This is a genomic window from Micrococcus sp. PSi08, from assembly GCF_054960655.1.
The window spans coordinates 54,017-102,903 of the sequence record NZ_JBHNYP010000004.1; the positions used below are offsets into that span (position 1 = coordinate 54,017).

50 protein-coding genes (1 of these 50 cut by a window edge) are annotated in these 48,887 nt (G+C 75.2%); 26 read left to right on the plus strand and 24 right to left on the minus strand.

The window, feature by feature from the left end:
* The 4 genes from ACFI33_RS02200 to ACFI33_RS02215 form a co-directional block, all read left to right on the plus strand.
* Positions 1 to 284, plus strand: partial view of a PucR family transcriptional regulator gene (locus tag ACFI33_RS02200; RefSeq protein ID WP_020624876.1) — the final stretch only. The gene continues 946 nt to the left of window position 1, outside the view; only the last 284 of its 1,230 coding nucleotides appear in the window; the start codon falls outside the window, past its left edge; the stop codon is at positions 282 to 284.
* A 99-nt stretch (positions 285 to 383) separates the two neighbouring features.
* On the plus strand, positions 384 to 728 hold the full coding sequence (locus tag ACFI33_RS02205) for a hypothetical protein (RefSeq protein ID WP_010079880.1): 345 nt from the start codon (positions 384 to 386) through the stop codon (positions 726 to 728).
* Positions 729 to 995: 267 nt separating this feature from the next.
* A complete protein-coding gene (locus ACFI33_RS02210) occupies positions 996 to 2,111 on the plus strand; it encodes a type I restriction endonuclease (RefSeq protein ID WP_036314529.1) in 1,116 nt (371 codons plus the stop codon).
* Between the two features lie 135 nt (positions 2,112 to 2,246).
* Entirely contained in the window at positions 2,247 to 2,459 is a 213-nt protein-coding gene (locus ACFI33_RS02215; RefSeq protein WP_010079881.1) for a hypothetical protein, read from the plus strand.
* A 35-nt stretch (positions 2,460 to 2,494) separates the two neighbouring features.
* On the opposite strand, the gene ACFI33_RS02220 is transcribed toward ACFI33_RS02215, so the two are convergent.
* Positions 2,495 to 3,040, minus strand: coding sequence for a GNAT family N-acetyltransferase (locus ACFI33_RS02220; protein WP_020624710.1), 546 nt, complete (start codon positions 3,038 to 3,040; stop codon positions 2,495 to 2,497).
* A gap of 72 nt (positions 3,041 to 3,112) precedes the next feature.
* Between ACFI33_RS02220 and ACFI33_RS02225 the strand changes: the two genes are divergently transcribed.
* A complete protein-coding gene (locus tag ACFI33_RS02225; RefSeq protein WP_044659331.1) occupies positions 3,113 to 3,622 on the plus strand; it encodes a GNAT family N-acetyltransferase in 510 nt (169 codons plus the stop codon).
* Here ACFI33_RS02225 and ACFI33_RS02230 read toward each other — a convergent pair.
* A complete protein-coding gene (locus tag ACFI33_RS02230) occupies positions 3,612 to 4,301 on the minus strand; it encodes a M23 family metallopeptidase (protein WP_020624712.1) in 690 nt (229 codons plus the stop codon). The genes ACFI33_RS02225 and ACFI33_RS02230 overlap by 11 nt on opposite strands.
* Before the next feature lie 12 nt (positions 4,302 to 4,313).
* Positions 4,314 to 5,576, minus strand: coding sequence for an NAD(P)/FAD-dependent oxidoreductase (locus ACFI33_RS02235; RefSeq protein WP_020624713.1), 1,263 nt, complete (start codon positions 5,574 to 5,576; stop codon positions 4,314 to 4,316).
* 74 nt (positions 5,577 to 5,650) lie between these two features.
* Between ACFI33_RS02235 and ACFI33_RS02240 the strand changes: the two genes are divergently transcribed.
* Complete coding sequence (locus tag ACFI33_RS02240) at positions 5,651 to 6,418, plus strand: sulfite exporter TauE/SafE family protein (protein ID WP_036334454.1); 768 nt, start codon at positions 5,651 to 5,653, stop codon at positions 6,416 to 6,418.
* Positions 6,419 to 6,439: 21 nt separating this feature from the next.
* On the opposite strand, the gene ACFI33_RS02245 is transcribed toward ACFI33_RS02240, so the two are convergent.
* The gene (locus ACFI33_RS02245) at positions 6,440 to 7,048 is read right to left on the minus strand and encodes a TetR/AcrR family transcriptional regulator (protein ID WP_002855450.1); all 609 of its coding nucleotides are present in this window, start codon (positions 7,046 to 7,048) and stop codon (positions 6,440 to 6,442) included.
* A gap of 72 nt (positions 7,049 to 7,120) precedes the next feature.
* Here ACFI33_RS02245 and ACFI33_RS02250 point away from each other — a divergent pair, with 72 nt between their 5' ends.
* Genes ACFI33_RS02250 through ACFI33_RS02260 form a run of 3 tightly spaced genes read left to right on the plus strand, consistent with a single transcriptional unit; the run spans position 7,121 to position 10,932 of the window.
* On the plus strand, positions 7,121 to 7,906 hold the full coding sequence (locus ACFI33_RS02250) for an ATP-binding cassette domain-containing protein (RefSeq protein WP_060974346.1): 786 nt from the start codon (positions 7,121 to 7,123) through the stop codon (positions 7,904 to 7,906).
* Positions 7,906 to 10,365: a YhgE/Pip family protein gene (locus ACFI33_RS02255; RefSeq protein ID WP_060974347.1), complete on the plus strand. Its 2,460-nt coding sequence runs from the start codon at positions 7,906 to 7,908 to the stop codon at positions 10,363 to 10,365. The genes ACFI33_RS02250 and ACFI33_RS02255 overlap by 1 nt, the downstream gene beginning before the upstream one ends.
* A gap of 6 nt (positions 10,366 to 10,371) precedes the next feature.
* Positions 10,372 to 10,932 (plus strand): GNAT family N-acetyltransferase, encoded by a 561-nt coding sequence (locus ACFI33_RS02260; protein WP_127445850.1) that lies wholly within the window; start codon positions 10,372 to 10,374, stop codon positions 10,930 to 10,932.
* A 12-nt stretch (positions 10,933 to 10,944) separates the two neighbouring features.
* Here ACFI33_RS02260 and ACFI33_RS02265 read toward each other — a convergent pair whose 3' ends face one another.
* Both ACFI33_RS02265 and ACFI33_RS02270 read right to left on the minus strand, forming a co-directional pair.
* Complete coding sequence (locus ACFI33_RS02265; RefSeq protein ID WP_036314517.1) at positions 10,945 to 11,475, minus strand: SgcJ/EcaC family oxidoreductase; 531 nt, start codon at positions 11,473 to 11,475, stop codon at positions 10,945 to 10,947.
* A gap of 29 nt (positions 11,476 to 11,504) precedes the next feature.
* The gene (locus tag ACFI33_RS02270) at positions 11,505 to 11,645 is read right to left on the minus strand and encodes a hypothetical protein (RefSeq protein WP_017488522.1); all 141 of its coding nucleotides are present in this window, start codon (positions 11,643 to 11,645) and stop codon (positions 11,505 to 11,507) included.
* Between the two features lie 311 nt (positions 11,646 to 11,956).
* On the opposite strand from ACFI33_RS02270, the gene ACFI33_RS02275 reads away from it, so the two are divergent.
* Genes ACFI33_RS02275 through ACFI33_RS02285 form a run of 3 tightly spaced genes read left to right on the plus strand, consistent with a single transcriptional unit; the run spans position 11,957 to position 14,120 of the window.
* On the plus strand, positions 11,957 to 13,207 hold the full coding sequence (locus ACFI33_RS02275; protein WP_036314515.1) for a polysaccharide deacetylase family protein: 1,251 nt from the start codon (positions 11,957 to 11,959) through the stop codon (positions 13,205 to 13,207).
* 10 nt (positions 13,208 to 13,217) lie between these two features.
* Complete coding sequence (locus ACFI33_RS02280; protein ID WP_036314513.1) at positions 13,218 to 13,772, plus strand: TIGR03086 family metal-binding protein; 555 nt, start codon at positions 13,218 to 13,220, stop codon at positions 13,770 to 13,772.
* 39 nt (positions 13,773 to 13,811) lie between these two features.
* Entirely contained in the window at positions 13,812 to 14,120 is a 309-nt protein-coding gene (locus ACFI33_RS02285; RefSeq protein ID WP_036314546.1) for a hypothetical protein, read from the plus strand.
* A gap of 17 nt (positions 14,121 to 14,137) precedes the next feature.
* Here ACFI33_RS02285 and ACFI33_RS02290 read toward each other — a convergent pair whose 3' ends face one another.
* The 4 genes from ACFI33_RS02290 to ACFI33_RS02305 form a co-directional block, all read right to left on the minus strand.
* Positions 14,138 to 14,935, minus strand: coding sequence for a TVP38/TMEM64 family protein (locus ACFI33_RS02290; protein ID WP_020624722.1), 798 nt, complete (start codon positions 14,933 to 14,935; stop codon positions 14,138 to 14,140).
* A gap of 162 nt (positions 14,936 to 15,097) precedes the next feature.
* Positions 15,098 to 15,940: a GTP pyrophosphokinase gene (locus ACFI33_RS02295; protein WP_036314511.1), complete on the minus strand. Its 843-nt coding sequence runs from the start codon at positions 15,938 to 15,940 to the stop codon at positions 15,098 to 15,100.
* Positions 15,941 to 16,005: 65 nt separating this feature from the next.
* The gene (locus ACFI33_RS02300; protein ID WP_060974353.1) at positions 16,006 to 16,461 is read right to left on the minus strand and encodes an acyl-CoA thioesterase; all 456 of its coding nucleotides are present in this window, start codon (positions 16,459 to 16,461) and stop codon (positions 16,006 to 16,008) included.
* Positions 16,458 to 17,927, minus strand: a complete 1,470-nt coding sequence (locus ACFI33_RS02305) for an FAD-binding oxidoreductase (RefSeq protein ID WP_371469917.1) — start codon at positions 17,925 to 17,927, stop codon at positions 16,458 to 16,460. The genes ACFI33_RS02300 and ACFI33_RS02305 overlap by 4 nt, the downstream gene beginning before the upstream one ends.
* An 86-nt stretch (positions 17,928 to 18,013) precedes the next feature.
* Here ACFI33_RS02305 and ACFI33_RS02310 point away from each other — a divergent pair, with 86 nt between their 5' ends.
* From ACFI33_RS02310 to ACFI33_RS02320, 3 genes are all read left to right on the plus strand, one after another.
* Positions 18,014 to 18,676, plus strand: coding sequence for a GNAT family N-acetyltransferase (locus ACFI33_RS02310; protein WP_020622112.1), 663 nt, complete (start codon positions 18,014 to 18,016; stop codon positions 18,674 to 18,676).
* 1 nt (position 18,677) lies between these two features.
* Positions 18,678 to 20,048 (plus strand): glutaminase A, encoded by a 1,371-nt coding sequence (gene glsA, locus ACFI33_RS02315; RefSeq protein WP_020622111.1) that lies wholly within the window; start codon positions 18,678 to 18,680, stop codon positions 20,046 to 20,048.
* 125 nt (positions 20,049 to 20,173) lie between these two features.
* Positions 20,174 to 20,953 carry a Pr6Pr family membrane protein gene (locus ACFI33_RS02320; protein ID WP_100058928.1) on the plus strand — a complete coding sequence of 260 codons (780 nt, stop codon included), beginning with the start codon at positions 20,174 to 20,176 and terminating at the stop codon, positions 20,951 to 20,953.
* 123 nt (positions 20,954 to 21,076) lie between these two features.
* On the opposite strand, the gene ACFI33_RS02325 is transcribed toward ACFI33_RS02320, so the two are convergent.
* The 6 genes from ACFI33_RS02325 to ACFI33_RS02350 all read right to left on the minus strand — a co-directional run bounded on the left by ACFI33_RS02325 (position 21,077) and on the right by ACFI33_RS02350 (position 26,973).
* Complete coding sequence (locus ACFI33_RS02325; RefSeq protein ID WP_127435451.1) at positions 21,077 to 21,742, minus strand: SDR family oxidoreductase; 666 nt, start codon at positions 21,740 to 21,742, stop codon at positions 21,077 to 21,079.
* A gap of 101 nt (positions 21,743 to 21,843) precedes the next feature.
* On the minus strand, positions 21,844 to 22,899 hold the full coding sequence (locus tag ACFI33_RS02330; protein WP_115165662.1) for a siderophore-interacting protein: 1,056 nt from the start codon (positions 22,897 to 22,899) through the stop codon (positions 21,844 to 21,846).
* A complete protein-coding gene (locus ACFI33_RS02335; RefSeq protein WP_462623705.1) occupies positions 22,896 to 23,765 on the minus strand; it encodes an ABC transporter ATP-binding protein in 870 nt (289 codons plus the stop codon). Before ACFI33_RS02335 ends, ACFI33_RS02330 begins: the two co-directional genes overlap by 4 nt.
* Positions 23,762 to 24,832: an iron chelate uptake ABC transporter family permease subunit gene (locus ACFI33_RS02340; protein ID WP_036314495.1), complete on the minus strand. Its 1,071-nt coding sequence runs from the start codon at positions 24,830 to 24,832 to the stop codon at positions 23,762 to 23,764. The genes ACFI33_RS02335 and ACFI33_RS02340 overlap by 4 nt, the downstream gene beginning before the upstream one ends.
* Positions 24,829 to 25,887: a FecCD family ABC transporter permease gene (locus ACFI33_RS02345; RefSeq protein WP_462623706.1), complete on the minus strand. Its 1,059-nt coding sequence runs from the start codon at positions 25,885 to 25,887 to the stop codon at positions 24,829 to 24,831. Before ACFI33_RS02345 ends, ACFI33_RS02340 begins: the two co-directional genes overlap by 4 nt.
* A 9-nt stretch (positions 25,888 to 25,896) precedes the next feature.
* Positions 25,897 to 26,973 (minus strand): iron-siderophore ABC transporter substrate-binding protein, encoded by a 1,077-nt coding sequence (locus ACFI33_RS02350; RefSeq protein WP_127435378.1) that lies wholly within the window; start codon positions 26,971 to 26,973, stop codon positions 25,897 to 25,899.
* A gap of 203 nt (positions 26,974 to 27,176) precedes the next feature.
* Here ACFI33_RS02350 and ACFI33_RS02355 point away from each other — a divergent pair, with 203 nt between their 5' ends.
* The 4 genes from ACFI33_RS02355 (at position 27,177) to ACFI33_RS02370 (ending at position 31,221) form a co-directional block, all read left to right on the plus strand.
* Entirely contained in the window at positions 27,177 to 27,920 is a 744-nt protein-coding gene (locus ACFI33_RS02355) for a ubiquinone/menaquinone biosynthesis methyltransferase (RefSeq protein ID WP_127435377.1), read from the plus strand.
* Positions 27,921 to 28,254: 334 nt separating this feature from the next.
* On the plus strand, positions 28,255 to 28,983 hold the full coding sequence (locus ACFI33_RS02360) for a response regulator transcription factor (protein ID WP_036314541.1): 729 nt from the start codon (positions 28,255 to 28,257) through the stop codon (positions 28,981 to 28,983).
* Positions 28,984 to 29,077: 94 nt separating this feature from the next.
* The gene (locus ACFI33_RS02365) at positions 29,078 to 30,655 is read left to right on the plus strand and encodes a HAMP domain-containing sensor histidine kinase (RefSeq protein ID WP_238693359.1); all 1,578 of its coding nucleotides are present in this window, start codon (positions 29,078 to 29,080) and stop codon (positions 30,653 to 30,655) included.
* A gap of 140 nt (positions 30,656 to 30,795) precedes the next feature.
* Positions 30,796 to 31,221, plus strand: coding sequence for a WGxxGxxG family protein (locus ACFI33_RS02370; RefSeq protein WP_061866758.1), 426 nt, complete (start codon positions 30,796 to 30,798; stop codon positions 31,219 to 31,221).
* A gap of 93 nt (positions 31,222 to 31,314) precedes the next feature.
* On the opposite strand, the gene ACFI33_RS02375 is transcribed toward ACFI33_RS02370, so the two are convergent.
* Positions 31,315 to 32,238, minus strand: a complete 924-nt coding sequence (locus tag ACFI33_RS02375) for an ArgP/LysG family DNA-binding transcriptional regulator (protein ID WP_462623707.1) — start codon at positions 32,236 to 32,238, stop codon at positions 31,315 to 31,317.
* A gap of 69 nt (positions 32,239 to 32,307) precedes the next feature.
* Here ACFI33_RS02375 and ACFI33_RS02380 point away from each other — a divergent pair, with 69 nt between their 5' ends.
* The 5 genes from ACFI33_RS02380 (at position 32,308) to ACFI33_RS02400 (ending at position 37,879) form a co-directional block, all read left to right on the plus strand.
* Positions 32,308 to 33,138: a LysE/ArgO family amino acid transporter gene (locus ACFI33_RS02380; RefSeq protein WP_225348783.1), complete on the plus strand. Its 831-nt coding sequence runs from the start codon at positions 32,308 to 32,310 to the stop codon at positions 33,136 to 33,138.
* Positions 33,139 to 33,163: 25 nt separating this feature from the next.
* Entirely contained in the window at positions 33,164 to 33,634 is a 471-nt protein-coding gene (locus tag ACFI33_RS02385) for an NUDIX hydrolase (RefSeq protein WP_036336764.1), read from the plus strand.
* Positions 33,635 to 33,692: 58 nt separating this feature from the next.
* Complete coding sequence (locus tag ACFI33_RS02390; protein WP_127435341.1) at positions 33,693 to 35,576, plus strand: ABC transporter ATP-binding protein; 1,884 nt, start codon at positions 33,693 to 33,695, stop codon at positions 35,574 to 35,576.
* A gap of 178 nt (positions 35,577 to 35,754) precedes the next feature.
* Complete coding sequence (locus tag ACFI33_RS02395; protein WP_049147022.1) at positions 35,755 to 36,750, plus strand: hypothetical protein; 996 nt, start codon at positions 35,755 to 35,757, stop codon at positions 36,748 to 36,750.
* A gap of 118 nt (positions 36,751 to 36,868) precedes the next feature.
* Entirely contained in the window at positions 36,869 to 37,879 is a 1,011-nt protein-coding gene (locus ACFI33_RS02400) for a bile acid:sodium symporter family protein (RefSeq protein WP_036336767.1), read from the plus strand.
* Positions 37,880 to 37,968: 89 nt separating this feature from the next.
* Here ACFI33_RS02400 and ACFI33_RS02405 read toward each other — a convergent pair whose 3' ends face one another.
* The 3 genes from ACFI33_RS02405 to ACFI33_RS02415 form a co-directional block, all read right to left on the minus strand.
* Positions 37,969 to 38,829 (minus strand): VOC family protein, encoded by an 861-nt coding sequence (locus tag ACFI33_RS02405; RefSeq protein WP_127435340.1) that lies wholly within the window; start codon positions 38,827 to 38,829, stop codon positions 37,969 to 37,971.
* 155 nt (positions 38,830 to 38,984) lie between these two features.
* Positions 38,985 to 41,519, minus strand: a complete 2,535-nt coding sequence (locus ACFI33_RS02410; RefSeq protein ID WP_462623708.1) for an FtsX-like permease family protein — start codon at positions 41,517 to 41,519, stop codon at positions 38,985 to 38,987.
* A gap of 2 nt (positions 41,520 to 41,521) precedes the next feature.
* Entirely contained in the window at positions 41,522 to 42,364 is an 843-nt protein-coding gene (locus ACFI33_RS02415) for an ABC transporter ATP-binding protein (protein WP_127435453.1), read from the minus strand.
* Between the two features lie 242 nt (positions 42,365 to 42,606).
* On the opposite strand from ACFI33_RS02415, the gene ACFI33_RS02420 reads away from it, so the two are divergent.
* Positions 42,607 to 43,104, plus strand: coding sequence for a TetR/AcrR family transcriptional regulator (locus tag ACFI33_RS02420; protein ID WP_238692797.1), 498 nt, complete (start codon positions 42,607 to 42,609; stop codon positions 43,102 to 43,104).
* Positions 43,105 to 43,117: 13 nt separating this feature from the next.
* On the opposite strand, the gene ACFI33_RS02425 is transcribed toward ACFI33_RS02420, so the two are convergent.
* From ACFI33_RS02425 to ACFI33_RS02440, 4 genes are all read right to left on the minus strand, one after another.
* Positions 43,118 to 43,384 carry a hypothetical protein gene (locus ACFI33_RS02425; protein WP_127435454.1) on the minus strand — a complete coding sequence of 89 codons (267 nt, stop codon included), beginning with the start codon at positions 43,382 to 43,384 and terminating at the stop codon, positions 43,118 to 43,120.
* 353 nt (positions 43,385 to 43,737) lie between these two features.
* Complete coding sequence (locus tag ACFI33_RS02430; RefSeq protein ID WP_119217690.1) at positions 43,738 to 44,430, minus strand: response regulator; 693 nt, start codon at positions 44,428 to 44,430, stop codon at positions 43,738 to 43,740.
* 56 nt (positions 44,431 to 44,486) lie between these two features.
* A complete protein-coding gene (locus ACFI33_RS02435; RefSeq protein WP_144786553.1) occupies positions 44,487 to 45,824 on the minus strand; it encodes a sensor histidine kinase in 1,338 nt (445 codons plus the stop codon).
* A gap of 65 nt (positions 45,825 to 45,889) precedes the next feature.
* Positions 45,890 to 47,044, minus strand: a complete 1,155-nt coding sequence (locus ACFI33_RS02440) for a nitronate monooxygenase (RefSeq protein WP_063189410.1) — start codon at positions 47,042 to 47,044, stop codon at positions 45,890 to 45,892.
* Between the two features lie 81 nt (positions 47,045 to 47,125).
* On the opposite strand from ACFI33_RS02440, the gene ACFI33_RS02445 reads away from it, so the two are divergent.
* On the plus strand, positions 47,126 to 48,580 hold the full coding sequence (locus ACFI33_RS02445; protein ID WP_127435004.1) for an L-lactate permease: 1,455 nt from the start codon (positions 47,126 to 47,128) through the stop codon (positions 48,578 to 48,580).
* Positions 48,581 to 48,887 lie beyond the last annotated feature (307 nt).

Genomic DNA, 48,887 nt, shown 5'->3' on the forward strand with positions numbered 1-48,887 from the left:
TGGGGGCCGAGCCGCGCGTCGTGACGCAGCTGGCCGAACGCGTGCTGGCGCCCCTGGACGAGGTGAGCGAGGCGAAGCGGGCGGTGCTGGAGGAGACCCTGCTCGCCTGGCTCACGCACTGGGGCCAGCGGGCGCCGATCGCCGCGGAGCTCGGCGTGCACCCCCAGACCGTGGGGTACCGGGTGGGCCGGCTGCGCGAGCTGTTCGGGGAGGCCCTCGAGGACCCCGACGCGCGGTTCGACCTGGAGATCGTGCTGCGGGCGCGGCGGGACGGGGTCGGGTGAGCGGGGCGGCAGGGGGTGCCGTCTGACGGGGGCCTTCACTAGCGTGGGTGGACCACGCATCCCGACGAGGGACCCCGACGAGAGAAGAGGGACAGTGCCATGACGAACGCCCCGAACCGCGACGAGCTCCCCCTGCCGGACTACGACCACATCCCCAACGGCACGCTGCCGACCCGGATCACCGGCCTCGACGAGTCGCAGGTGGAGCAGCTGCTCGCCTACGAGCGCGCCCACGGCGACCGCCTGCCCGTGGTGCAGGTCCTCGAGACGCGGCTCGAGGCGCTGCGCTCCGGCGCCCAGCCCTCCGGCGATCAGGTGCCGGACACCCCGGAGGTCGGCGGCTCCCGCACCGGCTCGCCCGTGACCCCGGAGACGAGCGGCCCGCCCGTGGAGCCCCTGAGCCGCGGCATCCCGGCCGACCCGCAGCACCCCGGCAACCGCTGAGCCGGCCGGGCGTCGCCTGACAGGGCGGCCCCCCGCGGAACGCGGCCACGACGCCCCGTCTCCTTCCTGTGAGAGGCGACGCGTCGTGGCCGCCTCGCGTTCCGGGCGATCCCGCGGTCCGGCCACGGAGCGCCTGCGAGGGTCCCCGTAGCGTGTTTGTGAGCTGGGTTATATTTCGACACAGCTGCGGCGGGCCTTCGGGCGCTGACGTGCGAGGCTGCCGGATTCCCGGCTGTCCGGCTCCTACTCACGGATGGGTGAAACGGCATGACTGAATTCGAGGACAAGCTTGCGCAAGTGGCTCGGCGAGCCCGCGACTACGCAAGCTCCCTGGACACGGAAGAGGCGACGAAGAACGCGCTCGTCATGCCATTCATCTCGCAGGTGTTGGGCTACGACGTGTTCGATCCCCAGGAGGTCGTCCCGGAGTTCGTCGCAGATCTGGGCCTGAAGAAGGGGGAGAAGATCGACTACGCCATCATGCGGGAGGGGAAGGTCAACATCCTCGTGGAGGCCAAGAAGGTCGGCTCGGAGCTGTCCCTGGCGCACGCGAGCCAGCTGGTGCGCTACTTCCACACCAGTGAAGCGCGGATCGGCGTGCTCACCAACGGGCGGGTGTGGAACTTCTACACGGACCTCGACAAGGCCAACATCCTCGACGAGCGTCCGTTCCTCGTCCTCGATCTTCTGGACATCGACCCGGTCACCGTGCCGAAGCTCGAGCAGCTGGCGAAGGGATCCTTCGATCTCGACTCGGTCATCGCCGCAGCCGAGGAGCTGAAGTACGTATCGGCCATCAAGCGCGAGATTTCTGCCGAGATGGCTGCGCCGAGCGATGAGTTGGTGAAGGTCCTCGCCAAGCGCGTGTACTCCGGGTACATGAACGCCAAGGCGGTGGAGACCTTCACCCGGCTCACCGAGGAGGCTGCGCGCCAGTACATCAACGATCGCGTCAACGCGCGGCTGAAGACTGCCCTGGGCGACCAGGTCGCTCCGGTACTGGCGGCTCCCGCTGAGCCCGTGGCCACCGGCGATCAGACGGTCCTGTCCGACGAGGAGAACGGTCAGGAGGGCCAGCTCAAGCCGGGCGTGGTGACGACCGAAGAGGAGATCGAGGGTTTCCGCATCATCAAGGCGATTCTCGCCGGAATCGTGCCGATGAACCGCGTCTACATGCGCGACGCAGCCTCGTACTGCAGCGTCATCCTGGACGACAACAATCGGAAGCCGATCGCGCGCCTTCACTTCGACGGGAAGGTGAAATATCTGGTGCTGTTCGATGCGGACAAGAACAGGACGCGGGCCGACCTCGAGAACTTGGAGGACATCTACGAATCCGCCGAGGCACTGCGGAGCGTCGTCAGCTCCTACGTCGGGGCCTGAGCGGACTCTGACCCGCCTACTGACCGGATCCGGCCCGCGGGCGGGCAGGACTGTGCCCCGCCGCCGTCGATGCGCCACCCTGGTGCGCACGCCCCGGTGGGACAGACCCGCCGGGCGCCGACCCGAGAGGACGTCATGACCCATCACGAGCGCGACGACCGCCAGGCCCTGGCCGCCGGCGAGACCTACCTGATCCACGTGCTGGAGACCTCCGACCCGCCCGGCAACCCGGACCACTACCGGATCACGGACGCGGTCGAGGCCCACCACGCGTCCACCGGCTCCTACGACGTCGAGGCCGGCGGCCTGGACGCCGCCCGCGAGCTGCTCGCCCGCCACGCCAAGTGAGCGACCGGGGCTGAGACGTCCGGCCGGGCCGCGCCTCACGCGCCCGGCCGGAGCCTCATCCCCAGCACGGTGCGCGCCTCGAGCCCCAGAGCCGCGCGGGCCTCGGGCGCGCCGGTGCGGTCCTCGCCCACCACGGTCATCCCGATCCGCTCGGCCACCCGGCGCGAGGCCGTGTTCTCCGGGTGGATGATCGCCACGAGCTCGTGGTGCCCCAGCACGTCCCGGGCGTGGTCCCGGCAGGCGGCGGCCGCTTCGGTGGCGTAGCCGCGCCCCCACAGGTCGGCCCGCACGTGGTAGCCGACCTCCAGGCGAGGCTCCCCGTTGACCTCCTGCCACGTCAGGCCGCAGTCGCCCACGAAGCCGGGCCCGCCGTCGTCGTGGGTCTCGATGATCCACAGCCCGTGCCCGTCCTGCGCGTACCGGCGCCGGTTGCCCGCGATCCACGCCGCCGCCTCCGCGCGCGTGCGCGGGGCGGGGTAGAAGCGCATCACCACGGGATCGGCGAGGAGGCCGGCCAGGTGGTCGAGGTCGGCGTCGGCCATCTCGCGGAAGCGCAGACGGGCGGTGGGGGCGGGCGGCATGCGCCCAGGCTAGCGGCGGGCGGATGCGCCCCGCCTCTTGTCTGCGCGGGGCCGGGCTGGTCGACTGTGCCCATGCCGCATTCCCTCTCCCTGCGCCCGTTGCGGGTGGATGACGCCGAGGCCATGGCCGCGGTCCTCGCCGACCCGGACCTGTACACGTACACCGGCGGGACGCCGCCGGGCGAGGAGGAGCTGCGGCAGCGGTACGCGATCCTCGCGCGCGGTCGCTCCGAGGACGGCGCGGAGGACTGGGCCAACTGGATCGTGGTGCTGGAGCCGGAGGGCCGGCCGGTCGGCTACGTCCAGGCCACCATCCCCGTGGACGGGGGACCCACGCAGATCGCCTGGCTGATCGGCACGCCGTGGCAGGGCCGCGGGCTGGCGAAGGAGGCCGCCGGCCTCCTCAAGGGCGAGCTGCGGGACCGGGGGGTGCGGCGCCTCGTGGCGGATGTCCACCCCGAGCACACGGCCTCCCAGCGGGTCGCCCAGGCGATCGGCCTGGCGCCGACGGACGAGGTCGTGGACGGGGAGGTCCGCTGGGCCGGGTCCGTGGACGACGGCGGCGGCCCGGTCACCGGCTGAGGCCGCGGCGCCGCTCCGGGTAGGAGCCGCCGAGCTCCACGCCCCGCTCGGCCAGGTAGGCCTCCGGGTCCACCGGCTCGCCGTCCACGCGCAGCTCCAGGTGCAGGTGCACGCCGGTGGCGGCGCCGGTCTGCCCGACGCCGGCCAGGTGGTCCCCGGCGGAGACGCGCTGGCCCGCGTCCACCACGGTGGAGTCCGGGGCGGCGTGCAGGTAGCGCCACACGTGGCCGTCCCCGGCGTCCACGGCGAGCAGGTTGCCGCCCGCGTCCCCGCCGGCCTCCACGAATAGGACTCGGCCGTCGGACACCGAGTGGAAGGGCGTGCCCTCCGGCACCCCGCCGAGGTCCACGCCGTCGTGGCGGGTCAGGGCCTCCTCGGACACCCCCGAGGGCACCACGCCCTCGCCGAACGGGTTGGGGCGGGGCCCGAAGCGGGAGGTCACGCGGCCCTGCACGGGCTCGGCGTACCCCTGCGTGTTCACCGTGGGCGGGGCGGGGGTGAAGCCGCCGTTCCAGCGCCGCCGCTCGGCGCCCGCGCCGGCGTCGTCCCGGCCGGCCGGACCGAACGCGAGGACCAGCGCCAGGACGGTCGCGATCAGGGCCAGCGCCCCCACTGCGGCCAGCACGCCCCCGGCCACACCGCTGCCCGGGGAGCCGGCGCCGGGGGTCGGGGTGGTCATCCCCTCAGTCTGTCATGCAGGGTCGGGACGGCCCCGGCCTTCGCCCACGGCATCCCGGCCCGCCACCAGCTCCCGCCCGCGCTCGTAGTCCTCGTCCGCGTTGTAGGTCAGCACGCCCACCACGCGGTCCTGCGCGTCCGTGTACCAGAGAGTGAACCCGCCGGTGCGCTCCACCATGCGGGCCTGCTCGTGGCCGTCGCCCCACGCGGCGTGCTTGAGCGTGTGCTCGCCGATGGTGCTCCAGAACCCGGGCACGGCCTCCCACCGCCGCAGGGACTCCGGGTCCGCCGTCGCCGCGTGGGCCAGCACGGAGGCCTGGCCGGCGCCGCCCGGCACGCCGACCTCGGTGCGGGCCGCGTTGTGCCCGGCGACCTCGCCCATGCCGAGGGCGTCGCCCCAGTGCTCCACGGGGATCGGCCGGCCGGCCACGGCGTGGTGGGCGCGGGCCACGTCCCCGGCCACCCACACGCCCGGCGCCGCCGCCAGGTGCTCGTCCGCCACGATCCGCCCCTCGTGCATGGTCAGCTCGGAGTCCTCGAGCCACCCGCCCCCCGGCTCGACCCCCACCGCGGCGAGGATCAGGTCCGGGGCGAGCGTGGCGCCGTCGTCGAGGTGGACGGTGCGCGGGGCGCGCACCTGCCCCACCCGCACGCCGGTGCGCAGCTCGACGCCGGCGCCGATCAGCCACTGCGCGATCCGATCGCCCGCCTCGCGGCCGAGCCGCTTCTGCTGCGGCACCTCGTCCGGGGTGACCAGCGTGGTGGCCACCCCGCGCAGGGCCAGGGAGGCGGCCGCCTCGCAGCCGATGAACCCCGAGCCGATCACGACGGCGGAGCGCGCGTGCCCGGCGGAGGCCACCAGGCGGCGGGCGTGGTCGAGAGAGCGCAGCAGGTGCACCTCGGCGTCGTCGTCCGCGACGGGCAGGGGCTTCGGGTGCGCGCCGAGGGCGAGGATCAGGCGCTCGAAGCGGACCGGCTCCTCGCCGACCCGCAGCGTCCGCGCGGCGAGGTCCGCGCCGGTGACGGTGGTGCCGCGGCGCAGCTCGACGCCGTCCGGCAGCTCCTCCCCGGCGATCGGCGTGCCCTCGGGGGCCGCCATGCCGCGCAGCAGCTCCTTGGACAGCGGCGGACGCTCATAGGGGTGGTCCACGTCCGAGGTGAGCATGAGGACGGGGCCGGGTCCCCCGGCGTCGAGGTAGGCGCGGGCGGCGCTGGCGCCGGCGGGGCCGCTGCCCACGATCACGAGCGGGTACGGGGTGGAGCTGTGCTGGGCCATACGGCCAGCATGCGCACCCGTCACGGGCGGGCGCCAGGGCCGACGGGCACCCCCGGCTCCGGCATACTGCCCGCATGGACCCCTCCCTGGTGTGGCTGCCGGCCGTCGTCGCGCTGGCCGCGATCACCCTGGGCGGCACGCTCCAGCGGGTGAGCGGAATGGGTGTGGGCATGATCGCCGCACCCACGCTGTCCCTGCTCCTGGGCCCGGTGGCGGGGGTGACGCTGTCCAACGTGGCCGCCTCGGTGTCCGCGGTGCTGCTGTTCGCGATGCTGCACCGGCATGTGGACTGGCCGCGCTTCGTCCGCCTCGCGCCGTTGCTCGTGACCGGCTCGTTCGCGGGGGCGTGGGCCGTGCGGGTCCTGGACGCCCACGCACTCGAGATCCTCCTGGGGTCCTCCGTGCTGGTGGCCGTGGCCGCCGTCCTGGGCCTGCAGCAGCGCTTCACCGCCCAGGGGGACGGGGCCGTGTTCGCCTCCGGCGCCGTCGCCGGGTTCATGAACACCACCGCGGGCATCGCCGGGCCGGCGCTCGCGGTCTACGCGGTGGCGAGCCGGTGGGACCAGCGCTCGTGGGCGGCCACCCTCCAGCCCGTGTTTCTGCTGGCCAATCTCACCTCGCTGGTCACGAAGTCGCTGTTCGGAGCGGCCGTGCCCGCGGGGCTGCACGTGCCGTGGCCGGTGTGGGTCGCCGTGGTGGCGGGCGGTCCGCTGGGTGTGCTGCTCGGTTCGGCGGTGGCCCGCCGGGTGGACCCCGCGAAGGCGCGCGTCCTCGCGATCTGCCTGGCCGGCGTCGGGGGCACGGTGGCGCTGGTGCGCGGTGTGGCCGGCACCCTGGGCTGAGGCGGGGCCGGCGCGCAGGCGTCAGGGCAGGAGGGAGCGCACGGCCGCGGCCAGCGTGTCCCGCACGTCGTCCACCGTCAGGTCCTCCGGGGCCAGGTGCCGCTCGACCGACAGCGTGTGCACGAGCATCACGAGCATGGCCGCAGTGTGCGTGACCTGCTCGTCCGGGACGTCGGCCAGCACGCGGTGCTCGCGCAGCAGGCCGGCCAGGAAGTCCCGCCGCCGGACGGTCAGCGTCCGGTAGGCTCTCCCCACGGCGGGCTCGCGCAGGCCCACGGCCTGGAACTCGTGGAGGAGCAGGGGCCAGGAGCCCGTGGTCTCGAGCACGACGTCGGCCAGGGCCTCCGCCACGCGGGCCACCAGGTCCTCGCGCGGCAGGTCGGGGTCGTCCAGGGCGTCGGCGACGCCGTCCATGGCTCGGGTGGTCGCCCGCTCGAACTGGACGGTGCAGGCGGCGGCGAAGAGGTCCGGCTTCCCCGCGAAACCGGAATAGACGGCGCCCTTCGTGTAGCCGGCCTCCGCCGCGATGCGGGCGAGGGAGGAGCGCGCGTAACCCTCCCGTCCGAACACCCGAGCCGCGTGGTCGAGGATGGCCGCGCGGACATCCTCGCGGCGGGGTCGGGTCGCCATGTTGCCCTCTCGATGCCGATGGTATTGAATACCGATGGTATTGAATCCGCCTCGACTCGGCAAAGAGGGCCCATGTCTTCCACTCCCACCGACGCCGATCACCATGGCCCCGGGCCCGCCCCCGACCCGGCGCACCTCGACGACCTCCCGCCCGCCACCCTCGTGGCGCGCGGTCTGACCCTGCGCGGCAGTCGCGGGCCGGTGTTCGGCCCCCTCGACCTCGTGCTGCCCCCGCAGACCCACCTGGCCGTGCTCGGAACCCAGGGCTCGGGCCGCTCGGCCCTGCTGCTCGCCCTCACGGGGCGCCTGCAGGGCGTGCGGGGCGAGCTCGTGCTCACCGGCGGCCCCGTGGACGTCGCACTGGACGGGCCGGAGCGGCCCGCCGCCCGCGCGTACCGGCCCCCGATCGACGCCGCGCGCCACCCGCACGCCCTGCGCGCCCGCACCGCCATCGCCCACACCACCGACGTGGTGGAGCTCGAGCCGGCGCTGACCGCGGCCGAGGTCGTGGACGAGCGCTGTCTCACCGACGGCGTGCGCCGCCGCGCCGGCCGCGCACGCTTCGCCCTCCTCGCCGACGCGGTGAGGCTGACCGTGGCGCCGGAGGCCGTCGTCGGGGAGCTGTCCGCGCCCGATCGCGCGCTGCTGGCCGCCGTCGTCGCCTGCCTGCGCCCGGCCCGCCTCGTCACCTTCGACGACGTGGACGCCACCCTGACCCTCGATGAGCTGGCCGCGCTCCACGCGGCCCTGGACGTCCTCAAGGACCACGGCCACCCGTTCGCGGTGAGCGCCGTGGCCTCCGCGCCCGTGCCGCGTGACGCCGTCGTCCTCACCCTGTCCCCCGTCCGGGAGAACTGATGCTGTTCCGCTACGAGCTGCGACGCTTCCGCCGTGGCCTGCCCCTGCTCGCCCTGCTGTTCATCTTCCTCGTCCCCGCCATCTACGGCGCCCTGTACCTGTCCGCGAACTGGGACCCCTACGGGGCCATGGACCGTCTGCCGGTGGCGATCGTCAACGAGGACGAGCCCGTCCAGCGCGGTGACACCACGCTGCGCACCGGCGCGGACATGACCGAACGCCTCAAGGACGACCGCGCCTTCGACTGGCGCGAGACCACGCGGGAGGAGGCCGAGGAGGGACTGCGGGAGGGCCGGTACTACCTCGTCCTGGAGATCCCCGCCGAGCTCAGTCGTGACCTCGTCAGCCCCGAGGGCGGCGGGACACCGCGGCAGGCGCAGATCACCCTGCGCCGAGACGACGCCAACGGCTTCGTGATCGGCTCCGTCACGAACGCGAGCCAGGCCAAGGTCGAGGCCGCCGTGAACCGGTCCGCGATCGAGGCGTACTTCGAGGCCGTCTTCGCCAGCCTCGGCGAGCTGCGGTCGGGCATGGTGGACGCCGCCGACGGTGCCGCGCAGCTGGCCGACGGCACGGCCTCCGCGGTGGACGGCGCGAGCCGGCTGGAGGACGGGATCGTCCAGGCCCACGACGGCTCGGGCAAGCTGGCCGAGGGCGCGGGCCAGCTCGCCACGGGTGCCGGTGACCTCGCGGACGGCGCCGCCCAGGCCGACGACGGCGCCCAGCGACTCGCCGAGGGCGCCGCGTCCGCGCAGGACGGGGCCGGGCGCCTGGCCGACGGGCTCGACCAGGCGCGCGGGGGCTCCCAGGCCCTCGCCGACGGTGCCGGGCAGCTCGCCGAGAACGCCCCCGCCCTGCGTCAGGGCGCCACGGACCTCTCCGACGGGCTGGCCCAGCTGCAGACCGGATCGGCCGAGCTCACCGACGGCGCCACGCAGGTGGCCGACGGCACCCAGCAGCTCTACGACACGGTGATCCCCGGCCTGGACCAGGTGATCGAGCGGCAGGACGCGGTGGCCGCCGACGTCGCCGCGGTGGACGAGGACGTCCAGCGGGTCGCCGAGGTGGCCGGCACGGCCGAGGACGGCGCGGGCGCCCGCATCGCCGACGCGCAGGCCGCCCTGGCCGAGCTCGCCGAAGAGGACCCGACGCTCGCCGAGTCCGAGCAGTACGCCGCGCTCCAGGAGGCGCTCACCGGCGCGGACGAGCGGGTGACCGCCGTCGCCGGCCGCGCCGAGGAGGCCGCCGCGACCTCCGCGGCCGCCAACGAGCGCGTCCAGGGCTTCGTCGAGGACGACGTCGCCGCCTCCGCCAAGGCGGATCTGACGGACCTCAACGACGGCGCCCACGCCGTGGCCGCGGGCGCCGAGAAGCTGCAGGGCGGGATCGGTGAGGCGAAGGACGGGGCCGACTCCCTCGCCGACGGCGCCGGGAAGTTCGCGGACGGCCTCGAGCAGCTGGGCTCCGGCGCGACCGAGCTCGACGGCGGCCTGGCCCAGCTCCAGGACGGCGCCGGGGAGCTGCAGTCCGGCCTCGGCGAGCTGACGGACGGGGCGACCACCCTCGCCGAGGGCAACGCCGCGCTCCACGACGGGGCGCTGACCCTGCAGGACGGTGCGGGCCAGCTGGAGTCCGGCGCCACCGAGCTCGACGACGGCCTGGCCCAGCTCCAGGACGGCGCCGGGGAGCTGCACACCGGCCTCGGCACCCTCGACGACGGCGCCCACGAGCTCGCCTCCGGGCTCTCCGACGGCGTCGACCGCGTCCCCGCCCTGACCGAGGACGAGCGGGACGAGGCCGCCCTGGTGATGTCCCGGCCGGTGGAGGCCGTGATGCAGGTGGACAACTCCGCGGAGGTCTACGGCCGCGGCATGGCGCCGATGTTCTTCTCCATCGCGCTGTGGGTGTTCGGCATCGCCGCGTTCAACATCATGCGGCCCATCAGCGGGCGGCTGCTGGCCGGGCGCCGCAACCCGGTGGCGATCGCGCTGGCCGCGTGGCTGCCCGTGGGCATCGTGGCCGTGGGCGGCGGCCTGCTCATGCTGGCCGCCACGCTGCCGCTGGGCCTGGCCCCCGTCCACCCGGTGCGGGCCGTGGCCCTGACGGTGCTCGTGGCCGTGGTGTTCTCCCTCATCGCGCACCTGGTGCAGACGGCGCTCGGCACCCCCGGTTCGGCGCTGCTGCTGGTCCTGCTGATCCTGCAGCTGGCCTCCACCGGCGGCACCTACCCGGCCGAGGTGCTGCCCGGCTTCTTCCAGGCGCTGCACCCGTTCATGCCGATGAGCTACTCCATCGAGGCGTTCCGCAACGCGATCTCCGGCGGTCTGGACCAGCGCTTCTGGGTGCCGGTGGTCGTGCTGATGGGCATCGGGGCGGCGGCGCTCGCCCTGGACGTGCTCGTGGTGCGGCGCCGGCGCCGGTTCCGCATGAAGGACCTGCACCCCGCGCTGCAGGCCTGAGCGGGGATGACTTCCGCACCCCGCGCCGCCGTCGTCCGTCCGGCCCGCCCCGAGGACGCGCCCGCGATCGCCGCGATCGCCGCGGCCACCTTCCCGGACGCCTCCCCGGCCTCGCTGCCGCGTGCCGCGGTGGACGCGCACATCGCGCTGCACCTGAGCGAGGCGGCCGTGGCCGCGTGGATCGCGGACCCGGAGCGGATCGTGCTCGTGGGCGCCGCGGCCGACGCCCCGGAGACCCTGCTCGGCTACGCCATGTACGAGACCGCCGCGACCCCCGAGGCACCCGTCACGGAGCGGCTCGGCGACGTGCCGGCCGGCCACCTCTCGAAGCTGTACGTGCTCGCCGAGGGGCGCGGCACCGGGCTGGCCGAGGCCCTCGTGCACGACGGCGTCGAGCGGCTGCGGCGGCTGGGGTTCCGGCACGTGTGGCTCGGCACGAACGCGCAGAACGCACGGGCCAACCGGTTCTACGAGCGCCTCGGCTTCGAGACGGTCGGGGCGCGGCAGTTCGTGGTCGGCGGGGAGCGGGTCGAGGACGACTGGGTGCGGCTGCTGACGGTGGCGTGAGCCGGTCGCCGCTCAGCAGGCCTCCGGGCCGTCCGGGTCCTCGTCGGGATCGATCCACGCCGACGGGTGGTAGTGCACCGCGGCGAGCCCGTCGTCGTCGGCCAGGTGCGTCTGCGCCTCGGGCACGGAGTCCGTGTTCTGCCCGGCCACCGCCTCCCACGTCCCCGCCTCGGTGCGGTGCACCACGAGCAGCAGGACGCCGGTGCGCTCGCCGGCCTCGTCGCCGTCGGGCGCGGTCTGCCCCGTCATGGTCCACGGCGCGTGCACCACTGCCACGTCCCCGAGCTCCCGCACCCGCACGCGCCCGAGCTCGAGCCGCGAGTGCGGGAACATCCAGCGGAAGCCGAGCGCGTGGTTCACCCGGATCTGCCGACGCCGCCTCCACCACACGCCCACCACGTTCACGAAGTCCGCGTCCTCGGCGAACAGCTCGGCGAGCGCGTCGGCGTCGGCGGCGTTCCAGGCGGCCGCGAAGGCTTCGGCCACCGCGGCGGGGCCGGTCGGTCGGGCCGCGACGTCGGCGGTGGGGTCCGCGGGGGACATGGCTGCTCCTGGATCGGGGAAGGGCGGGTTCAGCGGGCGGGTCCGTAGGCCAGCGTCAGCACGACGGCGGCGAACAGCACCGCCATCACGGCCAGGACCGTGAGCACGGCGCGCAGGGCCGCACGCGTGCGCGGGTCGGCCGGGGGCGGTGCATCCGGACGTCGGGTCACGCTCGCCAGTGTGGCACGCGGCACGGCGCGAGGGGCGCGTGCGTCGGCGCGCGTCGAAGGCGCCTCCCAGCCGGGGCTCAGTCGACGCTGAAGCTGCGGATGTGGTTGCTGAACACGAAGCGGTCGAACACGGTCCGCGCCGAGCTCGGGTCGTCCGCGTGACCACTCTGGGCCGTCTACGGCGGATCGAGCCCCGCCGCCGGCCGGCCTCCCATGCCCGGCCGGTTCCCACCTCCGCCCGCCCGCCCGGCAGGGGTGGTCCCGGGCCGGGCGGCCTTGGGATGATGGGTGCCCCCGGAGAAAGGTGCCCGATGCCCCCGCCCGTGCCGCAGCCGACCCGCCGACAGATGCTCCTGGCCGGTTCCGCCCTGCTCGGATCGGGACTGCTGGCCGCCTGCGGGCAGGACGGGGAGGACGCGGCGTCGTCGTCCGTGCCGACCTCGTCCGCGCCCACCTCCGCCGCCCCCGCTGGTCCGCCGCCCGCCGGCGAACCGGTGGCCTGGTCGGACGTGGCCCGGGTTCCGCACCTGTTCTTCCACTCCCTCGTGGTGGACCCGGCCCGCGCCTTCGACGGCGACGACAAGGCCGGCGGCTATCTGGACTTCATGGTCACGGTGGACGAGTTCGACGCCGTCATCCGGCAGGTCTACGAGCGCGGTTACGTGCTGGTCTCCCCGCACGAGCTGTACGAGGTGGGGGAGGACGACGTCGTGCGCCCGAAGACCCTCATGGTCCCCGAGGGCCGGACCCCGCTGATCCTCTCCCTGGACGACTGCTCGTACTACCTCTACATGGACGGCGACGGCTTCGCGGACCGCCTGATCGTGGCCGAGGACGGCCGCGTCCGCAACGAGTACACGGACGCCGAGGGCACCACGCACGTCGGGGCGTTCGACGTCGTCCCGCGCCTGGACGACTTCCTCGCCGAGCACCCGGACTTCAGCCTCAACGGCGCCCGCGGCGTGCTGGCCATGACCGGCTACGACGGCGTGTTCGGCTACCGCACCTCGGCCCGCGAGTTCGGGGACAGCCCCACGTTCGACGCCGACGTCGCGGCCGCCACCGAGGTCGCCGACGCGCTCAAGGACAGCGGCTGGGAGTTCGCCTCCCACACGTGGGGCCACCGGACGGTGCCGAAGCTGACCATGGAGGAGCTCGAGTTCGACATGAGGCACTGGCACGAGGAGGTCGAGCCGATCCTCGGCCCCACGGACATGCTCATCTACCCGTTCGGCGCGGACGTCACCGGGCCCGGCAAGTACACGGAGGACAACGAGCGGTACCGCTACTTCCGCGAGCTCGGCTACCGCTCCTTCTTCCTCGTGGACGGCACCTCCAAGGCGTGGGGCCAGCTCGAGCCCGGCTACTACCGCGGCTCGCGCATCAACGTGGACGGCATCAGCCTCGCCGCGGCCGTCTCGGGCGAGCGGCCCGTGCTGGAGGAGTTCTTCGACCCCCGGTCCGTCCTGGACCCGGCCCGCCCCGAGTCCATCCGCGGCCCGAAGAAGCCGAGCCCGGCGCCGTCGTCGCCCGCCGCGGCCCCGAGAACCCCGCGACCCTGAGGAGAGCACCATGTCCATCCCCGCCACCGAGGTCGAGGCCCGCTGGAACGCGGCCGCCGAGCCGTTCACCGCCGTCGTCCGGGAGGTGCGGGACTGGGACGCCGCCACCCCGTGTGAGGGCTGGGACGCGCTGGACCTGCTGGACCACGTGATCGCCGGCCAGCGCGACTTCGCCGCCCGCCAGGGCCGGGAGGTGCCCCTCTTCGACGGGTCCCGCCAGCAGCTGGCCACCCAGTGGGCCAAGCACGCCGCCGCCATGTCCGCCCTCGCCGGTGACGAGGAGTTCATCATGCGGCCCATGAAGACCGCGCGCGGGGAGATGCCCGTGGGCGAGGCGTTGATCCGCTTCCACGCGTTCGACGTGATCGTGCACCGTTGGGACCTGGCCCGCTCGCAGGGCGTGGACGCGCGGTTCACGGACGCGGAGATCGACTGCGTGGAGGAGTCGCTGGAACTGTTCGGCGACGCCGCCTACACGCCCGGCATCCTGGGCGAGCCCGTCCCCGTGGCCGACGACGCCGACCGGCAGACCCGCCTGCTCGGTCGCCTGGGCCGTCGGGGCTGAGACCAGGGCAGGACCCGTCCCCGCACCCCAGGAGGCACCGTGAGCGAGTCCACCGGTTTCAGCGCCGCGGAGCAGGCCGCGATCGCCGAGCGCGCGCAGGAGCTGCGCGCCCAGCGCGGCGGCAGGAAGAAGGCCGACGCCCTGCAGGACCTGCTGGTGAAGATCGAGGAGATGCCCGAGCAGGACCGCGCCATGGCGGTGGGGGTGCACCGGATCGTCACGGAGGCGGCCCCGGAGCTCGAACCCCGCACCTGGTACGGCATGCCCGCCTACGCGCGCGGCACGGACGTGCTCGTGTTCCTGCAGGTCAGCAGCAAGTTCGGCGTGCGGTACACAACCCTCGGCTGACGTCCGGCGCAGAGTGGTCACGACACGCCGCGTCGCGCACGCGGAGACGGCGTGTCCTGACCACTCCGCGGGCTTTCCGGCCCCTCCGAGCCCGCCGGCCCCTCCGCGGCCCGGGCTGCCCGTCGCCAGCGCCGCACCGCCCACAGGGTCAGACCGCCCACGGCGAGCCAGCCCACCCCGAGCAGCACGCCGTTCACGACGCCCGGGCGCACCGCGAACGCCCCCATCGCCACGAGGGAGAGCTGCCCGGGGATCACGCCGACCGCGGTGGAGCCGGCGAAGATCCCCAGCGGCACGGCGAGCGCGCCCGCCCCGTAGTTCACGGGCCAGTACGGCAGCCCCGGGGCGACGCGCAGGGCCAGCAGGGCGAGGAACCCGGTGTCCTCGAGCCGCCGCTCCACGGTCTCGGCGTGGCGGCCGAGCCCGCGCAGGACCACCTCGCGTCCGACCGCGCGCGCGATGCCGTACGCCCCGAGCGAGCCCAGCAGGGCTCCGACGACGGACAGCACCGTCCCCTCGATCGCGCCGAAGAGCACACCGGCGGTGACCGCCATGATCGTCACGGGGATGGGGGTGAGCGCCACGGCCGCGTACAGCACGGTGAACGCCAGCCAGCTCCACCAGCCGAAGCCGTCCAGCTGGGCGCGCAGCTCGTCCACGCCGGGCAGGCGCACGGTGAGTGCCAGCCACACGAACGCCGCCACCACGAGGACGAGGGCGGCGGTGCGCAGGATCGACACCCCGCGGTGCCCTGTGCGGGCGGGCAGGGTGGAGGCGGCGCCGGAGTCGCGCGGCGGCACGGCGGTGGAGGGCATCGGCTCAGGCTACCGGCAGCCGCTCCCTCCGCATGTCCTCCCTGGCCTGCGGTCACGCCCTGCTCTGCTTTGCTGGATCACACGCGTGTGACTCATCCACACCTGTGGACAACTCTGTGGAGAACCCTGTGCACGCGGCCCGCCGGGTGTGGACGGAGGGGCTCAGACGGTGGACGCGCCGGGCGCGTCGTCACCCGGCCGCGCCTCGCCCGGCCCCGCCGCCGGCTCGTCCTCGAAGACGGGACCGCCGTCGTCCTCCCAGGCCGCGGCGGCGTCGTCGTCCCTGTCGGTCTCCTGCACCTGGTCGTGCAGGCGCTCCATGCGGGTGTCCAGGTCCGCAGCCACGCGGGCGGCGGCCACGAGCTCGGTCGCGATGTCCGGGGGCACGCCGCCGTCGAACTTGTAGTTGATCTTGTGCTCGAGCGTGGCCCAGAAGTCCATGGCGCTCGTGCGGAACTGCATCTCCACGGTCACCGGGATCGTGCCGGTGGACAGGTGGATCGGCACCTGCACGAGGCAGTGCAGGCTGCGGTAGCCCGAGGGCTTGGGCCGGGAGATGTAGTCCTCCACCTCGAGCACCCGGATGTCCGGCTGCTGCGTGAACTGGCGGAACACGCGGTACACGTCCCGGGCGAAGCTGACGATCACGCGCGCCCCGGCGATGTCCGTGACGTTGGTGCGCAGCGCGTCCAGGTCCAGGGACAGCCCGCGGGCGGAGGCCTTGCGCAGGATCGACTCCGGCGACTTCACCCGCGTGACGATGTGCTCGATGGGGTTGTAGTCGTGCAGGTGCGTGAACTCGTCCCGCAGCACCTCGAGCCGCGCCTCCACCTGGAGCAGGGCCGAGCGGTACTCGAGGTCGAAGCGCTCGACGTCTCGGCGCAGCCGCTCCAGCGCCCCTGACGCCGCGGGGGTGAGCTGCGTCAACTCGGACACGGGGGTGCCGCGCAGCGCCTCGACGTCCGCCGAGGGCGCGGGCGCGTCCGGGGAAGGGTCCTGCTCCATGGCCTCAGAGCCTACGGCGGGATCCTGCGAGACGGCAGGCCGTCCACAGGCCCGACGGCGGCCCGTCAGTCCTCGGCGGGGATCAGCACGCGCTCGAAGGCGGCGCGCTCCTCGTCGGAGACGGCCACGGGCCGCCCGGCCGCCGGGTCCACCTGCACGAACACGGCGTCGCACAGCACGCAGCGCCGCCCGTCCTGCCACAGCTCGTGGCGCAGCGTGAAGGACGTCCGGCCGATCCGCAGGATCCACACCCGCGCCGTCACCTCGGGCCCGGCGTAGACCACGGGCGCCTCGTACTGGACCTCCATGGACCGCACGACGCGCTGGACGTCCGGGGACGCCGTCGTCGTGGCCCACGCGGCCAGGGCGCGCACGCGCGCCTCCTCGGCGAGGGTGAGCAGGCGGGCGTTGTTGACGTGGCCGTAGCGGTCTTCGTCGGACCAGCGCAGCTGCAGCCCGACCTCGAACGGGGTCGGCGTGCCGGCGTCGGCGGGGGTCTCGGGGGTGGTCGGCTGCGTCACGGGGTGAACACCTTTCCTGGGTTGAGGATGCCGTGCGGGTCGAACACGGCCTTGATGCGCTGCTGGAGGTCGTGCTGGGCGTCGCCGAGCTCGTCTCGCAGGAACGCGCGCTTGAGCAGGCCCACGCCGTGTTCGCCGGTGAGCGTGCCGCCGAGTTCCAGGCCCGCGCGGAACAGCTCGCCGGCGGCCTCCCACACGTCCGCCGGGATCGACGCGGCGTCCTCGGCCGCGCCGCCCACCTGCGCCGCCGCGCCGAACAGCAGGATCGGGTGCAGGTTGCCGTCCCCGGCGTGGGCCGTGGTGGGGATGGCGACGCCGGTGCGTGCCTCGATCTCACGGATCCGCGCGAACATCTCGGCCATGCGGCTGCGCGGGACGGCCACGTCCTCCACGAGCGGGGTGCCGAGGCGCTCGAGCGCGGGGAACGCGGTGCGGCGCAGGGCCATGAGGGCCTCCCCCTCGGCGGGGTCCACGGTCACGGTGACGTCCCCGCCGTGGGCGCGCATGAGGGCGGCCATGGCCTCCCCGTCCGCCTCGGCGCCGGCGCCGTCGGCCTGCACCAGCAGGAACGCGCCGGATTCGGGCAGGGCGGCCCCGCGCTCGGGCCCCGCGTGCGCGCGCACCGCGGCGAGCGTCGCCTCGTCCATCAGCTCCATCAGGGCGGGCACGTGACCGGCCCCGGTGATCGCCTCGGCCGCGGCGGCGCCCGCGACGACGTCCGGGAAGAACCCGCCGAGCGTCACGGGCACGCCGCGCACGGCCGGCCGCAGCGCCAGCGTCGCGCCCACGATCACGCCGAGCGTGCCCTCCGAGCCGATCATCAGCGCGACCAGGTCGTAGCCGGTCACCCCCTTGACGGTGCGGTGGCCCAGCCGCAGCAGGGTGCCGTCCGCGAGCACCACGTCCAGGCCCAGCACGGCCTCGCGCGTGACGCCGTACTTGGCGCACAGCAGCCCGCCGGCGTTCATCGCGATGTTGCCGCCCACCGTGGAGATGTCCTTCGACGCGGGGTCCGGGGCCCACCACAGCCCGTGCTCGGCGAGCGCGGCGTTCAGCGCCCCGTTGAGGATCCCCGGCTCGACGACGGCCACGCGGTCCGCGGGGGAGACCTCCAGGATCCGGTCCATCGCGGTCATGTCCAGGACGATCTCGCCCGCCCCCGCGACGGCGCCGCCGGCCAGCCCCGTGCCCGCTCCGCGGGTGACCAGCGGGGTGCGGGTGCCGTGCGCGATCCGGCACGCGGCCTGCACGTCCTCCACCGTCCGTGCGCGGACCACGGCCCGCGGCGCGGCGGGGGAGCGATGCCCCGAGCGGTCCGCCCGGGCGGCCTCGAGTGCGGCGACGGAGACGTCCACGCGGCCGGGCAGCTCCGCCTGCAGGCGGGCGACGACGTCGGCGGGCGGGGCGTCTGCGGCGGGGGCCGGGGCGAGCGGTGCGGCCGGGGCGAGCGGTGCGGAGAAGTCCATGCCCACCAGTGTCGCCGATCACACGGGACGGAACGCTCGTCGGCCGGTCCGATGACGCGCCCGGCCCCGTCCCTAGACTGGCGACCATGACCTCCCCGGACCCCGCTGCGCCGCGCCCCCGCGTCCACGTGCTCACCCTGCGCCCGGGTGGAGCCCGCGAGGACACCGCCCGCCGCGTGGGCGCCGTCCTCGCCGAGGCCTTCGCCACGGACCCGTACACGCTCGGGCTCGTGCCCGAGGACCGGCGCGAGGCCCGCCTCGAGCGCAAGTTCACCGCCGCCGTGCGCCACGGGCTGCGCGCGGGGGCCGACGGCGCCCCGCTCGGCGCCGTGGACGTCGCCGTGGACGCCGACGATGGCACGCTGCTCGGCGCCGCCGTGTGGACCTCCCCCGCCGCCCCCCGCGGGGTCGACGTGCCGGGCCTGCTGGCGGGGCTGCCCACCGCGGTCGCCGTCCACGGCCGCCACACCCTCGCCCTGAAGCGGATCCAGGCCGCCTGCGAGCGTGCCCGCCCGGCAGGCCGGCACTGGTACCTTGAGGAGGTCGGCACCGTCCCGTCCGCCCGCGGGCGCGGGGCGGCGAGTGCGCTGGTGCGCCACGGCCAGCGCCGCGCGTCGGGTCTGCCCGTGCACCTCGAGGCGTCCGTGCCCGCCACCGTCCCGTTCTATGAGCGGCTCGGCTTCCGTGCGACCGGCCACGTGCCCGTGCCCGGGGGCGAGCCCCTGACCTGCCTGCGCTGGGAGGCCTGAGATGAGACACCCGATCCCCGACTACCTGGCGAGCCTGATCACCGAGCTCGGCGCCGTGAACCCGGGAGAGACGGCCCAGTACATCCCCGTGCTCGCGGAGGCGGACCCGGACCGCCTCGGCATCGCGCTGGCCACCCCCACCGGGCGGCTGCACTCCGCGGGGGACGCGGACGTGGAGTTCACCATCCAGTCCGCGTCCAAGCCGTTCACGTACGCGGCCGCGCTCGTGGACCGGGGCTTCGCCGCCGTGGACCGACAGGTGGGGCTGAACCCCTCGGGCGAGGCCTTCAACGAGCTCTCCCTCGAGGCGGAGTCGCACCGCCCGGACAACGCCATGATCAACGCGGGCGCGCTCGCGGTGCACCAGCTGCTGGTGGGGCCGGAGGCGAGCCGGAAGGAGCGGCTGGACCGGGCCGTGGAGATCATGTCCCTGCTCGCCGGGCGTCGGCTCGCGGTGGACCGGGAGACGTACGAGTCCGAGATGGCGGTCTCGGACCGCAACCTCTCCCTGGGGCACATGCTCCGCAGCTACGGGGTGCTGCAGGACTCGGCCGAGGAGATCGTGGCCGGGTACGTGGCGCAGTGCGCCGTGCTCGTCACCGCCAAGGACCTCGCCGTGATGGGCGCGTGTCTGGCCACCGGGGGCATCCATCCGATGACGGGTGAGCGCGTGCTGCCGTCCATCGTGGCGCGGCGCGTGGTGTCCGTGATGACCTCCTCCGGCATGTACGACGCCGCCGGGCAGTGGCTCGCCGACGTCGGGATCCCGGCCAAGTCCGGGGTGGCCGGCGGTGTGCTCGGCGCGCTGCCGGGCCGCGTGGGGATCGGCGTGTTCTCGCCGCGCCTGGACGAGGTGGGCAACTCGGCGCGCGGCGTGCTGGCGTGCCGCCGCCTCTCCGAGGACTTCCGGCTGCACCTCATGGACGGCGACAGCCTGGGCGGAACCGCCGTGCGCTTCGTGGAACGCGAGGGTGACCGCGTGTTCCTGCACCTGCAGGGCGTGATCCGGTTCGGCGGCGCCGAGGCGGTGCTGGACGCGCTCACGGACCTGCGCACCGGTGCGGAGAAGCCCGGCACCGGCTGGGACGCCGCCGTCTACCCGCGGTGGCAGGAGGCCGCGGCGGACAGCGCGGCGCTCGCGGCCGCGACCGGCGGCGGGGCGGTGTACGAGGCCGCCGCCGTGGCCGCCCGAGATGAGAACGACGGGCCCATCCGCACCGTGGTGCTCAACCTCACGCGGGTGGACCGGATCGACGACGTCGGCCGGCGGCTGATCGCCGAGGGCGTGCGCCGGCTGCAGGCGGACGGCGTGCGCGTGGAGGTCGAGGATCCGGAGCGCATCCTGCCGCTGGAGGAGGCCGGCGCCCACTGAGGCGGCGGGGCGGGCAGGAGGGGGGGCGTGGCGGTGCTCTCCGTCTCGCTCCCTTTCGTTCAACTGCTGTTCATGTGACAATGGGCGGTCTCATCCCTTGACCCCGCTGTTCGAGGACGACCCCCATGCCCCTTTCCACCCTCCGCGTCAGCCTGCCCTCCCTCCGCCGCACCCGCCCCGCCCCGCAGGGGGTCCGTGGGCGGATCGCGCACGCCGTCGTGTCCCGGCTGCAGCCGCGTCCCGTGCCGCCGGTGGACCGTCGGACCCGCCTGGCGTGGCAGGTCTCGGGGGCACTGCCGCTGATCGGGTGCCTGACCTCGTTCCCCATCGGGATGTCCAAGGACTCCATGGTGATCCCGGGCGTCGGCTATCAGGGCGGGTTCCCCGCGGGCTGGTCCCACGCCCTCAACCAGCCGGCGTACTTCACGTGGCTGTCCAACGCGCTGGTCGCGGGCACGTCGCTGACGCTGGCCGCGCGTCGTGAGGCGCCCACGTCGGACGCGTTCTGGGCCGTGCGCACCGCCGGACTCGGCTCGGTGATGGTCACGGGGATCGTCTACAACGCGGTGCTGCGCGGCCGCGAGCAGGACACCTTCCTCTACCGGTTCAACGACGCGCTGCAGCACATCGTCAACCCCGTGCTCGCCCCGGCGGTGTGGGCGCTGTGCGACCCCCGCGGGCAGATCACGCCGCGGCGCGCCGGGCTGGCCTCGGTCATCCCGCTGATGTGGGCGGCGGCGACCATGGCGCGCGGGCCCCGCATCGACTGGTACCCGTACCCGTTCCTGGACGTGCCGCGGCTCGGCCGACGCAGCGTGGGCGTCGTGCTCGCCGGGATCCTGGCCGGCTTCACCGGGCTCATGGGCGTGCTCGGCACCGTGGACCGCCGCCTCGGCCCGGCCTGAGCGAGGGCGGTCCCCGGCGCTTTCGAACGTGAGAGAGGGCCTATCTCACGTTCGAAAGCCCCCATTCGCCCCCTTTCACGTTCGAAAGCGCGGGTGGGAGGGGCCGACGACGGCGGCGGCGCGTCAGTCGCCGCGGACGGCCTCGGCCACGGGCACGTCGCCGTCCACGAAGTCGATCTTCCGGCCCACCGTGCCCGGCTCATCGAGCACGGCCACGATCGCCCGGGCGACGTTGCCGCGGCTGGCCTCACGCTGCGAGGCGTCGGAGTCGGAGAGGTCCGGGTCCACGGTGATGCGGCCGGACGCCTCCTCCTCGGTCAGGGCGCCGGGGCCGAGGATGGTCCAGGCCAGCCCGGAGTCCCGCAGTGCCTCGTCCGCCTCGGCCTTGGCCTGCGCGTACGTGTAGAAGGGGTCGTCCTCGGGCACGTCGTGGTGCAGGGACGCGCCGAGGTAGGACACCATCACGTAGCGCCGCACACCCGCGGCCTCGGCGGCGCGCATGCTGGCGACGGCGGCGTCGTGGTCCACGGCCCGGGTGCGCTGGGCGTCCCCGCCGCCGGCGCCCGCGGAGAACACGACGTTGTCCGCGTCGCGCAGCGCGTGGACCAGCTCCTCCTGGTCCGCCTTCTCGATGTCCAGGACGAGCGGTTCGGCGCCGGCGGCGCGGACGTCCTCGGCGTGGTCGGGGTTGCGGATGAGGGAGACGACGTCGTGGCCGGCCTCCGCCAGCAGGGGTGCGGCGAGCAGGGCCACCTTGCCGTGGCCGCCGATGATCACGGTGCGGGTCATGGGGATCTCTCCTTCGGTTCGATCGGGTGCTGGACTTCCACAGTAGGGAGAGCCCGCCGCCGGTGCGAGGGTGGAGCGGCGCGCGACCGCCACCCCACTCCTCAGCTCTCCGCCTGACCCTCCCGCCAGTAGCCCATGAAGGAGACGTGCTTCTTCGGCACGCCGCCGGGGCCCACGCTGAGCCGGCGCAGGGCGCGCACCATCGCGGACTCCCCGGCGAGGAACACGTAGGCCTCGGGCCGTTCGTCGGCCTCGAGGGCGGCGACGGTCCACTCGCGCTCGACGGAGGCCGCGGGCGGCGCGACCGGCCCGCCGGCGTCGTCGGGGTCCACGCCCAGCAGGGCGGCGAGGCGGGCGTGCGCCCAGGACCCCGACGGCGCCCCCGGCGCCCGGCGGCCCACGTGCAGGCGCACGCGGCCCCGGTCCGCCAGCTCCGTCACGGCCCGCCAGTCCCACGGCTCGGGGACGGCCAGGCGCTCGGCGATCAGGTCGGCGGCCTGCCCGTCGTGGGGCAGTTCAAGCACGAGGTCCGCCTCGCCGTCGAACCCGCCGAACGGGTCCGCGAGCTCCTCCGCCACGGACACCAGGGCGGGGACGGCGGTCTCGTCGCCCACGGCCAGCACACGGTGCGCCCCCGTCTGCCGCCAGCCGGACCATGCCGGCGCCTCCGCCGAGGGCACCAGGACGTTGACCGCGTCCCCCGCCTGGACGGCGCGCGCCCAGCGCAGGCCCGGCCCCTGATGCGGGTCGGCGGGGTCGTCCGGGTCGCCGTGCAGCACCACGTCCACGGTCAGCGAGGGCACCTGCCGCCCGTCGAGCCGCACGAGCCCGGCCGAGCGCACCGTGTACGTGCGCATCCAGCCGCGCTCCTCCTCGGGGATGGCCAGGAACCCGGCGCGGAACCCGGCGGACAGGTCCGGGTCCGCCGACGTCCCGCCCGGCGGGGGGATCAGCAGCTTCACATAGGCGTCCCGGCGCGGCCGCGCGCCCCGGTACAGGGCGTGCAGGTCGGCGACGCCGGGCGGCAGCAGTCCCAGCAGGTCCCTGCTGGCGGCCTCCAGGTCCGGCCCCGCCAGCACGATCCGCCGGAACCCGCGGCACGGCTGCTCCACGGACACCACGCGCGTGTGCGCCACGAACATGCCGTCGGCGCTCATCGGCGGTCCCCGTCCCCGCGCGGCAGCACCACGGGGTGGCCCAGCAGCGGGTCGGCCACCACGTCCGCGTCCAGGCCGAACACCTCGGCCAGCACCTCCGGTGCGATCACCTCGCCCGGCGTGCCCTGCGCCACCACCCGGCCCGCGGCCATCGCCACGATGTGGTCCGCACTGCGCGCCGCCAGGTTCAGCTCGTGCAGCACCGCGACGACGGTCGCCCGGCCCCCGCCACGCGGGTCCGGGAGCGCCCGCACCAGGTCGAGCACCTCCACCTGATGGCTGAGGTCGAGGTAGCTCGTGGGCTCGTCGAGGAGCACCACCGGGGTCTGCTGGGCGAGCACGAGGGCGAGCCACGCCCGTTGCCGCTGCCCGCCGGAGAGCGTGCCGGCCTCACGCTCGGCGAGCTCCACGAGGCCGGTGCGCTCGAGCGCCGCGGCGACCGCGGCGTCGTCGCCGGCGGCCCGGCCGCCCAGGAGCCCGCGGTGTGGGTGACGGCCGCGCGCCACGAGCTGCGCCACCGTCATGCCCTCGGGCGCCACGGGATGCTGGGGCAGCAGCGCCACGGTGCGGGCGTAGTCGCGCGCGGACACGCGGGCGGCGTCCCGGCCGAGCACCTCGATGCTCCCGGCGCGCGGGGCGAGCTGGCGGGTCAGGCCGCGCAGCAGCGTGGACTTGCCGCAGCCGTTGGCGCCGATGATCGCGGTGACGCGCCCGGCGGGCACGTCCAGGTCGAGGTCCTCGACGATCGGCGGTGCCGAGGCCGGGCCGTAGCCGAGCGTCAGGCCGCGCAGGCGGATCGCGACGTCGTCGGCGGCCCCGGCGCGCGGTGCGGCGGGGGACGGGACGGTGAGCGGGGGAGCGGTCATGCGGGGCGCACGCCTCCTGGGGTCCGGCCCTGGCGCAGCAGCAGCCAGAGCATGAGCGGGGCGCCGGCGGCGCCGGTGAGCACACCGGTGGGCAGGGCGGCGCCGGTGAGCAGGGGGACGGCCTCGCCGGCCACGAGGTCCGCGAGCAGCACGAGCGCGGCGCCCGTGAGCGCCGCCGCGGGCAGGGAGGGCAGGCCGCGGGTGAGCCCGCGCGCCACCGGGGTGGCCAGCAGCGCGACGAACGCCAGCGGCCCCACGACGGCGGTCGCCACGGCGGCCAGCACTGCGCCGAGCCCCAGCGCCGCGGCCGAGGTGGGGCGCGCTCGGGCGCCGAGGGCGTGTGCGAGGTCCGGGCCGACGTCGGCCGGGGCCAGCTGCGTGTGGAGCGCCCCCGCCAGCGGCAGGGCGGCCGCGAGCACGCCCGCGAGCAGCGCAATGCGGCCCCACGTGACGCCGTTGAGCGAGCCGGCGATCCAGACGGTGGCCGACTGCAGGTCGTGCTGGGCCAGCGAGAGCATCGCCCCGGCCACCACGGCCTGGCCCGCCGCCGCCACCGCGATGCCGGCCACCACGAACCGTTCGCCCCCCACGGAGCGGGCCGTGGCGAACACGGCGGCCACCGCCACAAGGCCGCCGATCAGTGCCGTGGCGGCGCGCATCAGGTCCGATCCTCCGCCGGTCTGCCCGGCGGTCGCCAGCATCCCCAGCACGACCGCCGCCGCGGCGCCCTGGGTGACGCCCAGGATGTCCGGCGAGGCCAGGGGGTTGCGCAGCGTGCGCCGGTAGAGCGCGCCGGCCGCGCCCAGGGCGGCGCCGGTGAGCACTGCGGCCACGGCGCGGGGCAGCTTCTCCTCCAGCACGATGAAGCTCGCTCCCGGGATCGTCTCCCCGCCCAGGATCCGCACGAGGTCCGGGACGGTCACCTGGTACGTGCCCCACACCACGCGCAGCAGGGCGAGGACCAGCACGGCCACGGCGAGGCCCGCGCAGGCCCGTCCGAGGCGGCGCCGGTCGGAGCGGCGCAGGCGGGCGACGACGTCGTCCGGGGCGGTGTGCTGGAGGTTCATGCGGCCACCCCCGGGCGGCGCAGCAGCGCCAGCAGCACGGGCACGCCGAGCAGGACGGTGGTCACCCCGAGGTGGATCTCCCCGGGCGCCACGACGAGCCGCCCGGCGAGGTCCGCGAGGATCACGAGGACGGCGCCCCACAGGGCGCAGCCGGCCATCAGGGCTCGCGTGCTCGGCGGCCGCAGACGGCGCAGCGCGTGGGGCACGAGCAGCCCCACGAACCCGACCGGCCCGGCCAGCGCCACCGCCGCGGCCGTGAGCAGCACGACCGCGCCCAGCAGCACCGCGCGCACCCGCTCCGGGCGCCCGCCCAGACCGTGCGCGAGGTCGTCGCCGAGGGCGAGGGCGTCGAGCCCGGGGGCCACGGCGACGGCGGCGAGCAGCCCGACGGCGATCACGGGCGCCAGGGCGAGCGCCTCGCCGAGGTCGGCGCGGGCCACCGTGCCCACGGCCCAGAAGCGCAGTCGGTCCTGGACCGTGGGGGAGAGCACGAGCAGCGCCGTGGTGCCGGCGGTGGCGCCGGCGGTGATCGCGGCGCCGGCCAGCACGAGCGCCATGGGGGAGGGGGCGCCGGGTGTCGTCCGGCCCCTCCGCGTGGCGGCCGCCGCCACCGCGTAGCCGAGCGCCGCCGCGACCAGCGTCCCGACGGCGGCCAGCGCCAGCACCCCGAACGTGGAGCCGGCGACGCCGAGCGCCATGCCCGCCGCCACGGCCAGCCCCGCGCCGGCGGAGAGCCCGAGCAGCCCCGGGTCGCCGAGCGGGTTGCGGGTGGCCCCCTGCAGGGCGGCGCCGGCCACGGCCAGCGCCGCCCCCACCAGCGCCCCCGTCACCAAGCGGGGCACGCGGGAGGCCACGGCCGCCGCCTCGATGCCCTCCGGCACGGGGTGCCCGGTGAGGACCGCGCCCAGGGTGTCGAGCGCCGTCGTCGCCGGCACGGTGCGCGCGCCGAGGGCGACGCCGGCCACGAGCGCCGCCAGCAGCAGCGCCGCGGGCAGGGCGCCCATCAGCACGCCCGCGCGGACGCGGGCCGGGGAGGCCAGGGCCGTGGACGGCATGGGGAGGGATCAGCCCTGCGCGGTCTTCGCGGCCTCGGCGATCGGCGGGACGACCTTCTCGAGCGCGAACGGGATGGACAGCGGGGAGATCGCGGAGACGGAGAGGACCTCCTGCTCGTCCGTCTGCAGGACGAGGGCGCCGGCCTTCACGGCCGGGATCGAGCCCAGCAGGGGGTCGGACTCGATGGCCTCGCGGACCGAGTCCTGGGCGGCCCAGGAGACGAACACGTCCGACTCCAGCTCGTCCGCGCGCTCGGGCGACCACGTGAAGAAGAACGCCTGGTCCTCCGGGGAGTTCTCCGTCACCACCGGCGCCTGCTCCATGCCGAGCAGCTCGAGGAACTTCGGGCGGTTGTCCACGTCCGTGTAGATGCTGATCTGGTCCGCGGCGGCGGGGTCGATGGTGCCGTAGACGAAGGACGCGCCCTGGAGGCCCGCGTGCTTCTCGCCGGCGTCCTTGATCTGCTGCTCGAGGTCCGCGATGAGCTCCTCCGCCTCCTGCTCCTTGCCGAGCACGCGGCCGATGACCTCCGTGGACTGCTGCCACGAGGTGCCGTAGGCGGGGACGTCCTTCGGGTAGGCCACTGTGGGGGCGATCTTCGAGAGGCGGTCGTAGTCCTCCTGCGTGATGCCGGAGTAGACGGCGAGGATGACGTCCGGCTTCACGGCGGCGATCGCCTCGGCGTCGATGCCGGAGGCCTCGGACCACTGCACGGGCTTCTGGGCGCCCTCGGTCTCGGCGAGCTTCGCGTCGAACCAGTCGGTGGACTTCTCCGCGTTCCCCCCGAACTCCACGGCGGCCATGCCCACCGGCACCACCCCGAGGGCGAGGGCCACGTCCTGGTTCACCCAGGACACGGTGGCCACGCGGGTCGGGCGCTGCGGGATCTCGGTGGTGCCGTAGACGTGCTCGATGCTGCGGGGGAACGCGGCGTCCCCGCCCGCGGCGTCCGACGACGACGCACCGGCCGACGAGGACGAGGCCGAGCCTCCGGCCGGGCCGGTGGAGCACGCGGCGAGCAGGAGGGTGAGGCCGACTCCCCCGCCGGCGAGGAGGGAGCGGCGGGACAGGGGGGACGGTGCCATGGTGGTGGCCTTTCACGGTCGCGACGCGCGGGCGCCGGGCGGAGGGGGTCGGGTCTGCGGTCGGAGGATGCGTCGGCCCTGCCGGGCCGGCATTAGCAAACACCGACGTGAGGTAACTCCGGAAGGTTAGGGCAACCTAATGCTCCTGTGCAATCCCGGGGAGGGCCGTCGTCGGGGGGAGGTGGGCGGGATACGGTGGCCTGGTGAGCCAGAACCCCCTCCCCGCCCCACGCGGCGACGCGCAGCGCGGCGCCGCCGACCACCACGACCGGGTCTCCGCGATGTTCGACGCCATCGCCGGCCGCTACGACCTGATGAACGCCGTCATGACATGGGGTCAGGAGCCGCGCCTGGTGCGCCGCACGGTGGCGCGGGCCAACATCCCGGCGCAGGCCCGCGTGCTCGACCTGGCCACCGGCACCGGCGACCTCGCGTTCGAGGTGCTCAAGCAGCACCCCGACGCGCAGGTGGTGGGCGCGGACATCGCCGCCGAGATGATGGAGGTCGGCCGTGCCCGCGCGGGCGGGGACCGCATCGAGTGGGTCGTCGCGGACGCGACGGACCTGCCGTTCGAGGCCGGCTCGTTCGACGCCGTGACCCACGGCTACCTGCTGCGCAACGTCGCGGACATCCCGGCGACCCTCGCCGAGCAGTTCCGCGTGCTGCGCCCCGGCGGCTGGGTCGCGGCCCTCGAGACGTCGCCGGCGCCGGACAACGTGCTCAAGCCCTTCTCCTCCTTCTACATCCACCGGGTGATGCCACAGCTGGCGAAGCTGATGGCCGACCGGCCGGAGGCCTACGCGTACCTGTCCTCCTCGACGAAGGCGTTCCACACGCCGGACGAGGTCGCGGACCTCTTCGCGGACGCCGGCTTCGTGAACATCGGGCACGAGACCCACATGTTCGGCACCCTGGCCACGCACTGGGCCATGAAGCCGGTCGACTGACGCCGGCCACGCGGCGCGGCGTCAGCACAGGGCGGCCCCGGTGGCGCCGCCGGATGCGTCAGGGCTGTGACGAGTCACGCTGATGTCCGCAATCCGAGAAGACTCTGGGCCGACCCGGCTGATCCGCGTAGCATGGGGCTCCGTCGAGGGGGGATCCGCGCACCCCCCGGCCTCCGGTCGCCGCCCGTCCGCCATCCCCCGGAACGGCGTCGCCCCTCCGTCGCGAGGCGCTCGTCCCCCGCAGCCCGCGACGTCCGCGTGGGCACCGTGAACCGTCTCTTGAACGTAGAGGAACCTTGTGAGCCCCATCCAGAGCACCACCGGCCCGTCATCCATGGCGGAGCTGAAGAAGGTCCTGCCCGAGCTCTCGCACCCGGACGGCGCGCCGGTGCGGGTGCTCGTCGTGGACGACGAGCCGATGATCGCCGACCTGCTCTCCATGGGCTTCACCCTCTGCGGCTGGGAGGTGATCGTGGCCCACGACGGCGCGACCGCCGCCGAGCTGGGCACCGCCGGCCGTCCGGACCTGGCGATCCTGGACGTCATGCTGCCGGACATGGACGGCCTGGACGTCCTGGATCGCCTGCGCGCCCACTGGTCGGAGATGCCCGCCATGTTCCTCACCGCCAAGGACGCGACCGAGGACCGCGTGGCGGGCCTGGCCGCCGGCAGCGACGACTACGTGACCAAGCCCTTCTCCATGGAGGAGGTGCTCATCCGCGCGCACCGGCTCGTGCAGCGCTCCGGCGTGGTCTCGGGCGGCTCCGAGGTGCTCGTGGTCGGCGACCTGGTGATGAACACCCGCACCCACGAGGTGACCCGCGGCGGCGACGAGATCGAGCTGACGGCCACGCAGTACAACCTGCTGAAGTTCCTCATGGCCAACGTCCGCACGGTGCTCTCCAAGGAGCGCATCCTGCAGGACGTCTGGGGCTACGACTTCGGCGGCCGCGCGAACATCGTCGAGCTGTACATCTCCTACCTGCGGAAGAAGATCGACGCGGACCGGGATCCCATGATCCACACCATCCGCGGCGCCGGGTATGTCATCCGGCCTGCCTGAGACCGCCGCGGTCCCGTCGGGGCACGGCAGCACCCGCCGCAGGCGGCCCACGTCGCTGGCCCGACGCATCGGCGCCGGCGTCCTTCTGATCCTGATGGCCACCATCCTGGCCTACTCGTTCTACGCGGCCGGCATCACGAAGGCCCTGCTGACCGAATCCGCCTCCCGGGACGCCTCCGAAGCATGGATCCGCGCCTCGGAGCAGCTGACGGCCCCCTCGCCGGGCGGAGGGGGCGACGGCGGCCCGGGGCAGGGGGACCTCCGCGTGCCGGGCACCCTCGGCCAGCCCGAGGGCACGGTGGTCGCGCTCGTCCCGCTCTCCGGTCTGGAGGAGCATCAGCAGGACGCCCTCATCGGGCACCGGGTCGGTGACGCCGGGGAGTCCGTGCCGCTCACGGCGCGGGAGGCCCACGACCTTCTGCACGCCCTCCGGGACCGGCCGGGCGGGCCGATGCTGGACGCCGTCGTCGGCGACGTCTCCTATCGCGTCCAGGCCCAGACCCTGACCGCGCCGGGCCCCTGGGTGGCCGCGGACCAGGTGCTCGTGGTGGGGGCGCCGACGGGCGCCATGTCCGACGTCACACGGCAGGCGCTGCTCGCGGTCGCCGTCGGACTGTCCGTCACCGTCCTCACCACCGCGATCCTGGTGAACCTGTGGCTGCGTCGGGGCCTGGCCCCGCTCAGCGAGGTCGCCGCCGTCGCCGAGCGGGTCGCCCAGGTGGACATGGCCCGCGCCGGGCTCGACCCGGAGGACTCACGCATGCCGCCTCGGCTCCTGCAGGGTCCGGACGAGGTGGCCGTCGTCGCCCAGGCGCTCGACCGGTTCACCGGCTCGGTCGAGGCGGCCCTGGAGCAGCGCCGCGTGCAGGAGCAGCAGATGCGCCGGTTCATGGCGGACGCCTCCCACGAGCTGCGCACGCCGCTCGCCTCGGTGCGCGGCTACGCCGAGATGATCGCGATGACGGAGGAGCTCTCCGCGACCGGCCGGCGGTCGCTCGACCGGGTGCTGTTCCAGGCCGACCGGATGGCCGCCCTCGTGGACGACATGCTCCTGCTCGAACGGCTCGAGTCCGTCTCGCGCGGCCGGGCCATGGGCCTGAAGCCCTCCGGGGAGGTGGCGCTGGCCGAACAGGTGGACCTGTCCGAGGTGGTCCTCGAGGGCGTGATGGACGCCCGCGCGGCGTGGCCGGACCACACGTGGGTGGTGGACCTGCCCGAGGGGGCGGAGCCGGGCACCCAGCGGTCCGTCACCGGTGACCGGTCGCAGCTGGCCCGCGTGGTCGGCAACCTGCTCTCCAACGCGGCCAAGCACACCCCCGTCGGGACCACCGTCACGGCCTCCGTGCGGCAGGACCAGCCCCGGCCCGGCTTCATGCTCGTCAGCGTCCACGACGACGGCGGCGGCATCCCGGCCGACCGACACGCCACCCTCTTCCACCGCTTCGTCCGCGGCCCCGGGAAGGGCCGGACGGGCCCCCCGGGCACGGAGCCGTCCACGGGTCTGGGTCTGGCCATCGTGCGCTCGATCGCGCGCAGCCACGGCGGGGACGTGACCGTGGCGTCCGAGGGCGGGTGGACGCGTTTCGACGTCGTCGTGCCCTGCACCCCGGGGCGCGCCGGGCCGGGGGCTGCGGGCTCCTGCTGCGGCTCCGCCCGGGCCGGCCGGCCCTGACCCCGGGACGGCAACCGTTGACGTATCCCCACCCCCCTATGCGTACGGTGCCTGTGTATGACCGACAGGGTCGTCCGGGACTTCCGGCCGATCCACCCCGACGCCGGTCGGCGCAGGCCGCCGGTGAGAGGAGCACGATCATGACTGACATCCGCCGCACCGCCACCGCCCTGACCCTCGGCGCCGCCGTCGTCACCGGCCTCGGTGCCCCCGCCGCCGTCGCGCAGACCACGGCCCCGGCCACCGAGACCGCCACCACGGCACCGGCCTCCGAGTCGCCCGCCCCCCAGGAGGAGGAGAAGGACGACAACGGCAACTGGGGCCTGTGGGGCCTGGCCGGCCTGCTGGGCCTCGCGGGCCTGGCCGGTCGCCGCAAGCGTGAGGTGCACGCCGAGCCCGTGCGCCGCGACCACCACGTGGCCGGCGCGCACCGTGACCACGACGTGCACCGCGTGGACGACCGCGCCGGCGACGTGCGCACCGAGGGCGCGGACGCCCGCCGTCGCGAGGCCGACGGCACCCTGGGCGACGCCACCCGCCGCCCGGGCACCGGCGACGCCCGCTGACCCGACCCCGGCCGCCCCGAGCGGCCCGTGACCGCGACCCCCGCCCCTCCGGCGGGGGTCGCGGTGTGTCCGGGAGAGTCTCGAATGCGCCCGTCAGTCCGCGGTGTCCCCCGCCGAGGGCGCGGCGCGCAGCACCGCGTCCGTGAGGCGGTCCAGAGCCGCGGTCCCGGCCGTCCAGCGCTGCCAGTGCAGGTGCACGTCGGCCGCGCCGAGGGCCGGGATCGGCTCGAGGTCGGGGTGCCGGCCCTCGAGCACGCCCGGCGGGATCTGCACCGAGGGGAGCATGCCCCAGCCCAGCCCGAGCTCCACCGCCCGCAGATACGCGTGCACGGACGGCACGAGGTGGGTCGGCGGGTCGGCCACGGGCCGGCCGCGGGTGACGCGGCGCAGCACCGTGTGCTGCAGGCCGTCACGGGGGCCGTAGTCCACGATCGGCAGCGAGCCGAAGTCCACCCGGCCCCGCGCGTCGCGGTGCAGCTCCAGCAGGAAGGACGCGCACACCGCGTGATAGCGCATCGTGCCCAGCGGGGTGGAGGTGCACCCGGCCACGGGCGTGGGGTCGTCCGTCACGGCGGCCACCACCGCACCGTCCCGCAGCAGGACGGCGGTGTGCTCCTGGTCCTCGGACTGCATCTGCAGGACGACGTCGTCCCACGTCGCCGCCTCGCGCAGCACGGGCTCCCACCACGTGTCGAGGGAGTCCGCGTTGAGGGCCACGCGCAGCGGCACGCGGCCGCCGTCGCCCCGGCCGAGTGCGGCGAGCGCCTCGTCCTCGAGTGCGAGGGTCTGCCGGGCGAGGCGGAGCATGCGCTCTCCGGCCGCGGTCGGCCGGACGGGGACGGTGCGGGCCAGGAGCACCTGGCCCACCTGCCGCTCCAGGGCCTTGATCCGCTGCGAGAAGGCCGAGCCGGAGATCCGCAGGGAGTCCGCGGCGGCGTCGAAGGTGCCGTGGTCGACGGCCGCGACGAGTGCGCGCAGGTGGTCGGAGTTCATGCGGTCCAGGGTAGGGGTGGCCATGAAGGATGTCTTCAGATCCTGAAGAAGATCGCGATGGCACGGACGTGGGACGGCTCCTATCCTCGCTCGGTGACCATCTTCGCCACCGGATTCCTGACCTACCTCGCCCTCATCGTCGCCATCGGCGCGCAGACCCTGTTCCTGCTGCGCCAGATCGTCCGACGCGACCGCGTGTGGACCGTCCTGACCGTGTGCTTCGTGGCCGATGTGGCGCTGCTCGTGCTCGGCGCCGGCGGCGTGGGCGTGGTGGCCGAACGCTGGCCGTGGCTCGTGCCCGCGCTGACCGTGGCCGGCGTGGTCTACCTCCTCGCGTTCGCCGTGGGCGCGCTGCGCTCCGCCTGGCGCGGGGACCGGACCCTCAGCACCGCGGCCGCGGACGGCGCGGGGACCGGGCACGGCCCCGACCGCATGGACCTCGCGGTCCTCACCGGCGAGCTGCCCCTGATCGACCCGGCGACCGGCCGCCTGGCCGAGCGCGAGCCGGCCGGGGCCGGCGTCGGGCGTCACGACGACGGCGCGCCCGGCGTCGGCGCCCCCTCGGGCGGCGGATCGGTGGCGGTGCGGCAGCGCGTGCAGCCGCGCCGCGTGGCGCTGGACCGCCCACAGACGCCGCTGCCGCGGATCATCCTGCTGGCGCTGTCCGTCTCCCTGGTGAACCCGCACGCCATCCTCGACACGGTGGTGATGATGGGCACCTTCGCGCAGACGTTCGGGGCGGCGAAGTGGGCGTACGTGGGCGGCGCGGTGGCGGCCTCGCTCGTGTGGTTCGCCGCGCTCGGCTGGGGCGGCACCAAGCTCGCCCCGTCCATGGACTCGGCGCGGACGTGGCGGATCGTGGACGCCGTGGTGGGCGTGCTCATGCTGGGAATCGCCGTGAAGGTGGGGCTCACGCTCCTCTGAGCCGCCCGGGGAGGATGATGGGGGCATGAGTCCTTCCCCCTCCGACTCCGCCCCCACGCCGACCGTCGCAGCCGGGGAGGTCATCCGCGTCTCCGCCGTCGTGCTGGCCCGCCCGGACCGCCGCGTGCTGACCGTCCGCAAGGCCGGCACCGCCATGTTCATGTTCCCCGGCGGCAAGCACCTGCCCGGCGAGGCCCCCGTGGACACCGCCGTCCGCGAGGTGGCCGAGGAGACCGGGCTGCGCCTGCGCCCGGACGAGCTGACCCGCCTCGGCGCGTGGGACACCGCCGCCGCCAACGAGCCCGGCGCCGCCCTGCACTCGGAGGTGTTCGCGCTGTGGCGGCCCGTCGCCCGGCACGAGGTCCCCGAGCCGACGGACGAGATCGTCGAGCTGCACTGGATGGACCCCGCCGCCCCGGCCGCACCGGGCGGGCACGGCGTGGCCCCGCTGCTGCACCCCGTGCTGGCCGCCGTCGCGGCAGCGCCCCCGTTCTGACCTCCAGGCGGGCCGACCGGCCCGCGCTGATGTCCGCACCGGCCACTAGCCTGGCCGGGTGACGTCGCTGCTCCGCATCCTGCGCTTCGCGCCCCAGCTCCACCGCCTCTACCTCGGCATCGCCGTCAGCTCCGTGCTGGCCGCGGTGCTGGCCCTGGCCACCCCGTTCCTGATCGGTGCGGCCACGGACCGGATCGTCGCCGCCGTCGCGGGGGAGACCGACGTGGCCGAGGCCGTCACCGCGGTGACCTGGCTGGCGGTCGCGTTCCTCGCCGTCGAGGTGGCGACCACCCTGGTGGTGAGCGTGGGCGGCTACTGGGGCGACGTGATGGCCGCGCGCATGCGCACCATTCTCTCCACGCGGTACTTCGAGCAGCTGCTGCACCTGCCCCAGCGGTACTTCGACACCGCGATCACCGGGCGGGTCGTCAACCGGTTGAACCGCACCATCAACGAGATCACCCAGTTTCTGCAGTTCTTCGCGAACAACGCGTTCACCATGCTCGTCACCACCGCCGCGGTGCTCGTGATCACGGCGTTCTACTGGTGGCCGCTGGCGATCCTGCTGGCCGTCGTCTTCCCCGTGTACATGTGGCTCACCGCGCGGACGTCCGCGAAGTGGCAGGTGTGGGAGGGGGAGAAGAACACGGAGGTGGACGTCGCCTCGGGGCGGTTCGCCGAGGTGGTCTCCCAGATGTCCGTGGTGCGGGCCTACAACCGGCAGGACCACGAGCTCACCGGGTTCCGCGACCGGTTCCTGCGGACCGTGGAGATCACCCGGCAGCAGTCCCGGTTCTGGCACGGCATGGACGCCGGGCGCCGGCTCGCCCTGAACGTGGCCTTCGGCGCGATGTACCTGATCGTGTTCGTCCGCACCGCGCAGGGCCTGTTCTCCGTGGGCGACATGGTGATCCTCCTGCAGCTGATGAACATGGCCCGGCAGCCGATCTTCTCCATGAGCTTCCTCGTGGACTCCGCCCAGCGCGCCGTCGCCGGGTCGAAGGACTACTTCGAGGTGCTCGCCGAGGAGCGCGAGCGGGCCGGCGGGGCGGCGCTCGCGGCGGCGAGCGCGAGTGCGGAGTCGGCGGGTGCGGACGCACCGCGCGTGCCGGCGGAGCCGCGGGCCGACGTCGTGCCGGGTGCGCCGGACGTCCCCGCGGACGTGCCGGCCGTGCGCTTCGACGAGGTCTCCTTCGCCTACGACGCCGACGCCTCCCGCCCCGTGCTGGACCGCGTGTCCTTCGACATCCCGCAGGGTGCCAGGGTGGCGCTCGTGGGCGAGTCGGGCGGCGGGAAGTCGACCATCGCGCACCTGCTGCTGGGCCTGTACCCGGTGACGAGCGGACGCATCGAGGTGTTCGGACAGGACGTCGCCGGGCTGGACCTGGCCGCGCTGCGCGGGCGGATCGCCACCGTGTTCCAGGAGCCGAGCCTGTTCTCCGGGACGGTGCGCGAGAACATCGCCTACGCGGACGCCGACGCCTCCGACGAACGCGTCCGGGCCGCCGCGCAGGCCGCGTACGCGCACCGGTTCGTGGCGGCGTTCGACGACGGCTACGAACAGGTGATCGGCGAGCGCGGGCTGCGGCTGTCCGGCGGGCAGAAGCAGCGGATCGCGGTGGCGCGGGCCGTGCTGAAGGACGCGCCGATCCTTGTGCTGGACGAGGCCACCTCCGCACTGGACACGAAGTCAGAACGGCTCGTGCAGGCGGCCCTCGAGGACCTGATGGTGGGGCGGTCGAGCCTGATCGTGGCGCACCGGCTGAGCACGATCGCGTCCGTGGACCGGATCGTCACGCTGCGCGGCGGGCAGGTGCAGGAGATCGGGACCCCGGCCGAGCTGGCCGCGTCCGGCGGGATCTACGCGCAGCTGCTCGAGCTGCAGAGGGCCGGCACCCAGGAGGCCCGGAAGATGCTGAAGGAGTACGGGCTGAGCGGGTGATCCCGGAATCTTCTGCGGATCCGACCCTTCCGAGCGCTGCGCGGCGGCCCAGAAGGGTCAGATGTGCAACGGATTCCCAGCGCGCGGCAGGACGTCCACGACGACGTCGGCCCGACGCCTCCGCAGGGCCTGTGGACAACCGGGCCCGCCGACGTCGGGAGCGAGCAGGATCGGGGCCATGCGCGTGCCCGGACCCTTCCCCGCCCACCTCCAGGACGCCCCGTTCACGCGGGCGCAGGCGCTGGCCGCCGGGGTGTCCGGGTCGCGGCTGCGCAGCCGGGACGTCGAACGCGTCGCGCACGGCCACTACCGCTGGATCGGCCCCGTCACCGGGGCGACGCCGCCCGCGCGTCCCCTCGCCACCGAGCTGTCCCGGCTGCAGGACCTGGCGGCGATGCGTCCCGACGTCGTGGTGACCGGAGAGTCCGTGGCCCGGTTGCTGGGCTGGCCCCTCCCGGACGACGTGAAGGCCCGGGTGCGTCCTACCGTCCTGCGGTCCCGCACCCGCCGGGTGCTACGGGAGCCCGGCGTGCGCACCCGGCTCGTGGACCTGGACCGCGTCCTCGTGCGGAGGGACCGGCTGCACGGGCTGCGATGGACCTCGCACGCCGACACCTGGTTCCACCTGGCCACCGTCCTGGACCGAGACGCGCTCGTGGCGGTCGGAGATCGGCTGGCACGGGAGGACGAACGGCGGGGGAAGGTCGCGCTGGCCACCCGCCGGGAGCTCGGCGCCGCGCTCGAGCGGCACACCGGCGAGGCCGGGATCGTGCGGGCGCGGGAGGCGCTCGCGCTCGTGCGCACCGGTTCCGACTCCCCGGCCGAGACCGAACTGCGCCTGGCGCTGATGGCCGCGGGGCTGCCCGAGCCGGACCTGCAGATCGAGCTCTGGGACCCGGACTACTCGCTGTGGCACCCCGCCAGCGCGGACCTCGGCTACCGGCGGTGGCGGATCGCGATCCACTACGAGGGCAAGACCCACGACGGCGCCGCGCAGGTCGGCAAGGACACCCGCCGGGACGCGGTGTTCCTGCGTCAGGGCTGGCTCAACATCCGGGTGGCGGGGACGGACCGGTGGCGGGGATTCGTCGAGACGGCGGCGCTGGTGCGGGCCGCGATCGCGGAGCGTGGCGGTCTCGACGCCGGTGGCGCGGAGGATCGTCTGCGGAACTGACCCTTCTGGGGCGGGAGCGGACGTCCAGAAGGGTCAGGGGCGCAGAAGATTCCGGAAGGCCGACGACGGCGCCGCGTCACGCGACGACGCACCGCGGCCCCGCTCTTACCATGACGGGATGACCGCACCGGATCCCGCCCCCACCGACGCCCGCCGCGCGGAAGACCGCTCCGCCCGCATCGCCGTCACCGTCTTCCCGCTGCTGGTGCTCGCCGCCGCGCTCGTGGGCTTCCTCGCCCCGACCGCCGCGAAGACGCTGCTGCCCCAGGTCAACCTGTTCCTCGGGATCATCATGTTCGGCATGGGCCTGACGCTGACCCTTCCGGACTTCGGCCTCGTCGCCCGCCGGCCGCTGCCCGTGCTGCTGGGCGTGGTGGCGCAGTACGCGATCATGCCGCTGCTGGGGCTCGGCGTCGCCGTCGTGCTCCAGCTGCCGCCCGAGCTCGCGGCGGGCGTGATCCTCGTGGGCTCGGCCCCGGGCGGCACGTCCTCGAACGTGGTCAGCTACCTCGCCCGCGCCGACACCGCCCTCTCCGTGGCCATGACCTCCGTGTCCACGCTCCTGGCCCCGCTGCTCACGCCGCTGCTCACCCTGTGGCTGGCCGGCCAGTACATGGCCGTCGACGGCGGCGCCATGGCCAAGTCCATCGTGAACATCGTGCTCCTGCCGGTCCTAGGCGGACTCGTCGTGCGCCTGCTGCTGCGCCGCGTCGTCGACCGCGTGCTGCCCGCCCTGCCGTGGGTCTCGGTGGTGTTCATCGCGCTGGTGGTGGCCGCCGTCGTCGGCAACAGCGCCTCCCGCGTGCTGTCGGCGGGCCTGCTGGTGTTCGCAGCGGTGGTGCTGCACAACGGGCTCGGCTACCTGCTCGGCTACGGCGCGGCGAAGCTGTTCCGGCTGCCCACGCCCGTGGCGCGCACGGTCTCGATCGAGGTCGGCATGCAGAACTCGGGCCTGGCCGCGGGCCTCGCCGCGCAGTACATCTCGCCGGCGGCAGCCCTGCCGGGCGCCGTGTTCTCGATCTGGCACAACCTCTCCGGGGCCGTGCTCGCGATGGCCTACCGCCGTGCGGACGGCCGCAGGGCCGCGGGCGTCCCCGGTTCGGCCCCGGCGGATCGTCTGCGGATCTGACCCTTCCGAGGCGGGATCGGACGTCCAGAAGGGTCAGATCCGCAGACGATTCCGGACGGTCAACGGTCGTCGGTCGACGACGGCGGCCGTCAGCCCTCGGCCGGCGGCTCGTTGATCTGGAACGTGGCCCCGGCGGGGTCCAGCACGGTGGTGACGCGGCCGAACGGGGAGTCCTGGGGGCCGTCCAGGACCGTGCCGCCGTGCTCGCGGATCACCTCGAGCGCGCGGTCCGTGTCCGCCACGGCGAAGTACACGCGCCAGTACCCCACGGTGTTCGGCGGCAGCCAGGTCCGCGCGTCGCACAGGCCCGCGGTCGCGCGGTCGAACGGGTGGTTCGTCGCGTAGCGGGGGCTGTCGTGGGCCGCGTCCTCGGCGTCGGCTACGGTCTGCGTGTCCTCCGGGGCGTCGTCGTCCCCCATCAGGGTGGGCTGCCAGCCGGCCACGGCGCGGTAGAACTCGGCGGACTCGTCGAAGCGGGTGGTCAGGAGCTCGAACCACACGGAGGTGCCGGGGGTGAGCGGCAGATCGTGGCCGGGGAAGGTGCCGGACTGCCAGAAGCCCACGACCTCGTGGCCCGGGCCCTCGGCCACGGCCATCACGCCGAGGTCGCCGACGGGCATCGCGTCCACGAGCACGGCGCCGCCGTTCTCCCGCACCGCGGTGAGGGTGGCGTCCATGTCCTGCGTGCGCAGGTAGACGGTCCACGCGGCGGGCAGGGGGTCCTCGCCGGTCATCTGCGAGACCTGGTCGGCGTCCATGGCGCCGCCCACGGAGGCGCCGTCCTTGGTGATCATCAGGTAGTGGCCGAACTCTTCGCCGGAGTCGGTGAAGGTCCAACCGAAGAGGGCCTCGTAGAAGGCCCGCTGGCGGGCGAAGTCGGGGGCGGTGTAGTCGATCCAGGCGGGGGATCCGGCGGGGGCGGGCGGGGTGGCGTGGGTGCTCTCGCTCATGCGGCTCAGCGTAGGGCGCGCCCGGGACTCCGTCACGAGGTCTCGGGCGCGTCGCCGGGGCGGGATCTTCTGCGGATCCGACCCTCCTGGCGCGCCGACAGACGGTCAGAAGGGTGAGATCCGCCGACGATTCCCAGCGGCACCGCCCCGCCCGCTCACACCGCGGCCAGGCCCGCCACGGGGCTCAGCCGGGCCGCCCGACGCGCGGGCAGCAGCGACGCCGCCAGCCCGGCCAGCGCCGCCACGGCCACCACCAGCCCGAGCTCGCGCCACGGCACGGCCGGGCGCACCGCGGTCCCGGCGCCCGCGGTCGCGGAGAGGTCGGCGAGGACCAGCTGCGCCCCCGCCCAGCCGTAGAGCACCCCGAGGGCACAGCCCAGCACGGCGGCCACGGCCGCGATCAGCACGGCCTCGATCGCGATCGTCCCGCGCAGCCCGCCCCGCGTCAGGCCGAGTGCCCGCAGCAAAGCGTTCTCGCGCGTCCGCTCGATCACGGACAGGCTCAGCGTGTTCGCCACGCCGATCAGCGCGATCAGCACGGACACCGCCAGCAGCGCCACCACGATGCCGAGCATCGCGTCGATGATCCGGGCGTAGAGCGCGCGCTCGCCGGCCCCGCCGTCGATCACGGCCGCCCCGTCGCCCGCGGCCCGGGTCACGTCCTCGCTCAGGCCCTGCAGGCGGTCGACGGGGACGCCGGGGTCGAGGGCGACGAGCAGCTGGCCCGGCACGGCGGCGCCCGGGGCCCCGTCCCACCCGGCCTCGCGCAGCGGCTCGGCCGCCACGTACACGCCGGAGCTCAGCGAGCCGGCGCGCACCGGGGCGAACGTCTGCGCGGCCCCCGCCACCTCCGCGCGGACCGGATCCGCCTCGACCCAGTCGGGCACGAGCGCCGTGCCGGGGTCGCCGAGGCCGGTGACGCCCTCGGGCAGGCGCGCGACGACGGCGCGCAGGTCCGCCGCCGGCGTCGCCAGCACGGGGGACCCGTTCTCCGTGGTGCCCACGGGGGTGGCCAGGGCCACCGCCTGCACGTCCTCCGTCGCGGCGACGGCCTCGGCCGCGCGGGCCGGGTCCGCGTCGGCGGGCAGCTGCACCACGAGGTCCACCGGGTAGGCGGTGTCCAGGGCGAGGGCCGTCTGCTCCTGGGCGGTGCGCCCGCCGGTGAGGAACAGCGCCACGAGGGTGGTGCCCACGAGCAGGGCCGCGGCGGTGGCAGCGGTCCGGGACCGGTGGCGCACCGCGTTCAGCCCGGCCAGGTGCCCGGGGACGCCGGCCGGACGCGCCAGCGCGGCCGCCCCCCGCACCGCGGCGGGCACGAACAGCCGTGCCAGCAGGAGCACGCCCACGAAGGACAGCGCGCCGCCGCCGATCGCTGAGACCGGCTCCCGGACGGACACACCCCCCAGCATGAGCGCGGTGCCGCCGACGGCCAGCACCAGCCCGATCGCCGTGCGGACCCGGCCGCCGCGCGATCCGGCGGTCACCTCGTCCTTGGGCCGCAGGGCCTCGAGCGGGGCGACGCGCGTCGCGGCCACCGCGGGGGCCAGCGCGGCCAGGACCGTCACCGCCACACCCACGGCCACCGAGACGGCGAGCCCGGCCGGGTGCAGACCGAACGTGAGGAACGGCAGGTCCAGCATCTCGCGGGCGGCCGCGGCCACGCCGGCCACGATCGCCACGGCGAGACCGGCGCCCAGCACGGAGCCCACCACGCCCACGACGGCGGCCTCGGTCAGCACGGAGGCCCGCACCTGGGCCGTCGTCGAGCCGATGGTGCGCAGCAGCGCGAGGTCACGGGTGCGCTGGGCCACGAGCACCTGGAAGGTGTTCGCGATGACCAGCGCGGTCACCAGCAGGGCCAGCGCCGCGAAGCCGCCGAGCACCCAGCCCAGCAGGTCGGTGCCGCCGCTCAGCTGCGTCACCGCCGAGCGCACGGCTTCGTCTGGGGTCGCGACGTCGGCGTCCACCCCGGCCGCTGTGGCCTCGGCGCGGGCGTCCTCGGCGACGGCGGGGACGTCCGCTCCGTCGGCCAGGCGCAGCAGCAGGTGGGGGGTGAACCCGGCCTGCCCGTCCTGGCCCTGCACCGCGGTCAGCGCCGCGGGTGAGGCCCACACCTGTGCCTGCCCGGAGAGCATCGGGTCGGGGGAGGGCTGGGTCAGGCCCGTGACCACCGCGTCCACCGGCGTGGTGGCCGGGGCGGGCCCGGACTCGCTCGCCAGCGTGACGACGTCGCCCACGGCCACTCCGTGCCGGTCCGCGGTCTGCGTGTCGAGGGTGACGCCGCGGGCGTCGTCGGCGGCGGGCAGGGCGCCGGCGGTCACGGTCAGGCCCGCCAGGGCCGGGTCGCGGGGCAGGGGCATTACCGTGGTGCCGAACTCGGCGTCCGCGGCGCGGGCCGTCGCCCACGCCATCCGCAGGGCGTACGCCTCCTCGACGCCGTCCAGGCGGGCCAGCGGGCCGGGCTCGGCGGAGGTGCCGGCGAGGTCGGAGATGTCCTTGGACCCGCCCGGCAGGACCACGAGGTCGGCGTCGGCGTGGGTGCTGCCGAGCGTGGCGCGCAGGGTGGCCTGCGCCGTCGAGGAGACGAGGAAGGAGGCCGCGAGGAACAGGGTGCCGATCAGGATGGCCAGCACCAGGGAGACGTAGCGGCGCGGCTGGGTGCGCAGCTGGGAGAGGGCGACGGTCCACATGATCAGCGCACCCCGCCCTCGGCCGGGGCGGACAGGGCGGTCAGGGCCGCGGTGACGGACTCGACCGTGGGGTCCACGAGCTCGCCGGCCAGGCGGCCGTCCGCGAGCAGCACGACGCGGTCGGCGGCGGAGGCGGCCACGGGGTCGTGGGTGACCATGATGACGGTCTGGCCCATCTCCCGCGCGGAGCGGCGCAGCAGGCCGAGCACCTCGGCGGAGGTGGCGGTGTCCAGGTTGCCGGTGGGCTCATCCCCGAACACGACGTCCGGTCGGGTGAGCAGGGCGCGGGCGACGGCGACGCGCTGCTGCTGACCGCCCGAGAGCTCGTGCGGGCGGTGGCCCAACCGGTCCGCGAGGCCCAGGGCCCGGGTGATCTCCTCCAGCCACGCGCGGTCCGGGGTGCGGCCGGCCAGCTCGAGCGGCAGCACGATGTTCTGCTCGGCCGTGAGCGTGGGCACCAGGTTGAAGGCCTGGAACACGAAGCCCACGCGGTCGCGGCGCAGGCGGGTCAGGGCGGTGTCGTCCAGCCCGGTGATCTCGGTGCCGCCGATCCGCACGGAGCCCGAGGTCGGCGCGTCCAGCCCGGCCAGGCAGTGCATGAGCGTCGACTTGCCCGAGCCCGAGGGCCCCATGATCGCGGTGAACGCGCCCGAGGCGAAGTCCACGTCCACCCCGCGCAGGGCGTGCACCTGCGCGTCACCGCGCCCGTAGGCGCGGGTGAGTCCGCGGGCGCAGACGGCGGGCGCCGTCGTCGTGGTGGCGGACGACGACGGCGTGCCCGGCCCCGGTGCGACGGGGCCGGCGGTCGTGGGGGAGGCGGGGTGTGCGGAGGAAGCGGTGTCCATGGAACCCACTCTTCCGCGCGGACGCGGCGGGGCGGATCGGAGGAGGGGACCACCTCTGCGGGCGGCAGGTCATGCCCGGGGATGAGGCGGGCCGGCGAGGCGTGGACCCGAGGGCGTCAGGTCCCCGCCGCCGGGCGGTGCCGGGCGGAGTGGGATGATGGGGACATGAGAGCCGACGCCCGCGCCAACCGCCAGGACCTGCTGGCGGCCGCCGGCCGTCTCATCGCCACCCAGGGGGCGGGATGTCCCTGCGTGGGGTGGCGCAGGAGGCCGGGGTCGGCGTGGGCACGCTGTACCGGCACTTCCCCACGCGTCGGGATCTGTTGGACGCCGTGCTCGAGGACGTCGTGGCCCGCACCGGGGGGATCCTGCAGGCCTTCCTCGACGGGGCGGGCGGGGCCGAGCACGGCGGCGGGGCCGAGGCGCGGTGGCGGCGGCTCGCCGAGGACCTGGGGGCCGTGAACCTGGCCTCGCTCGCGGCGGCCCGGGACGACTTCGACCCCGCCGACCGGCCGCCGGAGGCCCTCATCGCCGAGGCAGAGCGTGTGATCCTCGAGCTCGCGGACCAGGTGGTGGCCGAGGCGCGGCGGGCCGGGCTCGTGGGCCCGGACGTGACCGGGGCGGACTACCTGTTCGGCCTGCTCATGGTCACCCGGTCGCCGGAGTGCGCGCTGCTGGGCCACGGCCCGGACCAGCGGGGCTGGCTGCTGGACACGTACCTGCGCGGCCTGCGGCCCTGAGGGCGCGGCCGGGTCAGTCGCCCGGGGCGTCGTCCTCCAGGGCGGGGCGGGCGGTGGCCCACGCGACGGCGCCGGCGAGCAGGCCGGCGCCCGCGGTGAGCGCCAGGCGGAGCAGCCCCTCGACGCCCGTGAACAGGCTCAGGCCCAGCATCACGACGGCGGCCGTCACCAGCGCGACGAAGAAGGCCACGCATTCGCTGTCCCGCTGCGCCTGCTCGGTGGCTGCGTCGGAGGCGCGGGACGTCGTCGGGGTGGGCTGGTCCAGGATGCTGCCGGTCATGGTGCCTCTCCTCCAGTGCGCGTCGGGCCGGGGGCGTCCGTCGGCGCGTGCACCCCGGCGGCGGACCCGTTGCGGGGCCTGCGTCCAGCATCGCGGAGGGGGTGGGCGCACCGGCAGGGCCATGAGGATGAACTTCGGGCCGCCCGACTCATACCCAGGTATGACCTGTGATTGTACTGACAGACGTCTGAGGAGGGCCTCAGGGAGGGGTCCCAGCGCCCAGGCCGACTGCTGAGGCCCGCGGACACGCCGCTACGACGTCGGCGTAGCGGCGTGTCCGCGGGCCTCAACGAGGGGTGGGGCAGGGACTGGGGCAGGGATGGAGCGGGAGCGGGCCGGGGAGGAACTGCGGGTCAGAACTGCACGAGGCCCGCGCGGTGGGCGATGAGCACGGCCTGCACGCGGTCGCGGGCGCCGAGCTTGGCCAGCACCCGGCCGACGTGCGTCTTCACCGTGGCCTCGGAGAGCACGAGCTCGGCGGCGATCTCCAGATTCGCGGCGCCCTGCGCCATGTGCACCAGCACCTCGCGCTCGCGCGGGGTCAGCGACGCCACCGCCGCCTGCTGCTCCTCGCACTCCGCGCTGCGGACCTGGTCCGAGCGCAGGCGCGGGGCCATGTGCGTCAGGAGCCGGCGCGTCGTGGACGGGGCGATCACGGCGTCGCCCCGGTGCACCGTGCGGATCGCGGCGAGCAGCTCCTCGGGCGGGGCGTCCTTGAGCAGGAAGCCGCTGGCGCCCGCCTCGATCGCATCGAACGCGTACTCGTCCAGGTCGAAGGTGGTCAGCACCACGACGCGCGGGGCGTCCGGCCGGCGCAGCAGGGCGCGGGTGGCCTCGATGCCGTCCATCTCCGGCATGCGCACGTCCATCAGCACGACGTCGGCGCCCGTCACGGACACCGACGCCACCGCCTCGCGCCCGCTGGCCGCCTCCGCCACGACCATCAGGTCCGGCTGCGATTCCACGAGCATGGCCAGCCCCGAGCGGATCAGGGCCTGGTCGTCCACCAGGGCGACGCAGACGGGGGCGGTCTCCTCGGAGCTCATGGGCTCATCCTCTCAAGTCGGACGGGGTGAGCGGGCGGCGCGGGGGCGGCCACCCCTCACACCGCCGAGTACGGCAGGTGGGCGGACACGCGGTACCCGGTCCCGACGCGCGGCCCCGTCTCGAGCGTCCCGCCGAACAGGGCCGTCCGCTCGGCGGCCCCCCGCAGACCCTGGCCGCTGCCCCGGGTGGCGGGGTCGGCGGCGGCGCCGCGGCCGTCGTCGTCGATCTGCAGGTCCAGGCCGCGCGCCGTCCAGGCGAGCGTGACGAACGCGTCCGCGTCCGGCCCGCCGTGGCGCAGCGTGTTGGTCAGCGCCTCCTGCACGATCCGGTACGCGGCCAGCTCGCCGCCCGCCGGCAGCGCACGGCGGGGCGTGCCGGTCTCCAGCAGGGACACCTCGAGTCCGGACAGCCGCATCGTCTCCACGAGCGCGGGCAGGTCCGCGAGCCGCGGCTGGGGTCGGCGGCCCGGGGGCAGGCGGGCGCCGCGGCCGTCGGGGGAGGCGTCGGCGGCGGGCCGCCGGGCGTCGTCGTCCGTCACGCCGGGCACCCCGGCCACGGTCTCGCCGGTCTCGCGGAGCACGCCGAGCAGCTGGCGCATGTCCGCGAGCGCGGAGCGGCCGGTCTGGCCGATGGTCTCGAGCGCGGTGACCGCGAGCGCGGGCTTGGCGGCGGCGGCGTACCGGGCGCCGTCGGCCTGGGAGATGATCACCTGCAGGGAGTGGGCGACGATGTCGTGCATCTCCCGGGCGATGTGGCTGCGCTCGTCGGCGGCGGCGAGCTCGCGCTCCTGCCGGGACTGCACCTCGAGGCGGTGGGCGCGGTCCTCGAGGGCGCGCACGGTGAGGCGGCGGTTGCGCACGACGTCGCCGAACGCCCACGCGGTGAGCACCATGAGCCCGCAGCCGATCGCCATGATGACCATGGCCAGCGGCTCCGCGGGGGAGCGGACGGTGAGGCCGTCGGGGGTGACGAACTGCGCCGGGAACAGCCACACCTTCACCCCGTTGGCCACGCCGCCGACCAGCCCCGTGAGGAGCCCGGCCACGGAGATGCTCCGGGGCGCGTTCGCGGCGAGGTTGTAGACGGTGAGCGGCACCATCAGCAGGGACAGGCTGAACTCGGGCCCGGCGAGCAGGTGCAGGACGGCCGCGGCCGTCACGACGGCGGCCGAGGCCACCGGGCGCACCCGGCGCACGGCCCACGGCAGGACCATGCCGGCCCCGGCCAGGAGGGAGACGGCCGTCTGCCGGCCCTGGGGGTCCGGGGCGACCATCGGCCCGAGCGCGATCCACGGCAGCGCCACGAGCACGGTGAACAGTGCCGCGGCGGCCATCACGTCGGTGCGCACGGGGTGCAGGCGCGTCCACTGGTCGAGGCGGCGCAGGGGGTTCACGCGGGCCAGCCTAGGCCGCAGGCCGAGGGGCCGGCGTCAGTCCGCGGGATGATCCGGGACGGTCCTCAGGGCGCGAGGGAGGCGAGGACGTCGGCGGCCGGCGCCTCACGGACCCGGTGCGCCTCGGTGCCGGCCCACAGGTGGACGCGTTCGAGGTCGCCGACGGCCGCGGCGGCGGCGCGCAGCCCCTTCGTCAGGACGTTGACCTCGGGGTACGCGGCGGGGGCGTCCGGGTGCTCCGCCATGAACGCGGTGGCCAGCGACCGCGCCCACCGCCCCGTGTAGGCGCGGGTCAGGGCGGTGCGGGCCCGGCCGTCGTCGGCGGAGAAGCGTGTCCCGGCCGCACACGCCGCGACGGCGGCCCGGTGCGCCGCCGAGGTGCCTGCCTCCGGGGTGAGGAGGAACGCGGTGCCGGCCGCGACGACGTCCGCGCCGGCGGTGAGCAGGGCGCGCACGTCCTCGGCGGTGCCCACGCCGCCGGCGGCCACCACGGGTACGGCGCCCGCGGCCCCCGTCCCGACGACGTCGCGCACCGCCGCCAGCACCGTCGGCAGCTCGGCGCGGGTCGGCTCCGCGGCCGGGTCCGACGTGCCCCGGTGCCCGCCGGCGCGGTGGCCCTGCACCACGAGGAACGCGGCCCCGTGCTCGAGGGCGGCCCGCGCCTCGGTCGCGTCCGTCACGGTGGCCCCGGCCGGGATGCCCGCGGCGGCCAGCCGGGCGAACACGTCCGCGGCCGGCAGGCCGAACGTGAAGGAGACCAGCGGCCACGCCTGCTCCTCGGCGGCGGTGAGCAGGGCGTCGAAGTCGGCCCGTTCGGCGTCGGGGTCCGGGACCACGTCCGCGGCCGTGGGCAGGTCGGCGGCGCCGTCGGCCGTCAGGTCCGCCCGGTACGCGGCGACGGCCGCCGCCCGCGCCGACCGTGCCGCCTCCGTGCGCGCCGCGTCCGGGATGGCCGTGTTCACCGCGTCCGGCACGAACAGGTTCACGCCCCAGCGGTCCGGCCCCTCCGCGCCCAGCAGCGCGCGCAGCGCGTCCACCTGCGCGCGCATCTGCGCGGCCGTCCGCATGCCGCCGGCGAGGAACCCGCCGCCGCCTGCGCCGACGACGGCGGCGACCAGCTCCGGGGTCGAGGGGCCGCCGGCCATCGGGGCCACCGCCACGGGCACGGGCGGGATCAGGCGGGCGCGGGTGACGTCGTCGGGGTGGGATGGCTGCGTCATGACCCCCAGAGTAAGGGGAGGGGTGTCGGCCCCACCCCGCGCCTACAGTGGGGCGCAGTACACGAGGAGAGGGGGTGCGCCGTGGAGGTGCTGCTCGCGCTCTCACCCATCCTGCTCACCCTCGTGCTGCTGCTCACCCGGCTGCCCGCGTGGGTGGCCCCGGCCGCCGGGACGGCCGTGGCCGTGCTGCTGGCCCTCACGGTCTTCGGCGTGGCCCCGGGCGACCTGGGCGGCGCGGTCGGCGCCGGCGTGCCCACGCTGCTCGAGATCCTGGCGATCATCGCCGGCGGTATCACCCTGTCCCGCGTCATGGAGTACTCGGGCGGGCACGCGCGCCTGGCCGCGTGGCTGTCGGCGGGCAACGGCCCCACGATCGCGACCGCGCTGCTCATGGTGCACGGCGTCATCCCGTTCCTCGAGACCGTGACCGGGTTCGGCGTCTCCCTGATCGTGGGTGTGCCGCTGCTGCTGGGTCTGGGCTACACGGCGTTCCGGTCCGCGCTGATCTCCGTCCTCGCGCTCACCATCGGCCCGTGGGGGTCCATGGCGCCGGGCACGCTCATGGGCGCCCGCCTGTTCGGCCTGGACTTCCGGGAGATCGGGGTCACCGCCGCGGTGTTCAACCTGCCGGCCTGCCTGGTGGCGGGCGTGGCCACGGTGTTGCTGCTGCGCGGGGCGCGCGGCATGCGAGTCGACGTCGGCCCGGCCCGCACGCTGCCCTGGCTCGGCGTCGCCGTGCTCTCCGGGGTCGCCCAGTGGGCGCTGATCCTGGGGGCGAACCTCGTGGTCGGCACCGCGCCGGCGGGCGCCGTCGCCACGTTCGTGCTCACCGTGGCCTGGCTGCTCGTGATCCGTGGCGGTCGGCTGCTGCCCGGGCCGGGGCGGGACGTGGTGCCGTACCTGACGCTCATGGCGGGCACTGTGCTGGGCACCACCGTGAAGGGCACGTTCGGGCTCGAGGGAACGGCGGCCCTCGTGGGGACGCCGGCGCTGTGGGCGTTCGTGGCGGTGGGCGTGGGCGTGTGGCTGCTCCACCTCGACGCCGCCGCCCGCCGCCGCGTCCCCCGCGAGGCCGGGAAGCTCTGGGTGGGCACGGCCATCCCCAACGCGCTCTACGTGGCGTTCGGGCTCATCCTCTCCGCCGGCGGGGTCTCGCAGGCGCTCGCGGGCGCACTCAGCGGGATGGGGGAGTCCTACCTGGTGGCGATGCCGTTCCTCGGCGCGTTCGCCGGCTTCATCACGGCCTCGAACACCGGGGCCATGGCCCTGATCGGCCCCCTGCAGATGGACACGGGCGCCGCCCTGGGCGTCCCCCCGCCCTGGTCCAACGGCCTGCACAACGCGGCCGCCGGCTGGGGCATCGTCGCCGGGCCCGCCCGCATCCAGGTGGCCCACGGCATGGCCGCGGGGGCGCAGTCGCCGCACATGCCCGGCTGGGCCGTGACGCGGCGGAACCTGTTCGTGGTGCTGCTGCCGGCCATGCTCGCCGGGATCCTCGGCATGGCCGTGATGGGCTGGTTCCTGCTGCCGCGGTGACGCGCGGGGGTGGAGCGGGGCCCGGGTGGGGCGGCCCGGTTCCGTGGGCGGAAGCGGCAAGCCAGAGCGTTCCGTGGGCAGAAGTGCCCTCTCTTCTGCCCACGGAGGCGACGGGGTTGCGGGGTCTGCCCACGGAGGCGATGGGGTTGTGGGTTCTGCCCACGAAGGCGATGGGGTTGCGGGGTCTGCCCACGGAGGCGCCGGGACTGCGGTGGCCGGCCGGGCGGGGTGGCCAGCCGGATCCGCCCCGAGGCGGGGGCCGACGTCGACCTTCGGCGGACGCGGGGCGGCCTGTGCGCCGCCTAGG

Excerpts from the sequence above, each read along its gene's own strand:
- ACFI33_RS02205 (WP_010079880.1), top strand. The coding sequence starts at position 384 with ATGACGAACGCCCCGAACCGCGACGAGCTCCCCCTGCCGGACTACGAC.
- ACFI33_RS02210 (WP_036314529.1), top strand. The coding sequence starts at position 996 with ATGACTGAATTCGAGGACAAGCTTGCGCAAGTGGCTCGGCGAGCCCGC.
- ACFI33_RS02215 (WP_010079881.1), top strand. The coding sequence starts at position 2,247 with ATGACCCATCACGAGCGCGACGACCGCCAGGCCCTGGCCGCCGGCGAG.
- ACFI33_RS02220 (WP_020624710.1), bottom strand. The coding sequence starts at position 3,040 with ATGCCGCCCGCCCCCACCGCCCGTCTGCGCTTCCGCGAGATGGCCGAC.
- ACFI33_RS02225 (WP_044659331.1), top strand. The coding sequence starts at position 3,113 with ATGCCGCATTCCCTCTCCCTGCGCCCGTTGCGGGTGGATGACGCCGAG.
- ACFI33_RS02230 (WP_020624712.1), bottom strand. The coding sequence starts at position 4,301 with ATGACCACCCCGACCCCCGGCGCCGGCTCCCCGGGCAGCGGTGTGGCC.
- ACFI33_RS02235 (WP_020624713.1), bottom strand. The coding sequence starts at position 5,576 with ATGGCCCAGCACAGCTCCACCCCGTACCCGCTCGTGATCGTGGGCAGC.
- ACFI33_RS02240 (WP_036334454.1), top strand. The coding sequence starts at position 5,651 with ATGGACCCCTCCCTGGTGTGGCTGCCGGCCGTCGTCGCGCTGGCCGCG.
- ACFI33_RS02245 (WP_002855450.1), bottom strand. The coding sequence starts at position 7,048 with ATGGCGACCCGACCCCGCCGCGAGGATGTCCGCGCGGCCATCCTCGAC.
- ACFI33_RS02250 (WP_060974346.1), top strand. The coding sequence starts at position 7,121 with ATGTCTTCCACTCCCACCGACGCCGATCACCATGGCCCCGGGCCCGCC.
- ACFI33_RS02255 (WP_060974347.1), top strand. The coding sequence starts at position 7,906 with ATGCTGTTCCGCTACGAGCTGCGACGCTTCCGCCGTGGCCTGCCCCTG.
- ACFI33_RS02260 (WP_127445850.1), top strand. The coding sequence starts at position 10,372 with ATGACTTCCGCACCCCGCGCCGCCGTCGTCCGTCCGGCCCGCCCCGAG.
- ACFI33_RS02265 (WP_036314517.1), bottom strand. The coding sequence starts at position 11,475 with ATGTCCCCCGCGGACCCCACCGCCGACGTCGCGGCCCGACCGACCGGC.
- ACFI33_RS02275 (WP_036314515.1), top strand. The coding sequence starts at position 11,957 with ATGCCCCCGCCCGTGCCGCAGCCGACCCGCCGACAGATGCTCCTGGCC.
- ACFI33_RS02280 (WP_036314513.1), top strand. The coding sequence starts at position 13,218 with ATGTCCATCCCCGCCACCGAGGTCGAGGCCCGCTGGAACGCGGCCGCC.
- ACFI33_RS02290 (WP_020624722.1), bottom strand. The coding sequence starts at position 14,935 with ATGCCCTCCACCGCCGTGCCGCCGCGCGACTCCGGCGCCGCCTCCACC.
- ACFI33_RS02295 (WP_036314511.1), bottom strand. The coding sequence starts at position 15,940 with ATGGAGCAGGACCCTTCCCCGGACGCGCCCGCGCCCTCGGCGGACGTC.
- ACFI33_RS02305 (WP_371469917.1), bottom strand. The coding sequence starts at position 17,927 with ATGGACTTCTCCGCACCGCTCGCCCCGGCCGCACCGCTCGCCCCGGCC.
- ACFI33_RS02310 (WP_020622112.1), top strand. The coding sequence starts at position 18,014 with ATGACCTCCCCGGACCCCGCTGCGCCGCGCCCCCGCGTCCACGTGCTC.
- glsA (WP_020622111.1), top strand. The coding sequence starts at position 18,678 with ATGAGACACCCGATCCCCGACTACCTGGCGAGCCTGATCACCGAGCTC.
- ACFI33_RS02320 (WP_100058928.1), top strand. The coding sequence starts at position 20,174 with ATGCCCCTTTCCACCCTCCGCGTCAGCCTGCCCTCCCTCCGCCGCACC.
- ACFI33_RS02325 (WP_127435451.1), bottom strand. The coding sequence starts at position 21,742 with ATGACCCGCACCGTGATCATCGGCGGCCACGGCAAGGTGGCCCTGCTC.
- ACFI33_RS02330 (WP_115165662.1), bottom strand. The coding sequence starts at position 22,899 with ATGAGCGCCGACGGCATGTTCGTGGCGCACACGCGCGTGGTGTCCGTG.
- ACFI33_RS02335 (WP_462623705.1), bottom strand. The coding sequence starts at position 23,765 with ATGACCGCTCCCCCGCTCACCGTCCCGTCCCCCGCCGCACCGCGCGCC.
- ACFI33_RS02340 (WP_036314495.1), bottom strand. The coding sequence starts at position 24,832 with ATGAACCTCCAGCACACCGCCCCGGACGACGTCGTCGCCCGCCTGCGC.
- ACFI33_RS02345 (WP_462623706.1), bottom strand. The coding sequence starts at position 25,887 with ATGCCGTCCACGGCCCTGGCCTCCCCGGCCCGCGTCCGCGCGGGCGTG.
- ACFI33_RS02350 (WP_127435378.1), bottom strand. The coding sequence starts at position 26,973 with ATGGCACCGTCCCCCCTGTCCCGCCGCTCCCTCCTCGCCGGCGGGGGA.
- ACFI33_RS02360 (WP_036314541.1), top strand. The coding sequence starts at position 28,255 with ATGGCGGAGCTGAAGAAGGTCCTGCCCGAGCTCTCGCACCCGGACGGC.
- ACFI33_RS02365 (WP_238693359.1), top strand. The coding sequence starts at position 29,078 with ATGGCCACCATCCTGGCCTACTCGTTCTACGCGGCCGGCATCACGAAG.
- ACFI33_RS02370 (WP_061866758.1), top strand. The coding sequence starts at position 30,796 with ATGACTGACATCCGCCGCACCGCCACCGCCCTGACCCTCGGCGCCGCC.
- ACFI33_RS02375 (WP_462623707.1), bottom strand. The coding sequence starts at position 32,238 with ATGGCCACCCCTACCCTGGACCGCATGAACTCCGACCACCTGCGCGCA.
- ACFI33_RS02385 (WP_036336764.1), top strand. The coding sequence starts at position 33,164 with ATGAGTCCTTCCCCCTCCGACTCCGCCCCCACGCCGACCGTCGCAGCC.
- ACFI33_RS02395 (WP_049147022.1), top strand. The coding sequence starts at position 35,755 with ATGCGCGTGCCCGGACCCTTCCCCGCCCACCTCCAGGACGCCCCGTTC.
- ACFI33_RS02400 (WP_036336767.1), top strand. The coding sequence starts at position 36,869 with ATGACCGCACCGGATCCCGCCCCCACCGACGCCCGCCGCGCGGAAGAC.
- ACFI33_RS02405 (WP_127435340.1), bottom strand. The coding sequence starts at position 38,829 with ATGAGCGAGAGCACCCACGCCACCCCGCCCGCCCCCGCCGGATCCCCC.
- ACFI33_RS02410 (WP_462623708.1), bottom strand. The coding sequence starts at position 41,519 with ATGTGGACCGTCGCCCTCTCCCAGCTGCGCACCCAGCCGCGCCGCTAC.
- ACFI33_RS02415 (WP_127435453.1), bottom strand. The coding sequence starts at position 42,364 with ATGGACACCGCTTCCTCCGCACACCCCGCCTCCCCCACGACCGCCGGC.
- ACFI33_RS02420 (WP_238692797.1), top strand. The coding sequence starts at position 42,607 with ATGTCCCTGCGTGGGGTGGCGCAGGAGGCCGGGGTCGGCGTGGGCACG.
- ACFI33_RS02425 (WP_127435454.1), bottom strand. The coding sequence starts at position 43,384 with ATGACCGGCAGCATCCTGGACCAGCCCACCCCGACGACGTCCCGCGCC.
- ACFI33_RS02430 (WP_119217690.1), bottom strand. The coding sequence starts at position 44,430 with ATGAGCTCCGAGGAGACCGCCCCCGTCTGCGTCGCCCTGGTGGACGAC.
- ACFI33_RS02440 (WP_063189410.1), bottom strand. The coding sequence starts at position 47,044 with ATGACGCAGCCATCCCACCCCGACGACGTCACCCGCGCCCGCCTGATC.